Source organism: Curtobacterium sp. MCBA15_008 (assembly GCF_001865065.1).
Lineage (GTDB): Bacteria > Actinomycetota > Actinomycetes > Actinomycetales > Microbacteriaceae > Curtobacterium.
The window spans coordinates 68,313-109,644 of record NZ_MJGN01000008.1; the positions used below are offsets into that span (position 1 = coordinate 68,313).

33 protein-coding genes are annotated in these 41,332 nt (G+C 71.3%); 13 read left to right on the forward strand and 20 right to left on the reverse strand.

The genetic code is table 11. The features are described 5' to 3' along the window. The 11 genes from BIU96_RS19705 to BIU96_RS04050 form a co-directional block, all read right to left on the reverse strand. Positions 1 to 827: hypothetical protein (locus BIU96_RS19705; protein ID WP_217642234.1), on the reverse strand; the 827-nt coding region annotated here is incomplete at its 3' end. A gap of 85 nt (positions 828 to 912) precedes the next feature. Beyond that, on the reverse strand, positions 913 to 2,103 hold the full coding sequence (locus tag BIU96_RS04005; protein ID WP_071291357.1) for an alpha-hydroxy acid oxidase: 1,191 nt from the start codon (positions 2,101 to 2,103) through the stop codon (positions 913 to 915). 128 nt (positions 2,104 to 2,231) lie between these two features. Then, the gene (locus BIU96_RS04010; RefSeq protein ID WP_071291318.1) at positions 2,232 to 3,707 is read right to left on the reverse strand and encodes a rhamnulokinase family protein; all 1,476 of its coding nucleotides are present in this window, start codon (positions 3,705 to 3,707) and stop codon (positions 2,232 to 2,234) included. Between the two features lie 22 nt (positions 3,708 to 3,729). Further along, on the reverse strand, positions 3,730 to 5,817 hold the full coding sequence (locus tag BIU96_RS04015) for a bifunctional rhamnulose-1-phosphate aldolase/short-chain dehydrogenase (RefSeq protein ID WP_083402641.1): 2,088 nt from the start codon (positions 5,815 to 5,817) through the stop codon (positions 3,730 to 3,732). 4 nt (positions 5,818 to 5,821) lie between these two features. Continuing rightward, complete coding sequence (gene rhaI, locus BIU96_RS04020; protein ID WP_071291319.1) at positions 5,822 to 6,994, reverse strand: L-rhamnose isomerase; 1,173 nt, start codon at positions 6,992 to 6,994, stop codon at positions 5,822 to 5,824. A 190-nt stretch (positions 6,995 to 7,184) separates the two neighbouring features. Then, the gene (locus BIU96_RS04025; RefSeq protein ID WP_071291320.1) at positions 7,185 to 9,497 is read right to left on the reverse strand and encodes a family 78 glycoside hydrolase catalytic domain; all 2,313 of its coding nucleotides are present in this window, start codon (positions 9,495 to 9,497) and stop codon (positions 7,185 to 7,187) included. Between the two features lie 122 nt (positions 9,498 to 9,619). After that, on the reverse strand, positions 9,620 to 10,423 hold the full coding sequence (locus tag BIU96_RS04030; RefSeq protein ID WP_254785949.1) for a carbohydrate ABC transporter permease: 804 nt from the start codon (positions 10,421 to 10,423) through the stop codon (positions 9,620 to 9,622). Between the two features lie 71 nt (positions 10,424 to 10,494). Continuing rightward, positions 10,495 to 11,349 carry a carbohydrate ABC transporter permease gene (locus BIU96_RS04035; protein WP_083402647.1) on the reverse strand — a complete coding sequence of 285 codons (855 nt, stop codon included), beginning with the start codon at positions 11,347 to 11,349 and terminating at the stop codon, positions 10,495 to 10,497. A 79-nt stretch (positions 11,350 to 11,428) separates the two neighbouring features. After that, complete coding sequence (locus BIU96_RS04040) at positions 11,429 to 12,751, reverse strand: ABC transporter substrate-binding protein (protein ID WP_071291323.1); 1,323 nt, start codon at positions 12,749 to 12,751, stop codon at positions 11,429 to 11,431. A gap of 539 nt (positions 12,752 to 13,290) precedes the next feature. Then, positions 13,291 to 14,385, reverse strand: a complete 1,095-nt coding sequence (locus BIU96_RS04045; RefSeq protein ID WP_071291324.1) for a LacI family DNA-binding transcriptional regulator — start codon at positions 14,383 to 14,385, stop codon at positions 13,291 to 13,293. Positions 14,386 to 14,553: 168 nt separating this feature from the next. Beyond that, a complete protein-coding gene (locus BIU96_RS04050) occupies positions 14,554 to 15,564 on the reverse strand; it encodes a LacI family DNA-binding transcriptional regulator (protein ID WP_071291325.1) in 1,011 nt (336 codons plus the stop codon). A 310-nt stretch (positions 15,565 to 15,874) separates the two neighbouring features. Between BIU96_RS04050 and BIU96_RS04055 the strand changes: the two genes are divergently transcribed. The 4 genes from BIU96_RS04055 (at position 15,875) to BIU96_RS04070 (ending at position 19,849) form a co-directional block, all read left to right on the forward strand. Then, on the forward strand, positions 15,875 to 17,236 hold the full coding sequence (locus tag BIU96_RS04055; RefSeq protein ID WP_083402642.1) for an MFS transporter: 1,362 nt from the start codon (positions 15,875 to 15,877) through the stop codon (positions 17,234 to 17,236). Between the two features lie 56 nt (positions 17,237 to 17,292). Continuing rightward, on the forward strand, positions 17,293 to 17,631 hold the full coding sequence (locus BIU96_RS04060; RefSeq protein WP_071291326.1) for an L-rhamnose mutarotase: 339 nt from the start codon (positions 17,293 to 17,295) through the stop codon (positions 17,629 to 17,631). Between the two features lie 162 nt (positions 17,632 to 17,793). Then, a complete protein-coding gene (locus BIU96_RS04065; RefSeq protein WP_071291327.1) occupies positions 17,794 to 18,708 on the forward strand; it encodes a metallophosphoesterase in 915 nt (304 codons plus the stop codon). A gap of 79 nt (positions 18,709 to 18,787) precedes the next feature. Then, positions 18,788 to 19,849: an NADP-dependent oxidoreductase gene (locus tag BIU96_RS04070; RefSeq protein WP_071291328.1), complete on the forward strand. Its 1,062-nt coding sequence runs from the start codon at positions 18,788 to 18,790 to the stop codon at positions 19,847 to 19,849. 16 nt (positions 19,850 to 19,865) lie between these two features. Here the strand turns inward: BIU96_RS04070 and BIU96_RS04075 are convergent, their stop codons facing one another. Genes BIU96_RS04075 through BIU96_RS04085 form a run of 3 tightly spaced genes read right to left on the reverse strand, consistent with a single transcriptional unit; the run spans position 19,866 to position 22,853 of the window. Continuing rightward, positions 19,866 to 20,780, reverse strand: coding sequence for an ABC transporter permease (locus tag BIU96_RS04075; RefSeq protein ID WP_302847713.1), 915 nt, complete (start codon positions 20,778 to 20,780; stop codon positions 19,866 to 19,868). Next, positions 20,767 to 21,753: an ABC transporter ATP-binding protein gene (locus BIU96_RS04080; protein WP_254785946.1), complete on the reverse strand. Its 987-nt coding sequence runs from the start codon at positions 21,751 to 21,753 to the stop codon at positions 20,767 to 20,769. The genes BIU96_RS04075 and BIU96_RS04080 overlap by 14 nt, the downstream gene beginning before the upstream one ends. 17 nt (positions 21,754 to 21,770) lie before the next feature. Then, complete coding sequence (locus BIU96_RS04085) at positions 21,771 to 22,853, reverse strand: sigma-E factor regulatory protein RseB domain-containing protein (protein WP_071291329.1); 1,083 nt, start codon at positions 22,851 to 22,853, stop codon at positions 21,771 to 21,773. 190 nt (positions 22,854 to 23,043) lie between these two features. Between BIU96_RS04085 and BIU96_RS04090 the strand changes: the two genes are divergently transcribed. Next, positions 23,044 to 24,513, forward strand: coding sequence for an FGGY-family carbohydrate kinase (locus BIU96_RS04090; protein WP_071291330.1), 1,470 nt, complete (start codon positions 23,044 to 23,046; stop codon positions 24,511 to 24,513). A 113-nt stretch (positions 24,514 to 24,626) separates the two neighbouring features. Here the strand turns inward: BIU96_RS04090 and BIU96_RS04095 are convergent, their stop codons facing one another. The 4 genes from BIU96_RS04095 to BIU96_RS04110 form a co-directional block, all read right to left on the reverse strand. Next, positions 24,627 to 25,109 carry a ribose-5-phosphate isomerase gene (locus tag BIU96_RS04095; protein ID WP_071291331.1) on the reverse strand — a complete coding sequence of 161 codons (483 nt, stop codon included), beginning with the start codon at positions 25,107 to 25,109 and terminating at the stop codon, positions 24,627 to 24,629. Next, the gene (locus tag BIU96_RS04100) at positions 25,106 to 26,845 is read right to left on the reverse strand and encodes a dihydroxyacetone kinase family protein (protein ID WP_071291332.1); all 1,740 of its coding nucleotides are present in this window, start codon (positions 26,843 to 26,845) and stop codon (positions 25,106 to 25,108) included. Before BIU96_RS04100 ends, BIU96_RS04095 begins: the two co-directional genes overlap by 4 nt. 90 nt (positions 26,846 to 26,935) lie before the next feature. Beyond that, entirely contained in the window at positions 26,936 to 28,282 is a 1,347-nt protein-coding gene (locus tag BIU96_RS04105; RefSeq protein ID WP_071291333.1) for an MFS transporter, read from the reverse strand. A gap of 29 nt (positions 28,283 to 28,311) precedes the next feature. Further along, positions 28,312 to 29,424: a zinc-binding dehydrogenase gene (locus tag BIU96_RS04110; RefSeq protein ID WP_071291334.1), complete on the reverse strand. Its 1,113-nt coding sequence runs from the start codon at positions 29,422 to 29,424 to the stop codon at positions 28,312 to 28,314. A 106-nt stretch (positions 29,425 to 29,530) separates the two neighbouring features. On the opposite strand from BIU96_RS04110, the gene BIU96_RS04115 reads away from it, so the two are divergent. Both BIU96_RS04115 and BIU96_RS04120 read left to right on the forward strand, forming a co-directional pair. Next, positions 29,531 to 30,343, forward strand: a complete 813-nt coding sequence (locus BIU96_RS04115; protein WP_071291335.1) for a GolD/DthD family dehydrogenase — start codon at positions 29,531 to 29,533, stop codon at positions 30,341 to 30,343. A 53-nt stretch (positions 30,344 to 30,396) separates the two neighbouring features. Further along, entirely contained in the window at positions 30,397 to 31,362 is a 966-nt protein-coding gene (locus tag BIU96_RS04120) for a sugar-binding transcriptional regulator (RefSeq protein WP_071291336.1), read from the forward strand. Between the two features lie 72 nt (positions 31,363 to 31,434). Here the strand turns inward: BIU96_RS04120 and BIU96_RS04125 are convergent, their stop codons facing one another. Continuing rightward, the gene (locus BIU96_RS04125; protein ID WP_071291337.1) at positions 31,435 to 31,959 is read right to left on the reverse strand and encodes a DinB family protein; all 525 of its coding nucleotides are present in this window, start codon (positions 31,957 to 31,959) and stop codon (positions 31,435 to 31,437) included. Between the two features lie 197 nt (positions 31,960 to 32,156). On the opposite strand from BIU96_RS04125, the gene BIU96_RS04130 reads away from it, so the two are divergent. Both BIU96_RS04130 and BIU96_RS04135 read left to right on the forward strand, forming a co-directional pair. After that, positions 32,157 to 33,680, forward strand: a complete 1,524-nt coding sequence (locus tag BIU96_RS04130; protein ID WP_071291338.1) for an MFS transporter — start codon at positions 32,157 to 32,159, stop codon at positions 33,678 to 33,680. A 249-nt stretch (positions 33,681 to 33,929) separates the two neighbouring features. Next, positions 33,930 to 34,586, forward strand: coding sequence for a histidine phosphatase family protein (locus tag BIU96_RS04135; RefSeq protein WP_071291339.1), 657 nt, complete (start codon positions 33,930 to 33,932; stop codon positions 34,584 to 34,586). A 113-nt stretch (positions 34,587 to 34,699) separates the two neighbouring features. Here BIU96_RS04135 and BIU96_RS04140 read toward each other — a convergent pair whose 3' ends face one another. Further along, positions 34,700 to 36,427 carry a glycerol-3-phosphate dehydrogenase/oxidase gene (locus BIU96_RS04140; RefSeq protein ID WP_071291340.1) on the reverse strand — a complete coding sequence of 576 codons (1,728 nt, stop codon included), beginning with the start codon at positions 36,425 to 36,427 and terminating at the stop codon, positions 34,700 to 34,702. Positions 36,428 to 36,643: 216 nt separating this feature from the next. On the opposite strand from BIU96_RS04140, the gene BIU96_RS04145 reads away from it, so the two are divergent. From BIU96_RS04145 to ald, 4 genes are all read left to right on the forward strand, one after another. Beyond that, entirely contained in the window at positions 36,644 to 37,585 is a 942-nt protein-coding gene (locus BIU96_RS04145) for a sugar-binding transcriptional regulator (protein WP_139199776.1), read from the forward strand. A gap of 48 nt (positions 37,586 to 37,633) precedes the next feature. Continuing rightward, positions 37,634 to 38,596: an AraC family transcriptional regulator gene (locus BIU96_RS04150; protein ID WP_071291342.1), complete on the forward strand. Its 963-nt coding sequence runs from the start codon at positions 37,634 to 37,636 to the stop codon at positions 38,594 to 38,596. Positions 38,597 to 38,621: 25 nt separating this feature from the next. Next, a complete protein-coding gene (locus BIU96_RS04155) occupies positions 38,622 to 40,010 on the forward strand; it encodes an FAD-binding oxidoreductase (RefSeq protein ID WP_071291343.1) in 1,389 nt (462 codons plus the stop codon). A gap of 125 nt (positions 40,011 to 40,135) precedes the next feature. Further along, entirely contained in the window at positions 40,136 to 41,236 is a 1,101-nt protein-coding gene (ald, locus tag BIU96_RS04160; protein ID WP_071291344.1) for an alanine dehydrogenase, read from the forward strand. The last annotated feature ends 96 nt before the right edge of the window (positions 41,237 to 41,332 follow it).

A 41,332-nucleotide genomic window follows, 5' to 3' on the forward strand; every position in this document is an offset into this window, starting at 1 on the left:
GGCGGGGTGACGCCGGTACCGGGGTCGACCGGAGTGACCGGGGCAATCGGGGTGACCGGGGCAACCGGGGTGCCGGTCGTGTCGCCGAACGAGATCAGGAGGGAGCCGAGGGCACTCGAGGTCTCGCCCGACACCTGGAGGACGCGGACCCGCTGCGCTCCCGAAGAGGCTGCCTCGACGAAGGCGACGGCCTGACCGCTGGAGGCGTCGACGGACTGCTGCTTGCCGTCGACCATGATGTCGAACTTGGAGCCGGCGAGCTTCTGGCCCTCGATCTTGATCGAGGCGCGGCGCTGGAGGCCGAAGTTCTCGACGAGCGAGACCTTCGGGGCGGCGATGGATGCCGCGGGCGGCGGGGTGACGCCGGTACCAGGGTCGACCGGAGTGACGGGGTTCGGCGTCTGGGTGCCGTAGTTCGTCAGTCGCAGGTTCTGGTCCGACGCGGCGTGCTCGGTGCCCTGGAACGCGACGGCCTTGATGACCGTGAGGCCCTTCGGCACGACGACGTTGCACGAGAACACGTACGAACCGGCCGTGCCCTCCACGGTGGTGTCGGTGCAGAGCGTCTTGTCGCCGGACACCAGCTCGACCTTCGAGATCGCGGTGCGGGACTGGACCTGGCCGCCGATGGTGGCGGTGCCGTCCTGGATGTAGGCGGTCCGATCCGAGCCGTACTGCCCGAGCGGAGTGTTCGCGCCGCCCGTGTAGACGGCGGTGATCTCCGGCGCCGTGACCGGAGCGGTCGCGGCGAACGCGCCGACGGCCGGGACTGCCACCATGCCGGCGGTGAGAGCGCCGATCGTGATGGCCTTGATGGTGTTCTTCACGTGAGTGAACCTTCCTCGAAGCGTGTCAGGAGGACACGCACTCGGAAGCTTATCTCCGAAATGCGAAATTGAAATATAACAGCACTCAGTTTCCCACCCGGAGGAATCGCTGCAGTTGCGTGACGTGGCCCGGCTCGAGTTCGTCGAGGGTCGCGACGCCGAGCAGCCGCATCGTCCGTTCGATCTGCTCGGACAGGATCTGGATCATCCGATCGACGCCAGCCTCGCCGCCCGCCATCAGGCCGTACAGGTAGGCACGACCGACCATCGTGAACTTCGCGCCGAGGGCGACCGCCGCGACGATGTCGGCGCCGGACATGATGCCGGTGTCGAGGTGTACCTCGGTGTCGTTCCCGACCTCCTTCACCACCTGCGGCAGCAGGTGGAACGGCACCGGTGCGCGGTCGAGCTGCCGGCCGCCGTGGTTCGACAGCGTGATGCCGTCGACGCCGAGGTCGGCCAGGCGCTTGGCGTCGGCCAGGGACTGCACGCCCTTGACGACGACCTTGCCCTTCCACTGGTCGCGGATCCACGCGAGGTCCTCGTAGGTGACGGTCGGGTCGAACATGTGGTCGAGGAGCTCGCCGACGGTGCCGGACCAGCGGTCGAGCGAGGCGAACGCCAGGGGCTCGGTCGTGAGGAAGTCGAACCACCACCACGGCCGGGGGATTGCGTTCACGATCGTCTTCGCGCCGAGCTGCGGCGGGATCGAGAAGCCGTTCCGCTTGTCGCGGAGGCGGGCTCCGGCCACGGGGACGTCCACCGTCACGAGCAGCGTGTCGAACCCGGCGGCCTCGGCGCGGGAGACCAGCGCCATGGACTTCTCGCGGTCCTTCCACATGTACAGCTGGAACCAGTTCCGGCCGTGCGGGTTGGCGTCGCGGACGTCCTCGATGGCGGTGGTGCCCATCGTGGAGAGCGAGAACGGGATGCCGGCGCGACCGGCCGCGCGGGCTCCGGCGCGCTCGCCCTCGGTCTGCATCATCCGGGTGAAGCCCGTCGGTGCGATGCCGAACGGGTACGCGACGTTCCCGCCGAGGACCTGCCGCGAGGTGTCGACCGAGGAGACGTCGCGGAGGATCGCGGGCGTGAACTCGATGTCCTCGAACGCCTGCCGGGCTCGGGCGAGCGAGATCTCGGCCTCGGCGGCACCCTCGGTGTAGTCGAAGGCGGCCTTCGGGGTCCGGCGCGCCGCGATCTTGCGCAGGTCCCAGATCGTCAGGGCGGACTCCAGGCGACGTCGCCGCGCGTTGAGGTCCGGCTTCTTGAACTGCATGAGCGGGGCGAGGTCGTGCACGGTCGGCAGCTGCCGCTTCACCCGGGCACGCGCGGTGGACGCGGGACCGGTCGAGGCAGCGGGGGCCCCGGTCGCGGGGTCGACGCGGTGCTGGTCGTCGGTCGTGGTCATGCGGTGCTCCTGACGGTGGTTCGATCGGGATCGGCGCGCGACGACGCCGAGGGGGTGTACCGCACGGGCCGGGCGGTCCGTGCGACGGTGCTGCGGAGTGCCTCCAGTGAAGCCCCTCCGAGCCCCGCGAGTCCAGCGGCGCGCGCCTGCACCAGGACGTTGCCCAGCGCCGTCGCCTCGACGGGGCCCGCGAGCACGGGCAGCCCGGTGCGGTCCGCGGTGAGCTGGCAGAGCAGGCGGTTCTGCGATCCACCGCCGACCACGTGCACGACGCGGATGTCCTTGCCGGTGACGTCGCGGATCGTGTCGAGCGTCGAGGCGTAGGCGGTCGCGAGCGACTCGAGGATCGACCGGACGAACTCCGCACGGGTGGCCGGCGCGCTCAGTCCGTGCGCCGTGCACCACGTCGCGATGCGCGACGGCATGTCGCCCGGTGGCGTGAACGACTCGTCCGCGGGGTCGAAGACGGGGACCGGGGCGGTGACGGCCGCGGCGGAGGCGAGCAGCGCCTCCAGGTCGATGCGGTCGCCACCACGCTCCCAGGTGCGGACGCTCTCGGAGAGCAGCCACAGTCCGGACACGTTCTTGAGGAACCGGACCCGTCCGTCGACCCCGCCCTCGTTGGTGCAGTTGGCCTGTCGTGCCGCGTCGGACAGGACCGGGGCGTCGAGTTCGACGCCGACGAGCGACCAGGTGCCCGACGAGATGTACGCGAAGTCCGGGTCGGTCGCGGGGACCGCGACGACCGCGGAGGCGGTGTCGTGCGATCCGACGAGCGTGACGGGTGCGTTGCCGCCGACCTGGTCGGCGACGGCGGGCAGCAGGGGACCGAGTCGGTCACCCGGGTCGCGCAGGGTGGGCAGGAGTCCGGACGGGAGGCGCGCAGCCGCCCGCAACGCCGGGTCCCACCCACGCGTGGTCGCGTTCAACAGCCCGGTGGTCGACGCGTTCGTGCGCTCGGCCGCCTCGACGCCGGTCAGCCAGTGGCCGAGCAGGTCGGGGACGAGCAGCGCCCGCTGGGCGAGCGGCACGGTCGGGTCGGCGGCGAGCTGGAACACCGTGTTGAAGGGCAGGTGCTGCAGGCCGTTCCGTGCGTACAGCTCCGCGGCGTCGAGTCGTCCGTGCACGGGTGCGACCCCGTGCTCGTGGCGCTCGTCGCGGTAGTGGTAGGGCAGCCCGAGCAGGCGCCCCTCGCGGAGGAGCCCGTAGTCGACCGCCCACGAGTCGATCCCGATGCTGACGAGCTCGGGGTGCGCGCCGAAGGCCTGGCGGAGTCCGTCGGTCACCTGCCGGTACAGCTCGACGACGTCCCAGTGCAGGGCCTGCCGGTCGTGCTCGTGCACCGACACGGGGCCGTTCGGGAACCGGGCGACGTGCTCCATCCGGACGCCGTCGGCGTCGACGTGGCCGACGATCACCCGGCCGCTCGTGGCACCGAGGTCGACCGCGGCGACGCTGCCGCTGGTGGACATCGCTCCTACCTGCCGTCGTTCATCAGCGCAGGAACGCGGCGGCGACACCGGCGTCGACGGGCACGTGCAGCCCGGTCGTGTGCGAGAAGTCGGCGGTGCAGATGGCGTAGACGGCGTTGGCGACGTTCTCCGGCACGACCTCGCGCTTGAGGATCGTGCGCTGGGCGTAGAACGCGCCGAGGTCCTGCTCCTCGATGCCGTAGGTCTTGGCGCGGTTCGCGCCCCATCCGCTCGCGAAGATGCCCGAGCCACGGACGACGCCGTCGGGGTTGATCCCGTTGACGCGGATGCCGTGCTCGCCGAGCTCGGCCGCGAGGAGTCGGACCTGGTGGGCCTGGTCGGCCTTGGTCGCCGAGTAGGCGATGTTGTTCGGGCCGGCGAACACCGAGTTCTTCGACGAGATGTAGACGATGTCGCCGCCGAGCCCCTGCTCGATGAGGACCTTCGCCGCCGCCTTCGACACCAGGAACGAGCCCTTCGCCATGACGTCGTGCTGCAGGTCCCAGTCCTGTTCGGTGGTCTCGAGCAGGCTCTTCGACAGGCTCAGGCCGGCGTTGTTCACGACCAGGTCGAGACCGCCGAAGTGCAGCAGCGTCTGCTGGATCGCGCGCTCGATGTCCGCTGCGGAGGTCACGTTCGCGGCGACGCCGATGGCCTGGTCCGGGCCGCCGATCTCGGCTGCCGCGGCGGTGGCCTTGTCGACGTCGAGGTCGGCGATGACGACCGCGGCGCCCTCGGCGGCCAGGCGCTTCGCGATCGCCTTGCCGATGCCGCTCGCGGCGCCGGTGACGAGGGCGATGCGAGTGGCGAGCTTCTTGGGGGCCGGCATCCGCTGGAGCTTCGCCTCTTCGAGGGCCCAGTACTCGATGCGGAACTTCTCGGCCTCGTCGATGGGGTCGTAGGTGCTCAACGACTCGGCGCCGCGCATGACGTTGATCGCGTTGACGTAGAACTCCCCGGCGACGCGGGCGGTCTGGGCGTCCTTGCCGTACGAGAACATCCCGACGCCGGGCACCAGCACGATGAGCGGGTCGGCGCCGCGGATCGCGGGGGAGTCCGGGTTCGCGTGGCGGTCGTAGTAGGCCTGGTAGTCCGCGCGGTACTGCTCGTGGAGTTCGTGCAGGCGGGCGGTCTGCTCGTCGACGCTCGCGGTGGCGGGCAGGTCGAGGATGAGCGGCTTGACCTTGGTGCGGAGGAAGTGGTCCGGGCAACTGGTGCCGAGCGCCGCCAGTTCTTCGGCGCGTTCGCTCGCGAGGAAGTCGAGCACGACGTCGCTGTCGGTGAAGTGACCCACCACGGGCTTGTCGTGCCCGGCGATGCCGCGGATCGTCGGGGCGAGGGCAGCGGCACGTGCGTGGCGTTCGTCGGTCGGGAGCGCTTCGAACCCCGCTCGGACGCCGCCGAACGGGTCGGCCGCGCCGTTCGCCGCGATGTACTGCTCGGCGGTGTCGATGATCCAGCGCGAGTTCGCTTCGGCCTCCTCACTCGTCTCGCCCCAGGCCGTGATCCCGTGGCCACCGAGGATCGTGCCGATCGCCTGCGGGTTGTCCCGCTTGATCGCGGCGATGTCGAGCCCGAGCTGGAACCCGGGTCGGCGCCACGGCACCCACACCACCGTGTCGCCGAAGATCGTCGACGTCAGGGCGGGTCCGTCCGCCGCCGTCGCGATCGCGATGCCGGCGTCCGGGTGCAGGTGGTCGACGTGCGCGGCGTCGACGAGGGCGTGCATCGCCGTGTCGATCGACGGCGCCGCACCGCCCTTGCCGTGCATCGTGTAGTCGAACGCTGCGACCATCTCGTCCTCGCGCTCCACCCCCGGGTAGACGTCCTGGAGGGCACGGACGCGGTCGACGCGCAGGACTGCGAGGCCCGCCGGGGTGAGGGTGCCGAGGTCGCCCCCGGAGCCCTTCACCCAGAGCAGCTCCACCGGCTCGCCGGTCACCGGGTCGGTGTCGGTGCCCTTCGCCGAGGTGTTCCCACCGGCGTAGTTCGTGATCCGCGGATCCGAGCCGAGCGCGTTGGAACGTGCGATGAGCGCACTGATCGTGGTGTCCGCGTCGGTGCCGTGCGTTGCGGGGTCCACCCGTGCCTCCAGGTCGTTGATCGTCATCTGTCTACGCGCCCCAACCGGCCTGGACGCCGCCGACGCGGTCCTCGGCGATCGACTGCTGGTACCCGGAGTCCAGGTACGCGCGCATCGGGTTCGCCGGCAGACCGCGGGATTCGCGCCACGCGGCGAGGTCCGCTCGGACGTCGGTCTGGTACGCGTCCATGAAGACCTCGTTCGCGCCGAGGACGTCGTGGGCCTCTTGCGCGGCGGTCAGTGCCACGCGGTCGAGGAGCAGCGCCCGGGCCGTCATCTCCTGCACGTTGAGCACCGAGCGGATCTGACCGGGGATCTTGTCCTCGATGTTGTGGCACTGGTCGAGCATGAACGCGACGTCGGGGTTGTCGTAGCCGCCGCCGCGGATGACCTCGACCAGGATGCGGAACAGCTGGAACGGGTCCGCCGCACCCACGATCAGGTCGTCGTCGGCGTAGAAGCGCGAGTTGAAGTCGAAGGAGCCGAGCTTGCCGAGGCGCAGGAGCTGCATGACGATGAACTCGATGTTCGTGCCGGGGGCGTGGTGGCCGGTGTCGAGGCAGACCATTGCCTTCGGCCCGAGTGCCGCCGTCTGCACGTAGCTCGTGCCCCAGTCGGGAACGTCCGTGTGGTAGAACGACGGCTCGAAGAACTTGTACTCGAGCACCAGGCGCTGGTCGGCTCCGAGGCGGTCGTAGATCGTGCTGAGCGAGTCGTGCAGGCGGTCCTGGCGGGAGCGCATGTCCTCTTGTCCGGGGTAGTTCGAGCCCTCGGCGAGCCAGATCTTCAGGTCGCGGCTGCCGGTGGCGTCCATCACGTCGATGCACCGCAGGTGGTGGTCGATCGCCTTCTGCCGGATCGTCTCGTCGACGTGGGTCAGGGCGCCGAACTTGTAGTCGTCGTCCTGGAACGTGTTCGAGTTCACCGTGCCGAGCCGCACGCCGTGCTCTTCTGCGTGGCGGCGGAGGTCGGCGAAGTCGTCCACGAGGTCCCACGGGATGTGCAGTGCCACCGTGGGAGCGAGCCCCGTGTACTTGTTGACCTGGGCGGCGTCGGCGATCTTCTCGTAGGGGTCCCGCGGGGTGCCCGGCGTGCTGAACACCTTGAAGCGGGTGCCGGAGTTGCCGAAGGCCCAGCTGGGCAGCTCGATCTGCTGTCGGGCCAGCTGGTCGGCGATGCCGGCGAAGCTCGGGGTCGATGTCATCGTGTCACTTCCTCGTGTGCGATTGAATCGTTTCATACGGTACGCGCTGCGCGGGGTCCGCGCAAGCGGGGTGGTGCGGGGGGTCCGGTGGGCGGCGGTGCGGTGGGCGACATGTCGAACCACGATCCCGACATCGAACCGGCCGTTGCGGCCGGTTCGATGTCGGATACGTGGTTCGACGCGGCCAGTGCTACGCCACGGGGACCGCGGCCGGCGCGCGGAGCTCGTGCGTGCCTCCCGACACGCGCTGCTCGGGTACACCCGGCAGCCGCACCAGTGCGGTGACGCCCTCGGGGACCGTCGCGTGCACGACGAGCTCGCCGTCGACGAGCTCCCACCGCACCGCGACGTGCCCGTGCACCGTGTCCAGCGAGGTCGACGCCCACGTCAGACCGCCGCCCGGCTGCGGCGCGATGAGCACGGCCGAGTACCCCGGCTCGAGCGGCGCGAGACCGCCCACCACCCGGTGCATCCAGTCCGCCACGGCACCGAGTGCGTAGTGGTTGAACGAGGTCATCTCACCCGGGTTGATGGTGCCGTCCGGCAGCATCGAGTCCCAGCGCTCCCAGACCGTCGTCGCACCCATCGTGACCGGGTACAGCCACGACGGGCACTCGGTCTGCAGCAGCAGCTCGTACGCGTCCGACAGGTGGCCCGTCTTCGTGAGCGCGTCGGTGATGAACGGCGTCCCCGCGAAGCCCGTCGAGATCCGGTACCCGGACTGCTCGGCCAGCTCGGCGAGGCGGTCGCCGGCCTTCGCCTCGCCTTCGGCGTCGAGGATCCCGAACACGATCGCGAGCGTGTACACGGTGGTCGCGTCGGACAGGATCCGGCCGTCGTCCAGCAGGTAGTGGGCCCGGAACGCTGCCTGGAGGCGCGCGGCGAGTTCCTGGAACTCGGCCGCTTCCGCCTCGTGGCCGCCCAGGAGCTCCGCCGCCTCCGCCACGATCGTCGCGGACCGGAAGGCGCAGATCGTCGCGACGACGCCCTTGTCCGCCTTCGCGTCCGCCGGGTTCTCCGGCGGGGCGTCCGGGTCGAGCCAGTCGCCGAACTGGAACACCGTGTCCCACAGGTCTTCCGGGGACAGGTGGTCGCGGATCCGGCGGAGGTGTGCGGCCATCGAGTCGAACTGCTCCTCGAGGACGGCCGTGTCGCCGTACGCCTGGTACAGCGTCCACGGCACCCAGACCCCGGCGTCCGACCAGATCGCTGTGGCGTCCGGCTTGCCGAAGTCATCGGCGGGGGAGTACTTCAGCACGTCCGGCACCACGAACGGGATGACGCCCTCGGCGTGCTGCTGCTCGAGCCACACGTCGCGGAGCCAGTCGCCGAGGAACGTCCTGGTGTCGAACAGGTACGACGCCGTCGGCGCGAAGGCCGCGATGTCGCCCGTCCAGCCGAGCCGTTCGTCGCGCTGCGGGCAGTCGGTCGGCACGCTCAGGAAGTTGCCCTGCATGCCCCGGATGACGTTGTCGTGGAAGGTGTTGAGCAGGTCGTGGCTCGACTCGAACGTGCCCGTCCGCGTGAGGTCGGAGCCGACCTGCACGGCGGTGATCGCGGTGCGGAGCTCGTCGAGGGTGCCCGGCCAGCCGTCGACCTCTGCGTAGCGGAACCCGTGGAAGGTGAAGCGGGGCTCGAAGCGGTCCTCGCCGCCGCTCAGGGTGAAGTGGTCCGTCGCCTTCGCCGAGCGCAGGGGCCGGGTGCCGAGTTCGTCGTGCTCGAGGACCTCGGCGTGCTTGAGCGTCAGCACCGTGCCCGCGGTCCCGGTGGCGACCACGCGGAGCCAGCCGACCAGGTTCACGCCGAAGTCGATCAGGGTCGCTCCGGACGGGCTCGTCCACACCTGGACCGGTGCGATCTCGGCGAGGGGCCGGACCGGCGGCACGGTGTCGGCGACGAGTGCGCGTTCCCCGAGGTCGACGGTGTGCACGCCGCTCGTGCGGCCCTCGTGTCCGTCGACGCTCGGCACGGTGACCTCGCCCGGCGTCAGGAACGAGCCGTCGCGGAGCCGGGCGTCGATGTCCTCGCCGTCGTACAGCTGGTCGGCGGTGATCGCACTCGACAGCGCCTGCCAGTCGGTGTCCGTCACCACGTGCTGCTCGTGGCCGTCCTCGAACGTGATGCGCAGCTCGGCGAACCCGGCGCGCTCGTCCGTGTACCAACCCCCGCCACCACCCCACGCGAGGCGTCCGGCGGCCCAGCCGTTGCCGATCACCAGCGCGAGGACGGCGGCGCTGCCCGGGGCCGTCTCGGCCAGGTGCGCCGTCACGTCGTGCGACGCGACGCGGATGCGCCACTCGTAGCTCGTCCACCCCGGTTCGAGCAGGTGGTCGGAGACGCGCTGCCCGCCGAGCCAGCCCTCGACGACGCCGAGCGCGCTGAGGTCGAGGGTCGCCGTGGTGACGGGGCCGTGGCCGTCGTCGAGGGTGAACTCCCGGCGCAGGATCGGTGCGCTCCCGAGGTCGTCGTCGCTCGCGATGAACGATGCGGTCCAGGTGGTCATGTGGTGTGGTCCTTTCACGCGACCGGTCGTCGTCGACCGGAGCGGGGGTCGTGGGCCCGGCCGTCCCGTCGGGGTGGGACGACCGGGGGAGGCGAGCCGTGCCTCCAGGCCGGGTTCGGGCGTCAGCCCTTGACGGCGCCGCTGGTCATGCCGGCGACGATCTGACGGTTGAAGAAGATGTACAGGACGAGCGGCGGGATCGTGATGAGCAGCACGTCGGTGAACAGCAGGTTGAGCTGACTGACGGACTGGCTCTGGAACGAGTAGAGCGTCTGCTGGACGGTGGCGTTCTCGGACCCGGGCAGGAAGTACAGCGGGTTCGTGAAGTCGTTGAACACCGTGACGGACTGCACGAGCACGACCGTGATGATGACCGGCTTGAGGAGCGGCAGGACCACCCCGAAGAACAGCCGGATCGGGCCGGCACCGTCGAGGACGGCGGCCTCGTCGAGCTCCTTCGGGATCGTCGCGACGAACGCCCGGAAGAGCAGGATGCAGAACGACAGGCCGAAGGTCGCCTCGATGAGGATCATCCCGCCCATCGTCTTGAACAGGTTCAGGCCCTGCAGCACCCAGATCGTCGGGACGATCGCGGGCGGGACGATGAGGCCGGCCAGCACGAAGAAGTTGATCAGGCCGTTCCACTTGCTCGGCCGCCGCTGCAGGACGTAGCCGACCATCGCGGAGAACACCACCATGATGATGACGCTGCCCACGGTGAGGATCGCGCTGTTCCAGAAGGCGCGGAGGATGCCGCCGTCGCCGGACTGGAACACGGTCTGCAGGTTCTGCCACAGCTGCCACTCGGTCGGCAGGCTGAAGCCGAGCTGGTTCGCCTCGGCCGGGTTCTTCGCCGCCTGGAACAGGACGAAGACGAACGGCACCAGGAAGACCACGAAGCTGACGACGATCGCGATCGAGCCGATGACCCACTTGCGGGTGCGGCCCGGGTGGCGGGACCGCGTCGGGGCGCCGACGCGGGGACTGGTGAGCGCGGTCACAGGTCCGCCTCCTTGCGGTTGATGAGCCACGAGATGGGGACCATGATCGCGGTCACGACGATGAACAGCACGACGTTGCCGGCGGTCGACAGCCCGTAGAAGCCGGCCTGGTACTGCTTGTAGATCACACTCGCGATGACGTCGCTGGTGAACCCGGGTCCGCCGCCGGTCATCGCCCAGATCAGGTCGAAGGACCGCAGCCCGCCGATCAGGGACAGGATGATGACCGTCCCCATCGCCGGTCGGGACAGCGGCAACGTGATGTTCTTGAAGATCGTCCACGCGCTCGCGCCGTCGACGCGGGCGGCCTCGAAGTACTCCTGCGGGATCGCGACGATGCCGGCGATGAAGATGAGCGTCGCGATGCCGACGCCCTTCCAGACGTCCACCGCTGCGACGCTCCAGAGTGCGAGCGCCGGGTCGGTCAGCCACCCCGGGGTGGGGAGCCCGACGGATCCGAGGACGCCGTTGATGATCCCGTGGAAGGGGTCCATCAGTGCCTTGAAGGTGATGCCGATGCCGATCGTCGACACCAGCACGGGGAAGAACACCACCGCGCGGAGGTACCCGCGCCCGAGCACGGGACTCGTGAGGAGCAGGGCGAGGGCGAGTCCGAGGACCACCTTCGCCGCGCTCGTCACGAACCCGTACTCGAACGTGTGCACGAACCCGGAGACGAGCTGCGGGTCCTGGAAGAACCGGACGAAGTTGTCGAAGCCGATGAAGGTCTGGTCGAACAGCGTCCAGCGGGTGAGCGAGAAGTAGAACCCCGCGAAGGTCGGGACCGCGAAGAACACGACGTACAACGCGATCGCCGGGATGAAGAACCACGCCGGGTAGAACGAGCGCATCCGGCGGCGTGCGGGGCCCGGCCCGGCCTTGAGGGTCTGCGGCGGTGCTGCCGCCGTCGTGAGCGTCGCGGTCACCGGATCACCAGCCCTTGATGCCGAGCTGCTGCGCCTGCTGCACGACGTCCTGGTCGTACTGCTTCGCGCCGACAGCGGCGGAGGAGATGCCCGAGCCGACCTGCACGCAGATCTTCTCGAGGTTCGGGCCCTTGATGGGGGAGAGGAACTCGAGGGCCGGCGATGCCTTGCCGTCGTCGAGGTACTTCTGCAGGTCGCCGATCATCGTCGGGACGCTGTCCGGCAGCGTGCACGTCGAGATGACGTACGGGCCACCGGGGGTGCCGGTGTCGTTCTGCACCTTGCAGCCCTGGTCCGAGTTCGCGAAGGCGATGAACTTCTTCGCCGCCGCCAGCTTGTCGCCCGTCGACGTCTTCGGGATGTACAGGCCGTTCGGCTCCCAGATCGTCAGGTTCGTGTCGTCCGCGTTCTCGGCCGGCAGGGCGAAGGCGCCGATGTCGTTCACCGCGTCGGGGCTGTCCTGCTGCAGGGTCGAGATCGCGTTGGTCAGCATCGGGTACTGCGCCCCGGTGCCGTCGGCGAGCATCTTCAGCCCGTTCGCCTGCGTCGCGGACGCGTAGTCCTTGTTGACGAGGCCCTTGTCCTTCACCTCGGCGAGGTGGTCGAACCCGGCGAGTGCCGGGTCCTTCGCGTAGGACTCCTTGTTCTTCGTGTACTGCGTGGCCCAGTTCTTCTGCTGCGCCGTGATGTTCGCGAAGTCGCCGAGGACGAACAGCTGGCTGGTCCAGGTGTCGCCGTACGTCTGGATGATCGGGTCGACGCCCGAGTCCTTGATCTTCTCGCTGTTGCTGATGAACTCGTCCCACGTGGTCGGGACGCTGAGGCCGAGCTTCTCGTAGACCTTCTTGTTGTACATGACGCCGCCGCCGAAGCTGGTGCCGAACGGTGCGCCGTACATGCCCTTGTCGGTGCTGACCACCTTCGTGAACTGCGGGTCGACGTCCTTCGCCCACTTCTGGTCGGTGAGGTCGACGAGGGTGTTGTCCGGGTTGAGCGCCTGCATGAGCGAGCCCGAGTTGTAGTTGAACACGTCGGCCATCTCGCCGGTGGACAGCTGCGTCTTCACCAGGTTGTCGCCGTCGGTGCCCTGCGGGCGGGTGTCGAACTTGACCGTGATGTCCGGGTTGGCCTTCTCGAACGCGGTGATGAGCGGCTTCGCGGTGGCGGCCGTCGCGGGCGAGTTGTCGGCCTGGTACGTGATCTGCACCTTGCCGCCGCCGCTGCCGGTGTCGGCGGAGCCGCCCGACGAACACGCGGCCAGGCCGCCGATGAGGACCGTGGCGCCGCCGATGGCGATGAGCCTGGTGGTCAGGGAGCGAGCTGACATTCCTTACCTCCTCGTAAGGCCCGGGGCGGGGTACCCCGGGGTGAAACGGACCCGGATCCCGCTCCGCTGCGGGGCTCCGGTGCTGCTGTTTAGAACGTTTCAATCGGAATGGAACCACGGCGATTGAAGCGTGTCAATCGTCCGCCGCGTTTCGTTACGGAAGTGGGTGGTGGTGCGGGCGCGGGTGGGGGTGGTGGCGGGGCGGGTGCGGTGGGCGCTGGCCCGAGTTTCGCGCTCAGCGACACATCACGGGCTCGTCGGGGCGTGAAGTGTCGCTCACCGCGAGACTTGGGTGCGGCCCGGCGCGGCGAGGCGCGGTGCGGTCGTGCGGCGCCCGCCTCCGCGGTCGCGCACCTCCGGCAGACGGGAGGCGCGGCCCACCTCCGCCCCGTGCCGCACCGCCCGAGGTGGTCGCCACCAGGGCCGCCGCCCGGCTTTCGCGCTCAGCGACACTTCACGCGCTCGTCGGCGCGTGAACTGTCGCTCACCGCGAAACTCGTCAGCGGCGCGCGTGCCGCCCCGCCGCGCCCACGCCCGCGTCAGCTCTCGCGCAACCGCGGGTCGCTCGGCCTCCGGCCCCGCGCCGCCGCCGAAGCCGCCGCCCGGCCGAGCGTGCTCTCCCGCGCCACGAGTTCGCTGCCGATCACCACGGTCCGGTGCACGTGCTCGCCCGGCGCGTCCTGCAGCTCGTCGAGCAGGAGCCCGACCGCCGCGGCACCCATCTCCGCGCCGTGCATCGTCACCGAGGTCAGCGGCACCGCACCGCCCCACGCCACGGAGTTGTGGTCGCAGCCCGACACCGGGATGTCCTCCGGCACGCGGAGCCCCGCCGCCCGCAGCTCGGTCACGACGGCCATCGCCAGGATGTCCGTCACCCCGAGCACCCCGTCCGGCCGTTCGGAGGCGGGCATCCGGGCGATCCGGGCTCCGGCGTCCGTGCCGCCGACCGGGTCGATGTCCCCGGCGTCGACGTCGACCAGGGCGACCCCGGGGTGTTCCGCGAGCGCCCGCAGTACCCCCGCTCGCCGTCGGTGCACCGGCTGCAGCTCGGGCCGGGCGCTGACGAAGCCGATCCGCTTGCAGCCCCGCTCGATGAGGTGCGTCGTGGCGAGGTACGCCGCCTGCTCGTTGTCGACCACGACCGAGCAGGCCTCGACCTCGGACGGCTCGTGGTTCACGTACACGACCGGGTGCCCGTGCCGCCGCGTCAGGTCGACCTGCTCCTTGGACTCGGTCATCGTCGCCAGCAGGATCCCGGACACCCGCGTGCTCTCGAGGTACGCCAGGTGGTCGGCCTGGGCCTCGAGGTCGTCCTCACTGCTCGCGATGAGCAACGCGTGCCCGCGCTTCCGCGCCTCGAGCTGCGCACCGTTCACCATGTCGCTGAACAGGGAGTTCCGCAGCGACATGACGACGAGCCCGATGGCGCGCGTGCTGCCGGACACCAGGGCGCGCGCGTTCCGGTTCGGCGTGTACCCGAGTTCGTCGATGGCGGCGCGGACTCGGGCTGCGGTGCGGTCCGCCACACGCTCCGGGTGGTTGAGGACGTTCGAGACGGTCGCGAGCGACACGCCCGCCCGGGCGGCGACGTGGTGCACGCTCGGCGGGCCGTCGCGCCGGGGGACATGCACCATGGTCCGATCGTAGGCGGCGGGTGGGGTGGTGCGGACACGTGTCGGACTGGAGGCGCGGTGCGGCGCCGCCACGCGCCTCCAGACCCGGGGGCGGAGCCGAGTCTCGGCTGACGCGACCCGAGTCTCGTCGGAACCGCCCCGGGTCTCGGCCCCGCTGCGCCAGGCGCGTCAGCGCTCGGCGACGGAGGACTGCCGTACGACGAGCTCGGGTGTGAACTCGACGTGGAGGGTCTCGACGGCGTGCCCCTCCTCGACCTGCGCGAGCAGCAACTCGATCGCCCGCCGGCCGAGGTCCTGCGCCGGCTGCCTCACCGAGGTGAGGGGGACGACCGCGGCCTCGGCGAACGCGATGTCGTCGTAGCCGACGATCGCGATCTCGTCCGGCACCCGGATCGACCCGCGCATGATGAAGGCCTGCTCGAGCCCGACGGCGAGCAGGTCGTTCGCCGCGAACACCGCGTCCGGCCGTTCCGATGCCGGGCGGGCCTGGATCTCCTCGCCGATGCGGCGACCCTCGAGGACGGAGAGTGATCCGGTCGCGAGGACCTCGAGCGACACCCCGGCCTCGGCAGCGGCGGCGACCGCTCCGGCATGCCGGTCGGCCACCTGTCGGATGCCGAACGGGCCACCGACGAACGCGATCCGGCGTCGGCCGATCGCCGTGAGGTGCGACACCGCGATGTGCCCACCCGCGACGTCGTCGACCGAGACCGAGGCGAAGTGTTCGTCATCGGCGCGGCGGTCGACGAGCACCACGGCGGTGCCCTGGTCGCGGAGGCGGGCGAGGCGGGAGAGGTCGTCGCCGGCGGGGGAGATGAGGAGCCCGGCGACCCGGCGCTCCTCGAAGAGGTCGACGTAGGTGTGCTCGCGGTCGACCGACTCGTCGGAGTTGCCGACGAGGACGGCGAGGCCCTTCTGCATCGCGGCGTCCTCGGCGCCGCGTGCGACGTCGGTGAAGAACGGGTTGCCGCCGTCGAGCACGATGAGGCCCACGGTGGAGCTGCGGCCGGCCCGGAGCTGACGAGCGGAGTCGTTGCGGACGAAGCCGAGCTGGGCGATCGCGGACTGCACGCGTTCGACGGTGCCGGGGGCGACCTTGTCGGGGCGGTTGAGCACGTTCGAGACGGTGCCGAGGGACACGCCGGCGAGCGCTGCGACGTCCCGAACGCTCACTGCCATGGGGTCATCCTGGCATCCCGCTGCCCGATCGGGGCGTCGTGCGGGTGGTGTCGGGGCCGGATCGTGGTGCTTCCTTCCCATGACGCGTGCGATGGAAGGCGGAATCGCGCGTGGGATGCAGGAACTTCCGACCTCCTATGCGCGATTCGTCCTCCTTCGCGCGGAACGACCTCCTATGCGCGGAACGACCCCGACCCCGCACCCCGCCAACGGGCGCGCCCCGCGGGACTTGCCCTCGTGCCCCGCGCCGAGTAACGTCCTCGCAGCACCGTTGAAACGATTCACCGACGAACGCACGAACGGAGGACCAATGGCGGTCCGCATCGGAGCCCGCAACACCACGGGCTGGAAGGCGACGATCTCGGTCGCCATGTCGAACTACATCGAGTCCGGGTCGATCATCGCGATCGCCACGAGCCTCAGCCTCTGGCAGGCGCAGTTCCACATCGGGGACCTGCAGGTCGGGCTCCTGGCGAGCCTGTCCGCGAACGCGTTCGGCGCTGCCGCCGGCGCGATCGTCGGCGGCCCGCTCTGCGACCGCTACGGCCGGAAGTTCATCTACACGTACGACCTGCTGCTCTACATGCTCGGCATCCTGCTCGCGGTGTTCGCCGGCAGCTACGGCATGCTCCTCGTCGGGTTCATCCTGACCGGCATCGCGGTCGGAGCCGGGGTGCCGGCGAGCTGGACGTACATCGCCGAGCAGGCACCGGCCGACAAGCGGGCCGCCCACGTCGGCACCGCGCAGCTCGCCTGGTCGATCGGCCCGATGGTGGGCTTCGCGCTCGCCATCGCCGCCGCACCCCTCGGACTCCTCGGCAGCCGCCTGATCTTCGCGCACCTGTTCGTCGTCGCCGCGATCGTGTGGTGGCTCCGACGCGGCCTGCCCGAGTCCACGATCTGGAAGGACGAGCGCGCGGACACCGGCAGCGCGAACTTCTTCCACGGCTTCTCCCAGCTCTTCAGCCGCCGCAAGAACCTCACCGCGATGCTGTTCCTGTTCGGCGTCTACGCGCTCTGGAACACCGTCGCCGGACAGGCCGGCATCTTCCAACCGCGCGTGTACTCCGCGACCGGCGTCACGAGCGTCCCCGAGCAGTACGGACTGCAGATCCTGGTCTGGGGCTGCACCGTCGCCGCGACGTACTTCGGCTTCATGCGCTTCGCCGACCGGATGAGCCGCCGGGTCCTCTTCGCGATCGGTGCCGTGCTCGCGATCATCGCCTGGGCAGTGCTCATCTACGCACCGGCGAATCTCGGCACCCTGCTGTTCTTCGCGATCGCGTGGGGCATCTCGTCCGGCATCGGCGCGCAGGCGTTCTACGGCCTCTGGACGTCCGAGCTGTTCGCCACGCGGTACCGCGCCAGCGCGCAGGGCGTGCTGTTCCTCGCGGCGCGGGTGATGGTCGGCCTGCTGAGCATCTGGTTCCCGTTGCTGCTGTCGGACATCGGCCTGCGCGGGCTCGGCGGCCTCATCATCGGCCTGCTCGCGCTGTCGTTCCTGGTCGGCACGATCTGGGCCCCGAACACGCGTGGCAAGACGCTCGAGGAGATCGAGGCCGAGCGGTACGGCACCGTCACCAGCATGACCGGCACGGTCCGCACCCCGGAGGAGCACGCCGCGCGCCAACAGGCGCTGCGGGGTGCGCGAGACGCGCGGACGCCTCGGTGAGCGGGGCGGACCAGGGTGATCCGCGCCTCCAGAGCGGGCCTGGAGGAACGGATCACGTGACCCGCGTCTGCTTCCGTCTGCAGGTGGCGGCGGAGCACATGGACGCCTACCGGGAGCGCCACGCTGCGGTCTGGCCGGCCATGCTGCGGGCCATCGCGACGGCGGGGCGGCGGAACTACTCGCTGTTCCTCGACGACGACGGCCTGCTCATCGGGTACTACGAGACGGACTCGGTGGCGGACGCCGATGCGTCGCTCGCCGCGTCCGAGGTCGCGGGTGCGTGGGAGTCCCACATGCAGGACCTGTTCGACGGCGCGACGGGCCGGGCCGACCAGACGGCGCGGGTGCTGCCCGAGGTCTTCAACCTGGAGGACCAGCTGGCCGCCGCCGAGTGACGGGCGACCGCTGCGTCGAGGGAGCAGAAGTCGTCGGGTCCGGTCGCTTGGCTCGACGATTCCTGCTCCCTCGACCACGCCGGCGACGGGCAGCGCCGGCGCCGCGCAGCGCCCGACGCGACGGCACCAGGCAACGCCAACCCGCGCGGCTAGCGTGGCCGCATGCAGCCGCCCGCACCGGGGACCCTCCGCGTCCTCCACCTCTCCGACACCCACCTGACCGGCGACGGCGCCCTCCACCAGGGCTCCGTCGACACCACGGCAGCCCTCGAGAGCGTCCTCGCCCGGGTCGACGACATGCCCGGCGTGGGGCTGGTCGTCGTGTCCGGCGACGTCTCCGAGGACGGCTCCGCGGAGTCCTACGCCGCGGTCCTCGAACGGGTCGGCGGCTGGGCGGAGCGGCACGGCGCCGCGCTCGTCACCGTGCCGGGCAACCACGACCTCCGCGAGGGGTTCCGTCAGGTGCTGGCGAACGGCCACGTCCTCGGCGAGGGCGGGACGCGACTCATGCACACGATGGAGTACCTCCCGCCGACGGTCCCGGTGTCGGGGCAGTCGCTCGTCGCCGGTCGTCGGATCGTCACGGTCGACACGAGCGTCCCCGGGGCCGGGTACGGCGAGATCGACGAGACCTCGCTCGAGCGCCTGCGGACGGCGCTCGCCGGGGAGCCCGCGCCGCACGGCACCGTCGTCGTCCTGCACCACCCGCCGCTGCCGGCACCGACCGCCCTGCACGAGGCGCTGCAGCTCCGGAACCCGGGCGCGCTCGCCGACGCGATCCGCGACTCCGACGTCCGCGTGGTCCTCGCCGGCCACTACCACCACCACTTCGCCGGGGCCCTCGCCGGTGTGCCGGTCCTCGTCGCCCCGGGGGTCGCGAACGACACCGACGTCGCGGGACCCTGGTCCGAGGAAGCCGCGTTCGTCGACTCGGGTGCGCTCGTCGTCGACCTCGCCGAGGACGGCTCCGTCTGGTCGACCCCGGTCCGCGTACCCCGGACGGACGCCGACCGGCTCGCGTTCCGCTTCGATGCCGAGACGGTGACCCGCATCATCGAGGCGTCGACCGGCCACTGACCCGGGTACCCCGCGCGTTCGGGTTGCATCCGGAAACTCCGAGTAGGCCGGTGGCACCTCTCCAGCGAAGGAGCACCCCATGCGGATCGGCAGTGCAGTCCAGTACGACCGGTACGGCGACTTCGACGTCGTCGAGCTCGTCCCCCAGGAACGTCCGGAGCCCGGGCCCGGCGACGTCGTCGTCGAGATCATCGCGGCCGGCCTGAACCACGTGGAGCGCTTCCTCCGCGAGGGACGGCTGCAGGACCACATCGAACTCGCGTTCCCGGCGCACCAGGGCGTCGACTTCACCGGCATCGTCCGGGCGAAGGGCAAGGAGGTCAAGGGGATCCGCGTCGGCGACGAGGTGCTGGGCCACGCTCCAGACGGCGGGGCGCACGCCACCTGGATCCGGGTGCCGCGCGAGGCCGTCATCCCGAAGCCGACGCACGTCGGGTGGGAGGTCGCCGGCGGCCTCTACCTGGCGGGGTGCACCGCGGTGACGATCGTCCGCGACCTCAAGCTCGGACCCGACGACACCGTCGTCATCAGCGCCGCCGCGGGCGGTGTCGGGCACATCGAGTGCCAGCTCGCCCACGATGCCGGCGCGACCGTGATCGCCCTCGGCAGCGCGCGGAACCACGACTACCTCCGGCAGATCGGCACGCTGCCCGTCGTCTACGGCGACGGCGAGGAGGCCCGCATCCGCGAGATCGCCGACGGTCGGCCGATCACCGCGTTCATCGACAACCACGGGGACGCGCCCTCGAAGGCCCTCGCGGCGGCGCTCGGCATCGACGAGAAGCGGTACGTGTCGTCCGAGGAACGCCGCGACGTGGAGATCCGGTACCTGCGTGCCCCGGCCGGCGACCAGGAGGCGATGGAGAACCTGACCATGCTCACCAAGGCCGTGGAGGACCGCCGGGTCCAGATCCTCATCTCCGGTTACTACCCGTTCGAGTACATCGTCGACGCGTACGAGGACCTGGCCGAGATGCACTCGCGCGGCAAGGTCGTCGTCGGCATGCAGCCCGTCGAGACCGGGGCGCGGCTGGACTGGTACCGGTCCGAGAAGGCCCGGGACCTGCGCGACCGGTACGCCGACGAACGGGGCAGTGACACCGAGACGATGGCGGGCGGATCGGCGAGCCCCGCGAGCTGACCGTCGGGCCGGCGGCTCAGCTCAGGACGTCCTTCGTGGCGAACCGGCTGTACGCCAGCGCACCGAACACCACGACGTAGCCGAGCTGCAGCAGGGCGTTCGACCCGAACGAGTCGAACGCGATCGGGTCGCGCAGCAGGTCGCCGAAGCCGAGCCACTGGTGCGAGAACAGGAACGGGTGCAACCAGTCGAGCTGCGGCAGCTGGTCGAGCACCTGCGAGGCGCCGGCGAGCACGACGGTCGCGGCCATCGCTCCGACGGGCACGCTCGTCAGGGTCGAGGCGAACAGTCCGATCGCCGACAGCCCGAGCATCGACAGCGTGACGTAGAGCGCCAGGAGCAGTGCTCGGCCGGCGTAGGACCAGCCGTCGACCTGCGTGCCGGACAGCAGGGTCACCGGACCGATCGGGAACAGCACCGCGCCGATCGCCGCACCGACGAGCACGATCAGCAGCGTCGCCGCCAGGCAGAACGCCACCGCACCCGCGTACTTCACCAGGATGAACCGGACGCGCCCGGTCGGCGCGACGAGCAGGTACCGGATGGTGCCGTGGCTCGCCTCACCCGCGACGGTGTCACCGGCGACGACGCCGACGGTGAGCGGCAGGAACAGGGGGATCGACACCGTCAGTGCGGTGAACGACACGAACAGGCCGTTGTTCGTGATGTCGCCGAGGAACGCGGGACCGCCGCTGTCGCCGCCGGTGGTCAGGCGGACCGCCACGGCGATCAGGATCGGGACGAGCGCGAGGGCGCCGAGCATCGCCCAGGTGCGGCGCCGGCGGAAGACGAGTGCCAGCTCGGAGCCGAGCAGCGCGAACGGGCGCGGTCGACGGGCGACGGGGGAGTCGGCCGGTCCGGCGGGTGCGACGGCGCTGCGGTCGGCCGCGGGTGCCGTGCCGTCCGCGACGCCGGTCTCAGGCTGCGACATCGAATCCCTCTCCGGTGAGTGCGACGAACAGGTCCTCCAGCGTGCCGCCCCCGACGGTGAGCCCGCGCACCCGGACGTCCGCGCGCACGAGTTCGGCGGTGATGGTCTCGGCGAGGACCTCGTTCGGCAGGTCGGCGACGAGCACATCGGCACCGCCCTCGTGCCGCGGGGTCAGGCCGAGCCGGGTCAGGACGCTGCCGGCCTGCCCGAGGTCGGGCGTCCGGACCGTGACCGTGCGGGCCCCGGCCGACCGGAGGTCGTCCATCGCCCCCTGCGCCACGAGCTTGCCCGTCCGCATCACGGCGGCGTGCGTGCACACCTGCTCGATCTCGGCGAGCAGGTGACTCGACACGAACACGGTGGTGCCGTCGTCGGCGAGGGAGCGGATGAGGTTGCGGACCTCGCGCGTGCCCTGCGGGTCGAGGCCGTTCGTCGGCTCGTCGAGCACGAGGAGGTCCCGCGGGGCGAGCAACGCGTTGGCGAGGCCGAGCCGCTGCTTCATGCCGAGGGAGTACGCGTGCGCCTTCTTGTCGGCCGCGTGCGTCAGGCCGACGCGGTCAAGGGCGCTCGCCACGCGGTCCTTGCGGGTGCGCGGGTCGGACGTGGGGTCGGCGGCGTCGAAGCGGAGCAGGTTGGCCCGGCCGGACAGGTACGGGTAGAACGCCGGGCCCTCGACGAGCGCGCCGACCCGCGGCAGCACGGTGTGCAGGGCCTTCGGCATCGACTCGCCGAGCACCTCGATGGTGCCGCCGGTCGCGCTCGACAGCCCGAGCAGCATCCGGATCGTGGTGGTCTTGCCGGACCCGTTCGGGCCGAGGAAGCCGAAGACGGCGCCGCGGGGGACGGCGAGGTCGATGCCGTCGACCGCGCGCTGCTTGCGGAAGACCTTCTGGAGGCCCGTGGTGCGGATCGCCAGGTCGGCCACCGGTGCCGGGGCGTTCGCGTCCACGGCGTCCGGTGCGGTCGTGCTCACCCGGTGGTCGTCCGCGCTCACTTCGCCGCGGCGACCAGGGCGGACACCGGCACGGCGCCGGCGAGCACACGGCCGTCGTCGGTCAGGTACACCGACACGAGCGAGGTCTGCACCGCGCGACCGCCGTCGACCGCCTTCGTCACCTGGCTCAGCAGGCCGGAGGCGTCGGCACCGAGCGAGGACTGGTCGACCGTGCCGGCGGGGAGCTCGGCGATGGTGGCCCAGCCCTTCCCGGTGAACGTCGGCTCGTCGCCGGCGACACGCTTGCCGTCGGTCCGGTGGTGGTCGGCGTCGCCCTTCGCGTGTGCGCCGGCGTCGGAGAGGTCCTTCGTCTCGACCTTGGCGTTCGACGGCGGCGTGAAGTCGAACAGCCGCGCGGCCGGGGCGCCGTAGGACAGGCTCGTGAAGCCGACCTGCACGGCCGGGTCGTCCTGGCCCTTCGCGTCGACCGTGGCGCGGAGCGGCAGGCCGGTCTGCTGGTCGATCGCCAGGCGGACGGTTCCGACGAGCGTGCCCGAGGCCTTCGGCGTCAGCGTGATCTGCCAGGCGTCGTGTCCGGCGACGCGGACCTCGGTCGGCTTCGACACCGTCGTGGTGGGCGTGATCCCGTCGACGGCCTGCTTGGCGATCTCGGCCGGGGTGGTCGCGCCGTCGTGCGGCGTGGCGGCGTCCTTCGGCAGCGTGACGTGCGTGGCCGTCCGCTCCTTCGAGTCCCACGTCCAGACGTCGGAGCCGTTGCGGATCAGGTCCTGCTCGGCGAGCTGCTGCGTCAGCTGGACGCGCTGCTTGTCGGCGCCGTCCACGTAGACGCGGGCGGTGTGCGACGAGGTGAGGAGCCCGAGGACGTCCGAGGCGTCACCCTCGAGCGAGGACCCGCCGGAGCCGGTGGGGAGCTCGGGCAGCCCGAGGTCGCTCGTCTGCACGAGCTTGCCGGAGTACTGCGCGTCGGAGGACTTCGCGATGCTGGCGATGACGTCGGCGGCGCTCGGGTTCGTCCCCGCGATCGGGTCGTTCGCGGCGTTCGCGATCATCGGCGCGGCGACGGCGCCGGCCACGACGACCGGAGCGATGACTGCTGGCAGCCAGGCTGACTTCTTCATCGGTTTCCCCTCGGTGGAGCATCGGAGTCGGGAGTACGGTACGTCCGGCCCCCGACAGGAGCCTGGGCGTCGCCGTTCCCCCACGATCCCTCCTGCCGCTCCGCAGTGTCGTCCCCCTCGAGGATGACGACCGTCGATCGTTCGTAGACTCGCGGGGACCGACGACGGTCGACGGCGGCGAGGAGGCGGCATGCGGGTGGTGCTCGGACTGGACATCGGGACGTCGAGCACGAAGGCGTTGCTCGTGCGGATCGACGGCACCGTCATCGCCGAGGCGGGCCGCCCGCACGACGTCGACCGCCCCGAGCAGGGCCTCGTCGAGATGGGCGCCGACGTGTGGTGGGAGGAGTTCGTCGCCCTGACGCGCGAGCTGCTCCAGCGCGTCCCGGAGGCCGACGTGGTCGCCGTCGGGGTCAGTGGCATCGGACCCTGCGTGCTCCTCACCGACGACGCCGGCGCACCCCTGCGTCCCGCGGTCCTGTACGGCGTCGACACCCGGACGGCGGACATGCTCGCCGACGTCACCGCGGAACTCGGCGGCGAGGGAGTGGTCCGGGAACGCTGCGGCTCGGCACTCACCACGCAGGGCGCCGGGGTGAAGCTCGCGTGGATCGCCCGGAACGAGCCCGCGGTGTGGGAGCGTGCCGTCCGATTCACGATGCCGTCGTCCCGCATCGTCGAGCAGCTCACCGGGGAGTACGTCCTCGACCACCACTCGGCGAGCCAGACCACGCCCCTCTACGACGTGCACGAGAACGCCTGGATCCCGGAGTGGTGCGACCTGCTCGCGCCGGGCCTGTCGATGCCGAGGCTCCTGTGGGCAGGTGACCAGGCCGGGTCCGTGACCCGCGAGGCGGCCGCGGCCACGGGCCTCCCGGTCGGCATCCCCGTGACCGCCGGCACCATCGACGCGTGGGCCGAGGGCGTGAGCGTCGGCGAGTCCGTGCCAGGCCGGATGTTCCTGCAGTACGGCACCACGATGTTCATGATCGTGCCGACGGAGCAGCCGGTCGCGGTGCCCGGGATGTGGACGACGGTCGGGACGCACCCGGGTCAGCCGAGCGTGTCCGGCGGAACGGCGACCTCGGGAGCGGTGACGGAGTGGCTCCGGCGACTCGTCGACGGCGAGTGGCCGACGATGCTCGACGAGGCCCGGTGCGCCGGGATCGGCGCGAACGGGTTGCTCATGCTGCCGTACTTCGCGGGGGAGCGGACGCCGATCGCCGATCCGAACGCCCGCGGGGTGATCGCCGGACTCACGGTGCGGCACACCCGGGGCGACCTCTACCGGGCGACGCTCGAGGCGACGGCGTACGCGGTGCGCCACAACCTCGAGGTGCTGCGGGAGGCCGGGGTCGAGGTCCGGGAGCTCGTCGGCGCGGGCGGCGGGCTGCTTGGGCGGCTCTGGCCGACGATCGTCAGTGACGTGACGGGCCTGCCGCAGACGATCCCGACGGTGACCGTGGGCGCGTCGTACGGGTCGGCGTTCCTGGCGGCGGGACTCGTGGCGAACGTCGACGTCCGCGACTGGAACCCGCCGGCGGTCCGCATCGAACCGGACCCGCACGCGACGGCCGCCTACGAGCCCGGGTACCGCGACTACCGCGAGCTGTACGAGACTACGAAGGCGGTCGTGCACCGGCTGGCTGCGCGCAGCTGACGTGGCGCGACCGCGCTGCGCACAATCGACGTGAGCCCGAACCACGCGATCACGTGGTTCGGGCTCACTTCGGTTGTGCAGAACGGCGCCGCGCCGCGCCGACGCGTCCGCTGCTACGCCTGCGCGTCGACGCCGGCGGGGGCGCTGCCGTCGTACTCGCAGATCGCCTGGACCTTCTCGGCGCTCGCCGACGAGGTGTCGAACTCGTACCCGAGCCACTCCTTCGCCAGGCGTCGTGCGAGCTCCACGCCGATGACCCGCTGGCCCATGCAGAGCACCTGGGCGTCGTTCGAGAGCACCGAGCGCTCGACGCTGTACGAGTCGTGCGCCGTCACGGCGCGGATGCCGGGGACCTTGTTCGCGCTGATCGCGACGCCGAGGCCGGTGCCGCAGATCAGGATCGCGCGGTCGGCCTCGCCGTTCGCGACGAGCCGGGCGGCGTCGACGGCGACGTGCGGGTACGCGGTGTGCCCGTCGGCGTCGACCCCGACGTCCTGCACCGACGAGACCCGCGGGTCCGCCTGCAGGTCCTGCTTGATGATCTCCTTGTAGTCGTACCCGGCATCGTCCGAGCCGATCACGAGACGGTACGTCATGCGTTCACACCTTCCTGTTCTGCACGGGCAGCGAGGACCTCGCCGACCCGCGTGAGGATCATCCCCATCGAGGTGGCGCCCGCGTCGGGCGTCCCCAGGCTCTTCTCCGCCAGCGGCCGGGCACGCCCGACCTTCGGCTTGAGGTCGGCGGTCGCCGCGGCCTGTTCGACCGCGACGCGCGCCGCCGTCTCCCACGCTGCCACCAACGGGGCGCCGCCGTCGACCGCGCTTCGCAGTTCGTCCACGAACGGCAACAGGGCGTCGAGCAGCGTCTTGTCGCCGCGGGACGCTCCGCCGAGGTGCACGATCGAGTCGGCGAAGGCCTGCGCGGCCTCGACCACGTCGCCCGGTCCGTAGGACGGACGGTCGTCGCCGAGCGAGCGGCCGAAGGCCTCGAGTGCTGCACCCCACAGGACCCCGGAGGTGCCACCGGCGAACTCGGCCCACGCGTCACCGGCACGTCCGAGGACGGTGGCGACCCCAGCCTCCTGGCCGACCCGGTCGACCGCCTTCCGAGCCGCACCGATCCCCTTGACCATGCCGCGTCCGTGGTCGCCGTCACCGGCGACCGCGTCGATGCGGCCGAGTTCCTCCTCGTGGTCACGGAGGAGCGCGTCGACGGCCTCGACGGCGGCGCGCGCCGTCCCCGCAGCCCGCCTGGAGGCATCGGTCGCGTCCGGCACGACGGTCGCCTCGTCCTCGGCGACGTCCACGGCGTCGGCCGGCACGAGCGCGGCGACCGGCGCCGCCACCTTGCGGTACGCCGGCGTGTACGCGTCGGCCCGCCACAGCGTCTCGAGCTCGTCGTCGAGCCACTGCAGGGTCAACGAGCAGCCGCCCATGTCGAGGCTCGTGACGAGTTCGCCGACCTCGGGTTCGACGACCTCGACCCCGGCGTCCTGCAGCAGCGGGACGATGCGACCCCAGAGCAGGAACAGCTCCTCGTACTTGGTGTCACCGAGGCCGTTGAGGATCGGGGCGACCCGTGTGCCGGCGGCTGTGGGCCGATCGGCGAGGAGTCGCGACACGAGCAGGTCGGCGAGTTCGGTCGCGCGGAGGAGGGGCACGTCCTCGATGCCGGGTTCGCCGTGGATGCCAAGCCCGAGTCCCAGGTGCCCCTCGGGCACGGTGAAGAGCGGCTCGGTGGCACCGGGCATCGTGCAGCCGGAGAACGCGACGCCGATCGTGCGGGTCGCCGCGTTCGAGGCGTTCCCGATGCGCTCGACCTCGTCGAGGTCGGACCCGGCAGCCGCCGCCGCGCCCATGGCCTTGAAGACCGAGAAGTCGCCCGCGATGCCCCGGCGGCTGGCCGGGTCCTCGGCCGAGGCCACGTCGTCGGTGACGACCACGATCCGGGTGTCGATGCCCTCGGCTCGGAGCCGTTCGGCCGCCAGCCCGAAGTTCATCGTGTCACCGGCGTAGTTGCCGAACGAGAGCACCACGCCCTTGCCCTGGTCGGCGGCCTTGGCGACCGAGTACACCTGCGCGGTGGACGGCGAGGTGAAGACGTTGCCGACGACGGCGCCGGTGGCGAACCCCGGGCCCACGACGCCGCAGAACGCCGGGTAGTGGCCGGAACCGCCGCCGACGACGACCGCGACCTGCGGCTCGGCGCCCTCGGTCGGCAGGCCGACGACGCCGCCGTGGACGCCGCGGACCCGGTCGGCGTAGAGCGCGAGCCAGCCGGCGAGCTGGTCCTCGGCGAACTCGTCGGGGGCGTCGTGGATCGTGGTCATGCGGTGCAGTCCTTCGTGTCGGTGGTGTGGCTCGCGAGACGAGCCGGTGGTGCACCGGGCGACGACGGGACGGCCGTCGTCGCCCGGAACTCAGTGTGCTCGGTCCGCCTGCGGGGCCGGTCGGCCGTGGGCACCCGTCGGCCCCTGGGGCACCCGGAGGAAGTGGATCATCACGAACGCGCAGGCGTAGAGCCCGACGAACGTCCACGTGACGGCCTGTCCGCCACCGCCGAGGGCGAGGACGGCGGCTACGACCCCGGTGCCGAGGAACGCCGCGCCACCCGCCGCGGTCGTGTACATCGCCATCGCAGCGCCCTTGTGCTCGGGTGCGAGTGCCGGCATGATCGCGCCCATCGGGACGAAGCCGGCGAGCAGGCAGCCGAACACGCAGCCGGCGATCACGGAGAGCACGTAGCCCCAGGTCGAACCGGCGGGGACGAGCTGCGGGACGTACCACCAGGCGACGAGCCCGACGGCGGAGCCGACGATGCCGAACCACTTCACGGTGCGCTGCCAGCCGATCTTGTCGCCGACCCAGCCGAACAGGGCGTTCACGAGGATGTTCGTCGCGTAGACGCACACCGTCATGAGCAGCCACCGGCTCTGGCCCCAGCCGCGCTCGTTCGCGATCACCGCGGGCAGGACGACGAACATCCCGAACTCGGGTGCGGTGTTGATCAGCCGGACCAGGAAGCCCATCAGGATCTTCGGCCGCGTGACCGTCAGCCGGATGCCGCTCGTCAGGACCCGCCAGGCGCTCTCGTCGGCCGGGGCGATCCGCCGGAACCCGTTGGGGAGCCGGACGCCGAACAGCAGGATGAGGAACCCGATGACGACCAGGCCGATCGACGCGACCATCGCACCCGTCTCACCACCCGTACCGCCGCCGAACACCGGGATGGCGCCGATCGCGAAGAGCGAGCCGAGGGTCGGCAGGCCACCCGTGAAGGCGACGTAGAACCACCCCACCGCGGAACCGTTGCGCTCGACCGGCGTGGTGATGTTCACCCAGACGAGGAACGCGAAGGCGAAGAGCGGGTACCCGAAACCGCGGATCGCGTAGGCGACCGCCGCGAAGGGCACGCTGCCGATGCTCAGCGCGAGCAGGAACAGGACCTCGAAGACCACCCACACGGCGAACCCGAGGATCATCACCCGGCGCGGCCCGACCAGGTCGGACAGGGCGCCCGAGACGTAGCTGCCGATGAGGGCGGCGAGGCTGTAGAAGGTGACGATCGTCGCGACCGTGGCCTCGGGGCTGCCGAGGACCGCGACCATGTGGGGGGTGATGAAGTTCGACTCGACGCCGTTGCCGGTCATGAAGACCAGGACGGCGACGAACCCCAGGGCGAGCGGCCGCGGGATGCCCATCCGGTCGAGTCGACCCTCGGTGCGGGGCGTGGTGGCGCCGGTGGCGCGCTGTGTCGTCGTTGACATGCTTGCTGACTCCTGTGGTGGGCTTCGGCTCAGGCCGACAGGGACGGGATGATCGACACCTTGACGCTGGCGCCGGCGGAGTCGCCGACGAGGTCGAGGGCCTCCTGGAACCGCTCGAGCGGGAACTGGTGCGTGCAGATCTCCGACATCGGCAGCGTCCCGGCCTCGAGCAGCTTGATCGCCGCCGGCCAGGTGTGCGGTCCGAGGTGGGCACCGCGGACGTCGAGCTCCTTGTCGTCCGAGATGATCGACCAGTCGACGGACACGTTGTCCTTGAACACCGAGTACTCGACGAAGGTGCCGAGCTTGCGCAGCAGGTTGAGCCCCTGGGGGACCGCCGACGGGTGACCCGTCGCCTCGATGTAGACGTCCGCGCCGTAGCCGTCGGTGAGCTCCTTGACCCGGGCGACCGCGTCGTCCTCCGCGATGTTGATCGTCAGGTCCGCGCCGACCTTGCGGGCGAGCTCGAGCTTCGCGTCGACCACGTCGAGCGCGATGATCCGGAGCGGGTTCTTCTGCCGTGCCCCGGCGATGGCGGAGAGGCCGATCGGGCCCGCGCCGGCGATCACCACGGTGTCGCCGAACTTGACGTCGCCGCGCTCGACGGCGTGGAACGCGCAGGACAGCGGCTCGGCGAAGGCGGCGACCTGCCCCGGCAGGTCGCTCGACACGGGGTGCGTCAGGGCCTTCGCGGGCACCAGGACGTACTCGGCCATCGCGCCGTCGTAGCCCTTGAAGCCGAACATGTCGTGGACGTCGCACATCCAGTACGCCCCCTCGAGGCAGTACCGGCACTCCCAGCACGGCACGATCTGCTCGCACGCGATGCGGTCACCGAGCGAGACCTTGCGCTTGGCCAGGGCGTCGTCGTCGCCGGCGACGATCGTGCCGACGAACTCGTGCCCGGGGATCCGGTCGGTGTCGGCCCAGGCGGGGCGGTTCTCGTCGCCCCAGAACTTCGCAGCGCCGTGGTAGCACTTCAGGTCGCTCGCACAGATGCCGACGGCGTCGGTGCGGAGCAGGAGCTCGCCGGGGCCGGGGGTCGGGACCGGTCGGGTCTCGAGGCGGTAGTCCTCGGGGCCGTGGACGACGACGGCGCGCATCGTCTCGGGGATGGTGGTGGTCTCGGTCGTCGTCGACATGATCTGCTCCTCCGTTGGGTGGCTTCCGCGACGACTGTACACCGCTCGGAACACTTGTCCAGAACACAATTTCTGGTAGGTTCGGCACGACCGCGAAGGAGCGACCATGACCACCAGCACCGACTTCACCGCTGCCCTCCGTCCGGGCCCGGACACCGTCGACCTGACGAACGACTTCACCGGACGCACCGCGATCGTCACCGGCGGGGCCTCCGGCATCGGCAACGCGATCGCGCACGCACTCGCCGGTCGCGGTGCCCGGGTGGCCGTCCTCGACGTCCGTGCCGACGGCGCCGCAGCCGCCGCGGCCGAGCTGCCCGAGGTCGCCACGGGCGTCCACGGCGGGTTCGGGTGCGACGTGACGGACGAGGACTCCGTGACCGGCACGGTGGCCGAGGTCGTCGAGCGCTTCGGCCGCGTCGACGTGCTCGTCAACTGCGCCGGCATCGCCGCACTCGCCCCCGCCGAGGACCTCGACGCCGCGACGTGGGCGAAGACCATCGACGTGAACCTCACCGGCACGTACCGCGTCGCGCAGGCGGTCGGTCGGCACATGCTCGGCGCCGGGTACGGCCGCATCGTGAACATCGCCTCGCAGGCCGCGCACGTCGGCATCGACGGGCACGCGGCGTACTGCGCGTCGAAGGCCGGCGTCACCGGACTCGCACGCGTGCTCGCCCTCGAGTGGGGCCGTCGTGGCGTCACCGTGAACACCGTCTCGCCGACCGTGGTGCTGACCGACCTCGGCCGTGCGGCCTGGGCGAACGAGAACGGACTCCGGCACCAGGACGAGATCCCGACCGGCCGCTTCGCCACCCCCGCCGAGGTCGCCGCCGCCGTGCTCTTCCTGGCCGGTGCGTCCAGCGCCATGGTCAACGGCACCGACCTCCGGGTGGACGGCGGGTTCACGATCCGCTGACCGGCGCCCGGACTACGATCACGGTGTCCGATCGAGTCGAAGGGGCCCGCCGCATGTCCTCCGAGAGCACTGCCGGCGCGGAGGCTGCCCGGACCCGGTTCCCCCTCGACACCGTCTACCAGGCGGCGCGGATGTACTACCTCGAGGACGCCACCCAGGTCGAGATCGCGTCGCGCCTCGGGGTGTCGCGGCCGACCGTCTCGCGGCTCGTCGCCGAGGCCCGGAAGGCCGGCCTCGTCCGCATCGAGGTGGTCGACCCGTTCCAGGACGAGACCGTCGCCCTCGCCGAACGGCTGCAGGTCGTGCTCGGGCTCCGGGCCGTGCACCTCGCCGCCGTCACGCACGCCACCACGCTCGGTGCCGACCTCGCCGGACCGGTCGCGGCCGCCCTCGAGGGCATGGCACTGGTGCCGGGTGACGCCGTCCTGATGTCGTCCGGCCGCACCGTGCACGACGTCGCGCAGTCCGGCATGCCGCCGCTCGCCGGCGTCCAGCTCGTCCCCACCGTGGGTGGGCAGGCCGACCCGATGCCGTGGTTCCAGACGAACGAGATCACCCGGACCGCGGCCGAGCGCTCGGGGGCAATCCCGGCGTTCCTCTTCGCGCAGGCGTTGCCGTCGCCCGCGATGCGGTCCTCGCTCGACGAGGACCCGGCGTTCCAGCACGTCGTCGGCCTGTGGTCGCGGGCCAAGGGAGCGATCCTCGGCATCGGTGCGCCGACCCCGACCCGCGACGCCCTCGCGCGCGGGGTCCCCGTCGAGGACGCAGCGTTCGACCAGGCCGCCGGTGACGTCTGCCTCAACTTCTACGCCGCCGACGGGTCAGCGATCGAGTTCCCCGGCAGCGACCGGATGGTGCGCACGTCGCGCGCGTTGCTCGCCGACGTCCCGCACGCCGTCGGGGTCGCCGTCGGCGCGGCGAAGGTCCCGAGCATCATCGGCGCCGTCCGCGCCGGGCTCGTGAACGAGCTGGTGACGGACGCCGCGACCGCGCGCGCCCTGCTGGACGCGCTCGCCTGAGCGGTTCCCATCCGTCGGCCTGGAGGCGCGGGGCGGCGCCGCCACGCGCCTCCAGGCCGTCAGCCGGGACGGCTACTGCGTGCGCCGCACGTCCCACAGGTGGTGCACCGGGTCGTGCGCGTAGTAGGTGGCGAGCGTCGCGACCGTGAAGGCGCTGCCGTCGGACCGGAGGCCGGTGCGCTCGAGCTGGTCGTCGCGGACGTCGTCGAACGCCCGTGCCGCACGGTGTGCGGCCTCGCCGAGTTCGCGGGCCACCGTCGCCGGGTCCTGCTCGCCGTAGCGGTCCTCGACCGCCGTCCGGTCCTGGTCCCAGTTCGCGAAGGTCGGGGCGTCCTCGGCGAGCATGAGCCCGAGCCGTTCGGCCATCTTCCGGTGCACGTCGCGCACGTGGGCGCCGTACTCCAGCGGTGACCAGGTGTGGTCGTCCGGACGCTCGTGCACGTCGTCACGGCCGAGCACCGCGGGCCACGCCGCCGCGTTCGCCTCGATGATCCCCGGCACGTCGCGGATCGTCACCGTCCTGCCGTCGTAGCCGCACTCCGGGCACGCGGTCTCGATGACCCAGGTCCAGTTCTTCGTCTCGGGTTCGATCGCCATGCCGCCGATGTTATGGCCTCGTTACCGTCGTGCCGCTTCCGCACGGGCGTGCGGATCGCGAGCCACCCCCGTCCGGGTGACACGCCGTTCCCTGTGAATCAGCGGCCAATGACATTTCGGTTGCTCGGTAACGTCGCTGGCTGTTCCGGGCCGGTACCGATCCAGCCCGCTACCCCCCCCACCCCGAGGAGAGACGCATGGGTTCCGATCCCAGCAGTACCAACACCCGACCGCACCGACGGCTGCGCGAGAGCGACGTCACCGTGGTCGACAAGAGCATGATGCGGCGGGCCGTCAGCGGCATGGTCGTCGGCAACACCATGGAGTGGTACGACGTCGGCGTGTACGGCTACCTGGCCGTCACGATGGGGAAGGTCTTCCTCCCCACCGCGGAACCGGCGGTGCAGATCCTGTTCAGTCTCGGAGTCTTCGCCGCGACCTACATCGCCCGCCCGCTCGGTGGCATCGTCTTCGGGCGGCTCGGGGACCGCATCGGTCGCCAGAAGGTCCTCGCGACGACGCTCATCATGATGGCGGCGTCGACGTTCTTGATCGGGGCGCTGCCCGCCTACGCCACGATCGGGGTGTTCGCGCCGATCGTCCTGGTCGTGCTGAAGCTCGCGCAGGGCTTCTCGACCGGCGGTGAGTACGCCGGGGCCACCACGTTCGTCACCGAGTACGCGCCGGACCGCCGTCGCGGGTTCTTCGCGAGCATCCTCGACTTCGGCAGCTACCTCGGCTTCGCGCTCGGCGCCACCGTCGTCTCCGTGCTGCAGATCACCCTCGGTGAAGAAGCCATGACCGCCTACGGCTGGCGCTTCCCGTTCCTCGCGGCCGGGGTCATCGGCGTCGTCGCGATCTGGTTCCGCCTGCGCATCGAGGAGTCCCCGGTGTTCCAGGCCACCCAGGCCGCGCAGGAGGCCGCCACGGCGACCCGTGCGTCCTTCGAGGACGAGCGTCCGGCGAACGTCCTCGCCATGGTCCGGCAGCACTGGCGCCCGATCGTCATCGCCGTGATGCTCGTCGCCGCGTCGAACACCGTGGGCTACGCGCTCACCTCGTACATGCCGACGTACCTCACCGACGCGCTCGGGTACTCCGCGCTCGACGGCACGCTGCTGACGATCCCGGTGCTCGTCCTGTTGGCGCTGATGCTGCCCCTGACCGGCAAGCTCTCGGACCGCCTCGGTCGACGCGTCGTGATGTGGATCGGCGCCGCCACCACCGTCGTGCTCGTGGTGCCGGCGTTCCTGCTCATCGGCCACGGCGAGCAGTGGTCCACCCTCGCCGGACTCGGGCTGCTCGCCCTGATGACCGCGCTCTGGGTGTCGAACCAGGCCGCGTCGCTGCCCGCGCTCTTCCCGACCTCGACGCGGTACGGCGGCATGGGCTTCGCCTACAACATCGCGATCGCGGTGTTCGGCGGCACGACGCCCCTCATCGTGCAGGCGCTGCTCACCGCGACGGGCGACGACCTCGCGCCGGCGTACTTCCTGATGGCGATGAGCGTCGTCGGTGCGATCGGCGTCTTCTGCATGAAGGAGTCCTCGAAGCGTCCGCTGCCCGGGTCGATGCCGGCGGTGGAGACCGAGGACGAGGCCCGCGAGCTCGTGCTGACGCAGGACACCAACCCGAACCTCGACCTGGGGGACCTGCCGTTCGCGGCGCAGGACGCTGCGGCTGCGGCCGCGCGCGAGACCGAGGGGGCGCCGGCGCGCTGACGTTGAGGCGGGTCGGTCGGTGCGGTGCGGTGCGCGTCGGGCGCTGCTGACGGTGCCGGACCCGGAGCGACGAGGTCGATGTCGTACGACATCGGCCTCGTCGTTCGTTGCACGCGCGGTCCGTCGCGCCCCGGGAGGAACGACACCGCCGTCGTCGTGCGACGTCGCCGATGTCGTTCCGAGTCGACGGCACCCGCCGACGCACCCGCACCCGCTCCCGGCGCGGGCCCCGTTCCGTAGGGTGGCTGCATGCGACTGCTGCTCATCCGCCACGGCCAGACCCCCGCGAACGTGAACGGCGTCCTCGACGCCGAGGTGCCCGGGCCAGGCCTGACAGAGCTCGGGCAGCGGCAGGCCGACGCGCTCCCCGCGGCCCTCGCCGACCGGGGGATCGAGCGGCTCTTCACCTCGACGATGGTCCGGACGCAGGTCACCGCGGCACCGCTCGCCGTCGCGCTCGGGCTCGAGCCGGTGGTGCTGCCCGGCCTCCGCGAGATCGAGGCCGGCGAGACCCAGGGCAAGAGCGACAAGGTGTCCGTGCAGATGTACATCTCGACGGTGCACGGATGGTCCGCCGGCGACCGCAGCACCCGGATGCCCGGAGCCGAGAGCGGCGAGGAGTTCTTCGCGCGCTACGACGACGCGATCCGACAGATCGAGGCGACCGGTGTCGACGTCGCGGCGGCGGTGAGCCACGGCGCCGCGATCCGGACGTGGGCGAGCGCGGCCGCGCACAACACCCCGGACCACTTCGGCACGCAGCGGAACCTCGAGAACACCGGGATCGTCGAGCTCGAGGGCTCGTTCGCCGACGGCTGGCGCCTGGTCGACTGGGAGGGCGAGCCCGTCGGTGGCGAGGAGCTCATCGACCGGACGGCACCGGACCCGACGGGCGAGCGGTTCTAACTCGGCCCCCAACCCCGGCCCGGCCCCTCCCCAAAACGCAACGACGGCGGTTGCTCGCAGCGTGGTACCGCTGCGAGCAACCGCCGAGGTTGCGTTTTGCGAAGGGGGTGGGGTCAGGCGACCTGCGACGCGGACGTCAGCGGCACGATGACCCCGTGCGACTCGCGCAGGACGTCGAGGGTGCGCTGGACCTCGTCCGCGCGCTCCTCCGGCGTCCAGCCGAGGGTCTCGGCCATGACGTCGGCAAGCTCGTCGAGCAGGTCGATCGTGACCCCGCCGACGAACGCCAGGTTCGTGCGACGCAGCACGACGTCGACCAGGTGCACGGCCTGCTCGTGGCGGGCGAAGTACGCGACCTCGGCACGGGTGAGCGACGGCTCGGACTCGAGCGCCTCGACCGGACCGTCCACCAGGACGTCGACGACCTCGGCGGCACGGGTGCCGTAGCGCTCGAGCAGCCCCTCGACGATCGACGCGTCGAGCCCGTCGCGGTGCGACTTGATCCACAGGGCACGCTGCGCGTCCGTGGTCGGGTACTCCTTGCCACCGCCGATCGGCATGCCGGTGGTGTCGACCTTGCGGGCCATGCCGAGCTTCTGCGTGGCCTCGGTGGAGAGGTGCGCGGCGAGGGCGCGGAACGTCGTCCACTTGCCGCCGACGAGCGACAGCACCGTGCTCTTCGGCAGCCCGGCGATCGGGGTGTCCACGATCCGGTAGTCACGCGACACGAACCCGGGGGCGGTGTCCTCGTGGCGGGGGAGCGGACGGATGCCGGAGTAGCTGTACACGATGTGGTCGCGCGTGACGTCGATCTGCGGGAACACGTGCTTGACGAGCCCGAAGAAGTAGTCGATCTCCTCGTCGGTCGTGGTGACCGGCTTCGAGGGGTCGGCGTCGATGTCGGTCGTCCCGATGAGCACCCGGCCCTTGAGCGGGTAGATGAGGACGATGCGGCCGTCGTTGTTCTCGAAGAAGAGCTCGCGGCCCTTCGTCGCCTCGAGCAGCTCGGGGTTGTCGACGACGATGTGGGAGCCCTTCGTGCCGCCCATGAACTTCGTCTCGCCGCCGAACGCGCCGTTGGTCAGGTCGGTCCAGGGGCCGGAGGCGTTGATGACGACATCCGCGGTGAAGACGAACTCGTCGCCGGTCTCGCGGTCGCGCAGCACCACGCCGCCGTCGCGGGTGCCCGCGGCCTCGACGTAGTTGACTGCGCGTGCCTTGTCGGCTCCCGCGGCGAGGCCGTCCTTCAGCACGTCGAGCGCGAGCCGCTCGGGCTCGTGCACCGAGGCGTCGTAGTAGGTGCCCGTGTACTTCAGGTCCTTGTTGAGCGCCGGCATGTCCTCGAGCGCCGCCTTCTTGGTGCGGAAGACGTGCTTCGGGACGGAGCCGCCGTCACGCGAGAAGGAGTCGTAGATCGTCATGCCGATCTTGATGAGCATCGCGCCGCGCTCCTTCGTGGAGCGCTGCTTGTGCGTGAGCATCCGCAGCGGCGCGTTCATGATGCCGGAGAACGTCGAGAAGATCGGCATCGTGGTCTGCAGCGGCTTGACGTAGTGCGGGGCGATGCGGATCAGGCCGTTGCGCTCCTGCACGCTCTCGCGCACCAGTCGGAACTCGCCGTTCTCGAGGTAGCGGATCCCGCCGTGGATCATGTGGCTCGAGGCGGCCGAGGCGCCCGAGGCGTAGTCGCCGCGCTCGACGAGGACGACGTCCACGCCCTGCAGGGCGAGGTCGCGGAAGGTGGCGATGCCGTTGATGCCGCCACCCACGACGAGGACCTGTGCGTTCGGGCGCTCCGTGAGCGCGTTCACCGTGTTCCGGGGCTGCGTCTTCTTCGACATCTGCTGCGTCGCTTCCTTGATCGGTTCGTTGTGTTCGACACCGATCGTGCGCCTCCCGTGAGAGGCCGGGCAACTCGCGTGCACGAACGTGCAGCACACGTGTCGCGCGGGCTCCAGAGCGGGTCTGGAGGCGCGACAGGGGTTGCAGAGGCCGTGCACGTCCGTGCATGGTTGCGTTCTACCGATCGGAGCACGATGAGCGATGCGGCTCAGCCCATGCGCACGCAGCAGGCGCTGCGCGCCGCCCACCTGTACTACCTGCAGGACCTGACGATGGATGCGATCGCCGACGAACTCGGCACCTCGCGCTCGTCGGTGTCCCGCCTGCTCAAGTACGCCAGGGACACCGGGCTCGTCGACATCCAGATCCGCTCGCCCCTCGACCAGGCCGCCGCGCTCAGCCGGAGCATCCGCTCCCGCTTCGGGGTGCACGCGCACGTCGTGCCGGTGCCGGACCACACGAGCGACGTCGACCGGCTCGAACGGGTGGCCCTGTCCGCCGCGCGCATCCTGACGCAGTACGTCGAGTCGAACATGGTGATCGGCATCTCGTGGGGGTCGACCGTCAGCGCGGTCAGCCGCTACCTCGTGCCGAAGACCACGCACGGCTCCACCGTCGTGCAGATCAACGGCGCTGCGAACACCCGCACCACGGGCATCGTCTACGCGTCCGAGATCCTCCGCCGGTTCGGCGAGGCGTACGGCGCGTTCGTGCAGCAGTTCCCGGTACCTGCCTTCTTCGACGACCCGGCGACGAAGGAGGCCCTGTTCCGGGAGCGCTCGATCCGCCGCGTGCTCGACCTGCACGAGCGGATGGACCTCGTCGTGTTCGGTGTCGGCGCGCCGCAGGCACCGGTGCCCTCGCACGTCTACTCGGGCGGGTACCTCGACCCGGAGGACCGCGACGAGCTCACGAAGGCCAAGGTCGTCGGCGACGTGTCGACCGTCTTCTACCGGGCCGACGGGTCGTGGAAGGACATCGGCGTGAACGCCCGCGCGGGTGCTCCGGACCTCGACACGATCAAGCGCGCGCCGCGCCGGGTCTGCGTCGTCGCGGGCCGTTCCAAGGCGGCCTCGCTCCGCGGTGCGCTGGCCGCCGGACTGGTCACGGACCTCATCCTCGACGAGAGCGTCGGGCAGGCGATCCTCCAGCCCTGAGTCACGATCCGACCTAGTTTGTCGGTGGTGCCCCGTACGTTCTGGTGCATGTTGCCCACGAGCGAGACCCGGACCGACGAGCGGTACTTCCGACGCCTCGTCGGCAGCGACGTCGACCAGGCACTGACCTTCTTCGGCGGGGACTACGACTTCCGCGCGCCCCGAGTCCGCCGCACCCGTGCGCAGCCGCACTGGGACTTCGCGGGCGTGGGCGACGACCGCATGTCGCTCCGGTCGTCCCGGTTCCTCGTGGACCTGCAGACGGACAGCCGGGTCGACGACGAGTTCCTGGTCGTCTGGATGCGCGGCGGCACGAGCACGATCACCTACGGCGGCGAATCGGTCCACCTCGAGCCCGGCGTCCCGATGGTCCTGCCGTTCGCCGACACGTACGAGCTGCACCACCGCGACATCGCCCTGAACCTGGTGCACCTCGACCGTGACTTCGTCCGCTCCGTCGCGGGCGACGACGACTTCGCGTTCGAGGCACTCCGGCGACCCACCGCCGAGGGGATGCGCGCCTGGCAGTCCGTCGTCCACGGGTACTCGTCGACCTGGCTCGACGTCGACACGGACATGACCCCGACGATCCGGCGCGACATCGCCGAGGCGTTCGCCACCGCGGCGATCGCGGCCTTCCCCGAGCGCAACCGCTGGCGGTCGACGGTGGCCGGCACCGGTCCCGAGCACGAGCGGCTGCGTCGGGCGCTCGAGTTCGTGCACGAGCACGCGCGCGAACCGATCGGCACGCCGGAGATCGCCGCCGCCGCCGGCCTCAGCCCCCGCGGGTTGCAGCAGTCCCTCCGGCGCCACCTCGACCAGACGCCGGGCGACCTGCTGCGCGGCGTGCGGCTCGACGGCGCCCGCGCCGACCTGATCCGCAGCGACCGCGACGAGACCTCCGTCGCCGACGTCGCCCGGGCGTGGGGGTTCGGGCACCTCGGACGCTTCTCGGCCACCTACCGCGCACGCTTCGGTGTGCTGCCGAGCGAGTCGCTGCGCTCGCGCTGACGGCGGCGCTCGGTAGCGTGGCGGCATGGACACCGTCGTCACCGCCCTCCGGTCCGCCCTCGACGACCAGGACGGCACGCTCGTCTTGACCGACCCGGCCGTGCTCGACGCGGCACGGACCGACAAGTCCGGCTGGACCGCACCAGGCGGACCCGTCGCCGTGGTCGAGGCCCGGACGGTCGAGCAGGTCCAGGCCACCCTCCGCACCTGCACCGCGCTGGGTGTCCCGGTCGTGCCGCGGGGCGCCGGCACCGGACTGGCCGGGGGTGCGAACGGCACCGAGGGCACGGTGGTGCTCAGCGTCGCGCGGATGAACCGCATCGTCGGCGTCTCGACGGAGGACGAGTTCGCGATCGTCGAACCCGGTGTGCTGAACGGCGACCTGAACGCGGCGGTCGCGGAGCACGGGCTCCGGTTCGCGCCGGACCCGGCGAGTGCGGCGATCGCGAGCGTCGGCGGCAACATCGCGACGAACGCCGGGGGACTCCGCTGCGTGAAGTACGGCGTGACGAGGGAAGCGGTGCTCGGACTCGACGTCGTGCTCGCCGACGGCCGACTGGTCTCGACCGGACACCGCACGGTCAAGGGCGTGACCGGGCTCGACCTGACGGCGCTCCTGGTCGGCTCCGAGGGCACCCTCGGCGTGATCGTCGGTGCGACCGTCCGGCTCGTGCCGATCCCGGCGGGGGAGCCGGCGACCCTCGGCGCGGTCTTCCCGTCCGTCGAGTCGGCCGCCCGGGCCGCGGCGCTCGTCGTGACCGGAGCCGACCGCCCGTCGACGGTGGAGCTCCTCGACGCGGCCGCCCTCGAGGGCATCGCCGCGTACCTCGGGCCGGACGTCATCGCCCAGACCGTGGGGAGCACCGCGGCGGGCGAAGTGTTCCTGCTCGTCGAGTACGACGGACCGGGTGCGACGGAGGCTGCGCTGGCGGCCGCGCCGTGCCTCCAGTCCGAGGGCGGCACCGTCCACCTGGCCGCGTCGGCCGAGGAACGCGAGCGCCTGCTCACCATCCGGCGGTCGTTCCACCCGGCGATGGAGGCACGGGGCCGGGTCCTCATCGAGGACGTCGCGGTGCCCCGCAGCCGGCTCGCCGAGATGTTCGCCCGGGTCGAGGCGATCGGCGAGCAGTACGGGATCGCGATCCCGACCGTGGCGCACGCGGGCGACGGCAACCTGCACCCGAACTTCGTGTTCGCGGGCGACGAGGTCCCACCGCACGTGTGGCAGGCGGCGGATGCGATGTTCCGCGCGGCGATCGAACTCGGCGGGACGCTCACCGGGGAGCACGGGGTGGGCGTCCTCAAGCGGCGGTGGATCGGCGACGAGCTCGGCGACGACGTGCTCGAGCTGCAGCGCGGGATCCGGCGGGTGTTCGACCCGGCGGGGATCCTCAACCCCGGCAAGGTGTTCTGAGCAGTCTCGCGAATCCGGTGACACGGATCGGCGGTTCTGCAGCAGATCGTTCGGCTGTAACCCCGCCGTAACGAATCCGGTGCTCAATGGACGGGACGACAGCACCGCCCACGAAGGAGTCTGCAATGCGCATCGGCGTCCCCACCGAGATCAAGAACAACGAGTTCCGCGTCGCCGCCACACCGGCCGGAGTCGCCGAGCTCGCCCTGCACGGCCACGAGGTCCTGGTGCAGGCCGGAGCGGGCGACGGCTCGTCCTTCCCCGACGCCGAGTACGCCGAGGCCGGTGCGACGATCGTCCCGACCGCGGCCGAGGTCTGGGAGCGCGCCGAGATGGTCATGAAGGTCAAGGAGCCGGTCGCGTCCGAGTACGCCTCGATCCGCCCCGGGCAGGTCCTCTTCACGTACCTGCACCTGGCGGCCGACCGACCCCTGACCGACGCGCTCATCGAGTCCGGCGCCACCGCGATCGCCTACGAGACGGTCCAGCTGTCGGACCGCTCGCTGCCGCTGCTCTCGCCGATGTCCGAGATCGCCGGGCGGCTCTCCGCGCAGGTCGGCGCGCACCACCTCATGCGCGTGCACGGCGGCCGCGGGCTGCTGCTCGGCGGGGTCCCCGGTGCGCCGAAGGGGCGCGTCGTCGTGATCGGCGGCGGGGTCGCGGGTGAGCACGCCGCCACCATGGCGCTCGGGCTGGGCGCCGAGGTGACCGTGTTCGACATCAGCCTGCCGCGGCTGCGCGCGCTCGACGCCCGGTTCGACGGACGCATCACGACGCTGCGGTCGTCGGCACACGCCATCGCGGAGGCACTGCGGGACGCGGACCTCGTGATCGGGTCCGTGCTCATCCCGGGGGCCTCGGCGCCGAAGCTCGTCACCGACGCCATGGTCGCGGACATGCAGCCCGGGTCGGTGCTCGTCGACATCGCGATCGACCAGGGCGGCTGCTTCGAGGGCTCGCACCCGACCACCCACGACGACCCGACCTTCGCGGTGCACGACTCGGTGTACTACTGCGTGGCGAACATGCCGGGCGCCGTCCCGCGCACCTCGACGATCTCGCTCACGAACGCGACGCTGCCCTACGCCGTGGCGATCGCGGACCGCGGGTGGCAGGACGCGACCGCGGCGGACCCGGCGCTGGCGCTCGGGGTGAACGTGCACGCGGGGCAGGTCGTGAACGACGCCGTCGCCGCGGCGCACGGGCTGGTGGCCGCCGCGCGCTGAGCGGCTGCGGCGCCGCCGGGTCGTCTGCCGCCGGCCCGCCCGGCCCGGCCCGGCCCGGTGCGCCCGCCGCCACCCGCGAAAGCGACAGATCGCCGC

What these genes read in the sequence shown, in the direction of transcription:
- BIU96_RS04110 (WP_071291334.1), bottom strand. Translation starts at nt 29,424, where the DNA reads ATGTCGACGACGACCGAGACCACCACCATCCCCGAGACGATGCGCGCC.
- BIU96_RS04125 (WP_071291337.1), bottom strand. Translation starts at nt 31,959, where the DNA reads ATGGCGATCGAACCCGAGACGAAGAACTGGACCTGGGTCATCGAGACC.
- ald (WP_071291344.1), top strand. Translation starts at nt 40,136, where the DNA reads ATGCGCATCGGCGTCCCCACCGAGATCAAGAACAACGAGTTCCGCGTC.
- BIU96_RS04035 (WP_083402647.1), bottom strand. Translation starts at nt 11,349, where the DNA reads ATGCGCTCGTTCTACCCGGCGTGGTTCTTCATCCCGGCGATCGCGTTG.
- BIU96_RS04025 (WP_071291320.1), bottom strand. Translation starts at nt 9,497, where the DNA reads ATGACCACCTGGACCGCATCGTTCATCGCGAGCGACGACGACCTCGGG.
- BIU96_RS04100 (WP_071291332.1), bottom strand. Translation starts at nt 26,845, where the DNA reads ATGACCACGATCCACGACGCCCCCGACGAGTTCGCCGAGGACCAGCTC.
- BIU96_RS04075 (WP_302847713.1), bottom strand. Translation starts at nt 20,780, where the DNA reads ATGTCGCAGCCTGAGACCGGCGTCGCGGACGGCACGGCACCCGCGGCC.
- rhaI (WP_071291319.1), bottom strand. Translation starts at nt 6,994, where the DNA reads ATGACATCGACCCCGAGCTTCGCCGGCATCGCCGACCAGCTGGCCCGA.
- BIU96_RS04070 (WP_071291328.1), top strand. Translation starts at nt 18,788, where the DNA reads ATGCGGATCGGCAGTGCAGTCCAGTACGACCGGTACGGCGACTTCGAC.
- BIU96_RS04005 (WP_071291357.1), bottom strand. Translation starts at nt 2,103, where the DNA reads ATGCAGTTCAAGAAGCCGGACCTCAACGCGCGGCGACGTCGCCTGGAG.
- BIU96_RS04150 (WP_071291342.1), top strand. Translation starts at nt 37,634, where the DNA reads ATGTTGCCCACGAGCGAGACCCGGACCGACGAGCGGTACTTCCGACGC.
- BIU96_RS04140 (WP_071291340.1), bottom strand. Translation starts at nt 36,427, where the DNA reads ATGTCGAAGAAGACGCAGCCCCGGAACACGGTGAACGCGCTCACGGAG.
- BIU96_RS04050 (WP_071291325.1), bottom strand. Translation starts at nt 15,564, where the DNA reads ATGGCAGTGAGCGTTCGGGACGTCGCAGCGCTCGCCGGCGTGTCCCTC.
- BIU96_RS04085 (WP_071291329.1), bottom strand. Translation starts at nt 22,853, where the DNA reads ATGAAGAAGTCAGCCTGGCTGCCAGCAGTCATCGCTCCGGTCGTCGTG.
- BIU96_RS04130 (WP_071291338.1), top strand. Translation starts at nt 32,157, where the DNA reads ATGGGTTCCGATCCCAGCAGTACCAACACCCGACCGCACCGACGGCTG.
- BIU96_RS04090 (WP_071291330.1), top strand. Translation starts at nt 23,044, where the DNA reads ATGCGGGTGGTGCTCGGACTGGACATCGGGACGTCGAGCACGAAGGCG.
- BIU96_RS04105 (WP_071291333.1), bottom strand. Translation starts at nt 28,282, where the DNA reads ATGTCAACGACGACACAGCGCGCCACCGGCGCCACCACGCCCCGCACC.
- BIU96_RS04135 (WP_071291339.1), top strand. Translation starts at nt 33,930, where the DNA reads ATGCGACTGCTGCTCATCCGCCACGGCCAGACCCCCGCGAACGTGAAC.
- BIU96_RS04145 (WP_139199776.1), top strand. Translation starts at nt 36,644, where the DNA reads ATGCGCACGCAGCAGGCGCTGCGCGCCGCCCACCTGTACTACCTGCAG.
- BIU96_RS04045 (WP_071291324.1), bottom strand. Translation starts at nt 14,385, where the DNA reads ATGGTGCATGTCCCCCGGCGCGACGGCCCGCCGAGCGTGCACCACGTC.
- BIU96_RS04115 (WP_071291335.1), top strand. Translation starts at nt 29,531, where the DNA reads ATGACCACCAGCACCGACTTCACCGCTGCCCTCCGTCCGGGCCCGGAC.
- BIU96_RS04040 (WP_071291323.1), bottom strand. Translation starts at nt 12,751, where the DNA reads ATGTCAGCTCGCTCCCTGACCACCAGGCTCATCGCCATCGGCGGCGCC.
- BIU96_RS04155 (WP_071291343.1), top strand. Translation starts at nt 38,622, where the DNA reads ATGGACACCGTCGTCACCGCCCTCCGGTCCGCCCTCGACGACCAGGAC.
- BIU96_RS04055 (WP_083402642.1), top strand. Translation starts at nt 15,875, where the DNA reads ATGGCGGTCCGCATCGGAGCCCGCAACACCACGGGCTGGAAGGCGACG.
- BIU96_RS04015 (WP_083402641.1), bottom strand. Translation starts at nt 5,817, where the DNA reads ATGACGATCAACGACCTGGAGGCACGGGTGGACCCCGCAACGCACGGC.
- BIU96_RS04065 (WP_071291327.1), top strand. Translation starts at nt 17,794, where the DNA reads ATGCAGCCGCCCGCACCGGGGACCCTCCGCGTCCTCCACCTCTCCGAC.
- BIU96_RS04095 (WP_071291331.1), bottom strand. Translation starts at nt 25,109, where the DNA reads ATGACGTACCGTCTCGTGATCGGCTCGGACGATGCCGGGTACGACTAC.
- BIU96_RS04120 (WP_071291336.1), top strand. Translation starts at nt 30,397, where the DNA reads ATGTCCTCCGAGAGCACTGCCGGCGCGGAGGCTGCCCGGACCCGGTTC.
- BIU96_RS04010 (WP_071291318.1), bottom strand. Translation starts at nt 3,707, where the DNA reads ATGTCCACCAGCGGCAGCGTCGCCGCGGTCGACCTCGGTGCCACGAGC.